The organism is Rhodocytophaga aerolata (genome assembly GCF_030503435.1).
In the GTDB taxonomy this organism is placed as follows: domain Bacteria; phylum Bacteroidota; class Bacteroidia; order Cytophagales; family 172606-1; genus Rhodocytophaga; species Rhodocytophaga aerolata.
Genome location: NZ_JAUKPO010000003.1, coordinates 115,344 through 173,014, shown reverse-complemented (window position 1 = coordinate 173,014; position 57,671 = coordinate 115,344). Strand labels below are relative to the sequence as shown.

Annotated in this window: 48 protein-coding genes (2 of these 48 cut by a window edge); 23 read left to right on the top strand and 25 right to left on the bottom strand. The window is 38.2% G+C overall.

Translation table 11 applies throughout. From position 1 onward, the window contains the following. Window positions 1-63: the 3' portion of a hypothetical protein gene (locus Q0590_RS07570; RefSeq protein ID WP_302036904.1), read on the top strand. 516 nt of this gene lie to the left of the window's left edge; 63 of the gene's 579 nt are visible here — the last part of the coding sequence; the start codon falls outside the window, past its left edge; it ends in the stop codon at window positions 61-63. Window positions 64-348: 285 nt separating this feature from the next. Here the strand turns inward: Q0590_RS07570 and Q0590_RS07565 are convergent, their stop codons facing one another. Continuing rightward, complete coding sequence (locus Q0590_RS07565; protein WP_302036903.1) at window positions 349-699, bottom strand: hypothetical protein; 351 nt, start codon at window positions 697-699, stop codon at window positions 349-351. Between the two features lie 533 nt (window positions 700-1,232). Between Q0590_RS07565 and Q0590_RS07560 the strand changes: the two genes are divergently transcribed. The 4 genes from Q0590_RS07560 (at window position 1,233) to Q0590_RS07545 (ending at window position 6,260) form a co-directional block, all read left to right on the top strand. Then, window positions 1,233-1,718, top strand: coding sequence for a hypothetical protein (locus Q0590_RS07560; RefSeq protein WP_302036902.1), 486 nt, complete (start codon window positions 1,233-1,235; stop codon window positions 1,716-1,718). A 218-nt stretch (window positions 1,719-1,936) separates the two neighbouring features. Further along, window positions 1,937-3,877: a CHU_0125 family OmpA-like outer membrane integrity protein gene (locus Q0590_RS07555; RefSeq protein ID WP_302036901.1), complete on the top strand. Its 1,941-nt coding sequence runs from the start codon at window positions 1,937-1,939 to the stop codon at window positions 3,875-3,877. Window positions 3,878-4,212: 335 nt separating this feature from the next. Then, a complete protein-coding gene (locus tag Q0590_RS07550) occupies window positions 4,213-5,277 on the top strand; it encodes a hypothetical protein (RefSeq protein WP_302036900.1) in 1,065 nt (354 codons plus the stop codon). A 197-nt stretch (window positions 5,278-5,474) separates the two neighbouring features. Next, window positions 5,475-6,260 (top strand): PhzF family phenazine biosynthesis protein, encoded by a 786-nt coding sequence (locus tag Q0590_RS07545; RefSeq protein ID WP_302036899.1) that lies wholly within the window; start codon window positions 5,475-5,477, stop codon window positions 6,258-6,260. 68 nt (window positions 6,261-6,328) lie between these two features. On the opposite strand, the gene Q0590_RS07540 is transcribed toward Q0590_RS07545, so the two are convergent. The 9 genes from Q0590_RS07540 to Q0590_RS07500 form a co-directional block, all read right to left on the bottom strand. Continuing rightward, window positions 6,329-6,622, bottom strand: a complete 294-nt coding sequence (locus tag Q0590_RS07540; RefSeq protein ID WP_302036898.1) for a hypothetical protein — start codon at window positions 6,620-6,622, stop codon at window positions 6,329-6,331. 45 nt (window positions 6,623-6,667) lie between these two features. Then, window positions 6,668-7,531 (bottom strand): hypothetical protein, encoded by an 864-nt coding sequence (locus Q0590_RS07535; RefSeq protein ID WP_302036897.1) that lies wholly within the window; start codon window positions 7,529-7,531, stop codon window positions 6,668-6,670. A gap of 631 nt (window positions 7,532-8,162) precedes the next feature. Then, the gene (locus Q0590_RS07530) at window positions 8,163-8,477 is read right to left on the bottom strand and encodes a 2Fe-2S iron-sulfur cluster-binding protein (RefSeq protein ID WP_302037142.1); all 315 of its coding nucleotides are present in this window, start codon (window positions 8,475-8,477) and stop codon (window positions 8,163-8,165) included. Between the two features lie 12 nt (window positions 8,478-8,489). Beyond that, complete coding sequence (locus Q0590_RS07525) at window positions 8,490-9,494, bottom strand: NAD(P)/FAD-dependent oxidoreductase (RefSeq protein WP_302036896.1); 1,005 nt, start codon at window positions 9,492-9,494, stop codon at window positions 8,490-8,492. A gap of 88 nt (window positions 9,495-9,582) precedes the next feature. Continuing rightward, window positions 9,583-10,353, bottom strand: a complete 771-nt coding sequence (locus tag Q0590_RS07520; RefSeq protein ID WP_302036895.1) for a LytR/AlgR family response regulator transcription factor — start codon at window positions 10,351-10,353, stop codon at window positions 9,583-9,585. 79 nt (window positions 10,354-10,432) lie between these two features. Beyond that, window positions 10,433-11,455, bottom strand: a complete 1,023-nt coding sequence (locus Q0590_RS07515; protein ID WP_302036894.1) for a sensor histidine kinase — start codon at window positions 11,453-11,455, stop codon at window positions 10,433-10,435. Between the two features lie 69 nt (window positions 11,456-11,524). Beyond that, the gene (locus Q0590_RS07510) at window positions 11,525-12,247 is read right to left on the bottom strand and encodes an ABC transporter ATP-binding protein (protein WP_302036893.1); all 723 of its coding nucleotides are present in this window, start codon (window positions 12,245-12,247) and stop codon (window positions 11,525-11,527) included. A 21-nt stretch (window positions 12,248-12,268) separates the two neighbouring features. Continuing rightward, entirely contained in the window at window positions 12,269-13,528 is a 1,260-nt protein-coding gene (locus Q0590_RS07505) for an ABC transporter permease (protein ID WP_302036892.1), read from the bottom strand. Window positions 13,529-13,549: 21 nt separating this feature from the next. Next, on the bottom strand, window positions 13,550-14,650 hold the full coding sequence (locus Q0590_RS07500; RefSeq protein WP_302036891.1) for an efflux RND transporter periplasmic adaptor subunit: 1,101 nt from the start codon (window positions 14,648-14,650) through the stop codon (window positions 13,550-13,552). 282 nt (window positions 14,651-14,932) lie between these two features. On the opposite strand from Q0590_RS07500, the gene Q0590_RS07495 reads away from it, so the two are divergent. The 4 genes from Q0590_RS07495 to Q0590_RS07480 all read left to right on the top strand — a co-directional run bounded on the left by Q0590_RS07495 (window position 14,933) and on the right by Q0590_RS07480 (window position 20,355). Beyond that, entirely contained in the window at window positions 14,933-17,251 is a 2,319-nt protein-coding gene (locus Q0590_RS07495; protein ID WP_302036890.1) for a transglycosylase domain-containing protein, read from the top strand. 111 nt (window positions 17,252-17,362) lie between these two features. Beyond that, on the top strand, window positions 17,363-18,301 hold the full coding sequence (eboC, locus tag Q0590_RS07490) for a UbiA-like protein EboC (protein WP_302036889.1): 939 nt from the start codon (window positions 17,363-17,365) through the stop codon (window positions 18,299-18,301). A 528-nt stretch (window positions 18,302-18,829) separates the two neighbouring features. Then, complete coding sequence (locus Q0590_RS07485; RefSeq protein ID WP_302036888.1) at window positions 18,830-19,417, top strand: DUF4136 domain-containing protein; 588 nt, start codon at window positions 18,830-18,832, stop codon at window positions 19,415-19,417. 275 nt (window positions 19,418-19,692) lie between these two features. Further along, window positions 19,693-20,355 (top strand): response regulator transcription factor, encoded by a 663-nt coding sequence (locus Q0590_RS07480; RefSeq protein ID WP_302036887.1) that lies wholly within the window; start codon window positions 19,693-19,695, stop codon window positions 20,353-20,355. Between the two features lie 239 nt (window positions 20,356-20,594). Here the strand turns inward: Q0590_RS07480 and lepB are convergent, their stop codons facing one another. The 5 genes from lepB to Q0590_RS07455 all read right to left on the bottom strand — a co-directional run bounded on the left by lepB (window position 20,595) and on the right by Q0590_RS07455 (window position 24,956). Next, window positions 20,595-21,704 carry a signal peptidase I gene (gene lepB, locus Q0590_RS07475; protein ID WP_302036886.1) on the bottom strand — a complete coding sequence of 370 codons (1,110 nt, stop codon included), beginning with the start codon at window positions 21,702-21,704 and terminating at the stop codon, window positions 20,595-20,597. Between the two features lie 59 nt (window positions 21,705-21,763). Next, a complete protein-coding gene (gene dapB, locus Q0590_RS07470; protein WP_302036885.1) occupies window positions 21,764-22,480 on the bottom strand; it encodes a 4-hydroxy-tetrahydrodipicolinate reductase in 717 nt (238 codons plus the stop codon). Window positions 22,481-22,542: 62 nt separating this feature from the next. Continuing rightward, the gene (locus tag Q0590_RS07465) at window positions 22,543-23,136 is read right to left on the bottom strand and encodes a DUF5683 domain-containing protein (RefSeq protein WP_302036884.1); all 594 of its coding nucleotides are present in this window, start codon (window positions 23,134-23,136) and stop codon (window positions 22,543-22,545) included. Window positions 23,137-23,140: 4 nt separating this feature from the next. Then, window positions 23,141-24,052, bottom strand: coding sequence for a ParB/RepB/Spo0J family partition protein (locus Q0590_RS07460; protein WP_302036883.1), 912 nt, complete (start codon window positions 24,050-24,052; stop codon window positions 23,141-23,143). Between the two features lie 118 nt (window positions 24,053-24,170). Continuing rightward, a complete protein-coding gene (locus tag Q0590_RS07455) occupies window positions 24,171-24,956 on the bottom strand; it encodes a ParA family protein (RefSeq protein ID WP_302036882.1) in 786 nt (261 codons plus the stop codon). Between the two features lie 644 nt (window positions 24,957-25,600). Here Q0590_RS07455 and Q0590_RS07450 point away from each other — a divergent pair. Beyond that, window positions 25,601-27,292, top strand: a complete 1,692-nt coding sequence (locus Q0590_RS07450; protein WP_302036881.1) for an ABC transporter substrate-binding protein — start codon at window positions 25,601-25,603, stop codon at window positions 27,290-27,292. 246 nt (window positions 27,293-27,538) lie between these two features. After that, complete coding sequence (locus Q0590_RS07445; protein WP_302036880.1) at window positions 27,539-27,919, top strand: hypothetical protein; 381 nt, start codon at window positions 27,539-27,541, stop codon at window positions 27,917-27,919. Window positions 27,920-28,030: 111 nt separating this feature from the next. Here Q0590_RS07445 and dnaK read toward each other — a convergent pair whose 3' ends face one another. Next, entirely contained in the window at window positions 28,031-29,950 is a 1,920-nt protein-coding gene (gene dnaK / locus Q0590_RS07440; RefSeq protein ID WP_302036879.1) for a molecular chaperone DnaK, read from the bottom strand. A 746-nt stretch (window positions 29,951-30,696) separates the two neighbouring features. Between dnaK and Q0590_RS07435 the strand changes: the two genes are divergently transcribed. From Q0590_RS07435 to Q0590_RS07390, 10 genes are all read left to right on the top strand, one after another. Further along, the gene (locus Q0590_RS07435; RefSeq protein WP_302036878.1) at window positions 30,697-31,521 is read left to right on the top strand and encodes a CheR family methyltransferase; all 825 of its coding nucleotides are present in this window, start codon (window positions 30,697-30,699) and stop codon (window positions 31,519-31,521) included. A 38-nt stretch (window positions 31,522-31,559) separates the two neighbouring features. Further along, on the top strand, window positions 31,560-32,162 hold the full coding sequence (locus Q0590_RS07430) for a chemotaxis protein CheB (protein ID WP_302036877.1): 603 nt from the start codon (window positions 31,560-31,562) through the stop codon (window positions 32,160-32,162). A gap of 63 nt (window positions 32,163-32,225) precedes the next feature. Next, window positions 32,226-33,038 carry a GAF domain-containing protein gene (locus tag Q0590_RS07425; RefSeq protein WP_302036876.1) on the top strand — a complete coding sequence of 271 codons (813 nt, stop codon included), beginning with the start codon at window positions 32,226-32,228 and terminating at the stop codon, window positions 33,036-33,038. 60 nt (window positions 33,039-33,098) lie between these two features. Continuing rightward, window positions 33,099-36,524 carry a PAS domain S-box protein gene (locus Q0590_RS07420; protein ID WP_302036875.1) on the top strand — a complete coding sequence of 1,142 codons (3,426 nt, stop codon included), beginning with the start codon at window positions 33,099-33,101 and terminating at the stop codon, window positions 36,522-36,524. 56 nt (window positions 36,525-36,580) lie between these two features. Then, window positions 36,581-37,135, top strand: coding sequence for a SiaB family protein kinase (locus Q0590_RS07415; RefSeq protein ID WP_302036874.1), 555 nt, complete (start codon window positions 36,581-36,583; stop codon window positions 37,133-37,135). A gap of 45 nt (window positions 37,136-37,180) precedes the next feature. Next, complete coding sequence (locus Q0590_RS07410; RefSeq protein WP_302036873.1) at window positions 37,181-37,543, top strand: DUF1987 domain-containing protein; 363 nt, start codon at window positions 37,181-37,183, stop codon at window positions 37,541-37,543. Between the two features lie 166 nt (window positions 37,544-37,709). Continuing rightward, on the top strand, window positions 37,710-40,853 hold the full coding sequence (locus tag Q0590_RS07405) for an ATP-binding cassette domain-containing protein (protein WP_302036872.1): 3,144 nt from the start codon (window positions 37,710-37,712) through the stop codon (window positions 40,851-40,853). A 46-nt stretch (window positions 40,854-40,899) separates the two neighbouring features. After that, entirely contained in the window at window positions 40,900-41,793 is an 894-nt protein-coding gene (locus Q0590_RS07400; protein ID WP_302036871.1) for a hypothetical protein, read from the top strand. Between the two features lie 20 nt (window positions 41,794-41,813). Further along, window positions 41,814-42,251, top strand: coding sequence for a hypothetical protein (locus tag Q0590_RS07395; protein ID WP_302036870.1), 438 nt, complete (start codon window positions 41,814-41,816; stop codon window positions 42,249-42,251). A gap of 81 nt (window positions 42,252-42,332) precedes the next feature. Beyond that, the gene (locus Q0590_RS07390) at window positions 42,333-43,004 is read left to right on the top strand and encodes an alpha/beta hydrolase (RefSeq protein WP_302036869.1); all 672 of its coding nucleotides are present in this window, start codon (window positions 42,333-42,335) and stop codon (window positions 43,002-43,004) included. Here the strand turns inward: Q0590_RS07390 and Q0590_RS07385 are convergent. From Q0590_RS07385 to hslU, 4 genes are all read right to left on the bottom strand, one after another. Continuing rightward, window positions 42,999-43,754, bottom strand: a complete 756-nt coding sequence (locus tag Q0590_RS07385; protein ID WP_302036868.1) for an SDR family NAD(P)-dependent oxidoreductase — start codon at window positions 43,752-43,754, stop codon at window positions 42,999-43,001. The two genes, Q0590_RS07390 and Q0590_RS07385, sit on opposite strands and share 6 nt — an antisense overlap. Window positions 43,755-43,816: 62 nt before the next feature. Then, complete coding sequence (gene porT / locus Q0590_RS07380) at window positions 43,817-44,557, bottom strand: type IX secretion/gliding motility protein PorT/SprT (RefSeq protein ID WP_465269388.1); 741 nt, start codon at window positions 44,555-44,557, stop codon at window positions 43,817-43,819. Further along, window positions 44,506-45,228, bottom strand: a complete 723-nt coding sequence (gene ubiE / locus Q0590_RS07375) for a bifunctional demethylmenaquinone methyltransferase/2-methoxy-6-polyprenyl-1,4-benzoquinol methylase UbiE (RefSeq protein WP_302036866.1) — start codon at window positions 45,226-45,228, stop codon at window positions 44,506-44,508. Before ubiE ends, porT begins: the two co-directional genes overlap by 52 nt. Before the next feature lie 149 nt (window positions 45,229-45,377). After that, window positions 45,378-46,769, bottom strand: a complete 1,392-nt coding sequence (gene hslU / locus Q0590_RS07370) for an ATP-dependent protease ATPase subunit HslU (RefSeq protein ID WP_302036865.1) — start codon at window positions 46,767-46,769, stop codon at window positions 45,378-45,380. A gap of 406 nt (window positions 46,770-47,175) precedes the next feature. Between hslU and Q0590_RS07365 the strand changes: the two genes are divergently transcribed. Beyond that, window positions 47,176-48,993, top strand: a complete 1,818-nt coding sequence (locus tag Q0590_RS07365; RefSeq protein WP_302036864.1) for a M2 family metallopeptidase — start codon at window positions 47,176-47,178, stop codon at window positions 48,991-48,993. A 28-nt stretch (window positions 48,994-49,021) separates the two neighbouring features. Here Q0590_RS07365 and porQ read toward each other — a convergent pair whose 3' ends face one another. Continuing rightward, the gene (gene porQ / locus Q0590_RS07360; protein ID WP_302037141.1) at window positions 49,022-50,035 is read right to left on the bottom strand and encodes a type IX secretion system protein PorQ; all 1,014 of its coding nucleotides are present in this window, start codon (window positions 50,033-50,035) and stop codon (window positions 49,022-49,024) included. A 145-nt stretch (window positions 50,036-50,180) separates the two neighbouring features. Then, window positions 50,181-52,628, bottom strand: a complete 2,448-nt coding sequence (gene lon, locus Q0590_RS07355; RefSeq protein WP_378410435.1) for an endopeptidase La — start codon at window positions 52,626-52,628, stop codon at window positions 50,181-50,183. Window positions 52,629-52,929: 301 nt separating this feature from the next. On the opposite strand from lon, the gene Q0590_RS07350 reads away from it, so the two are divergent. Then, complete coding sequence (locus Q0590_RS07350) at window positions 52,930-54,903, top strand: OmpA family protein (RefSeq protein ID WP_302036862.1); 1,974 nt, start codon at window positions 52,930-52,932, stop codon at window positions 54,901-54,903. Between the two features lie 40 nt (window positions 54,904-54,943). Here Q0590_RS07350 and Q0590_RS07345 read toward each other — a convergent pair whose 3' ends face one another. The 3 genes from Q0590_RS07345 to Q0590_RS07335 form a co-directional block, all read right to left on the bottom strand. Beyond that, window positions 54,944-55,435, bottom strand: coding sequence for a DUF6702 family protein (locus Q0590_RS07345; RefSeq protein WP_302036861.1), 492 nt, complete (start codon window positions 55,433-55,435; stop codon window positions 54,944-54,946). A 79-nt stretch (window positions 55,436-55,514) separates the two neighbouring features. Further along, window positions 55,515-56,828: an RIP metalloprotease RseP gene (gene rseP / locus Q0590_RS07340; protein WP_302036860.1), complete on the bottom strand. Its 1,314-nt coding sequence runs from the start codon at window positions 56,826-56,828 to the stop codon at window positions 55,515-55,517. Between the two features lie 66 nt (window positions 56,829-56,894). Next, window positions 56,895-57,671 carry the 3' portion of a 1-deoxy-D-xylulose-5-phosphate reductoisomerase gene (locus Q0590_RS07335; protein WP_302036859.1) on the bottom strand. It continues 393 nt past the right edge of the window, so 777 of the gene's 1,170 nt are visible here — the last part of the coding sequence; its start codon lies off the right edge, out of view; the stop codon is at window positions 56,895-56,897.

Below are 57,671 nucleotides of genomic sequence, written 5' to 3'. Positions count from 1 at the left end.
ACTGACTATGTACATTACTTTACTCCCGAAGGTAACGAAGTACAAATGGATAACAAGAAGTAAAAAATAGGAAATAAGTAACCAATAAAAAAGCTGCTCATTTATGAGCAGCTTTTTTATTGGTTAACATTTTGTTTTTCCTAAACAAATGAATAACCTGTAAGCAAATATTCTTACAGCAATCCGTACTTGTTAATACGTAAGCATAGAAATACTTGAAACTAGAAGGTGGATACTATAAAACATACGTGGGTGACAGCAATAATGTATCACCGGAGACAAAACCCCCGGACTTTAAAAAATAGCAAATTACCGTATAGAAAAAATCAGAATTAGTTAAGATAGTTGTCAATAATTCAGATAATGCACATACCAGGTTTTAAACTCTACATCTTCTTCGTATTCATCATCGTATTCTTCTTCATAAATGTTACCATAAGGTAAAGCATTAAACAAGGTGTCATAAACTAACTTATACGCTTCATTGGTAGATAATTCATCTTTATGCGTACGTTGTTGCCCTACTAATTGAATCATTTGGGGTTTAAATTTTTCCAGCCACATTCTGGTTATCAGGCCATATTCGTCTATGTCCTTGTTTGTTAGATTGATGATTTGCAGATAAAGATCTTGCAACCGTGGCTCTTTAGCAGTAAACTCTCTGAATTTTTCGAGTCGCTGGCGTTTGATTAGATGCATATAGATTGGCTTTAAGGTGGTATGGTAGTTTTATACTCCTAGACTGCTGTAAAATGTTGCATAATTTCGATTTATATTATAAATAATTGCGTAAAATACTTACTAAAATGAATATTATTTCGAAAATGCAAAGAAAATGGCATTTATAAATGTTGCAATAAATTACTTAAAATACAGCAACATCCATATGTTTTTGAGAGTTAGTATGAATCCGGTAGGGATTGAATGAACAGATAAGCGTAACCAGTGCGGCGATACAATAGAATAGCTTGGTAAGACATGAACTTAGTAAGCTGCTATTTTTTCATATATAAGTTATAACTAAAAATTCTATTTTTGAAATAAGTAGGAAAAAAATTTTACATGTGAATTTTTTTTAACGTACAGAGAGTTATGCTATCTAAAGTAGATCCGGTTTACAGGTACGAGGTTAAGGAGATATTTTTTCTTTAAAACCTGTTCTGCTGCTCAACTATCGGCTACTTTTGCATGTTGCTATAATTATTACACGTTAATTCTTACTTATCAGCCATATGTTTGTAGACATTGAACAATTACCCTCTGCAGCTAAAGTGTGGATTTACCAGGCAAATAAGCCTCTGGACAATTCTACACAGCACTATATTCTAGAGAAAACCAAAGCTTTTATCGAGAGCTGGGATAGCCACGGACGGGCTTTGAAAGGTTCGGCGGCCATTTATTATAGTTATTTCCTGATACTTGCTGTAGACGAGGCCCATGCCGGTGTCAGTGGTTGCTCCATCGATAAATCCGTGCACTTTATAAAGGAGTTGGGCCAGGAGCTTAATATAGACTTCTTTGACCGCACCCGGCAGGCATTTATCCAGAATGGAGATATTATTGTGGAAAATTTCAAGAATTTGAAAACCCACATTAATGTTGGAATGATTAAAAGAGATACACTTACCTTTGACAATACAGTAAGTAATCTGGAAGAATTTTATTCTTCATGGCAGGTTCCTGCCAGTCAATCATGGCTAGCCAAGTACTTTGCATAAGATGTCCTATTACAGGTATTAACTAAAGCAAAAGCTATACAGCAAAATAAAGGTAAAGTACCTTCACGTGTACTGTCAGAAAACCCGGTAATGTCTTTATATAAGATTTGCCGGGTTTTCTGTATACCAATTCCTGGGCGGCAGGCGTTTAAATAATACAAAAAAATACGTAAATTGTAGAAAATATTGCCACTTTCTTCAAGGTTAGTTAATCGAGTATGAATAAAAATAGTTTATATGTTCTCTGCCTCTCTTTGTTCCTGGCAGCAGGCTGCAACTCTGCTCTGCAAAGTTTTAAAAAAGGGGAGAAGAAATTTAAGCAAGGCGAATATCAGGTAGCCATAGGATATTATGAAAAGGCAAAAGCTAAAAACTTTGCTCCTGCCCTCGTTAATTCTTCTATTGCCTCGGCTTATCGGCTTACCAACCGGATCGAAAAAGCTGCCCCATATTATAGTGAAGCCCTTTCTTCCGGAAGCAAAGAAGATTCAACCTTATTTTATTATGCCTATGCTTTAAAAGCACAAGGAAATTATAAGGAATCGGCCAATCAGTTTGAACAATACATTAAGACTGGTAAAAACCTGAAAAATAAGGCAATGGCGCGGAAAGAGTTAGAAAATCTGCCCAAAATAGAGGAGATTTTAAAGGATAAAACCTTTTATGAAATTGAAAACTTAAGTCTGCTTAATACATCTGCTTCCGAATATTCTCCTGCATTACAAAGCGATACACTTGTGTTCTCTTCATCCCGTAAGAGCAATGTGTACAAAGCTACCGGTACAGGCTTCGATGGATTATATACTTATAATCTAAATTCAAAAGCAGATTCAGTAGCTCAAACCCAAGATAACATAAAACTGTTTAGCAATGCTATTCATATGGAGAATGTAAATGAGGCATCGCCTACATTTTCCCGGGATGGTAAGACCATGGTTTTTGCCAGGGGGAATACCGGTAAGCGGAAGGGCTCCAGAGATGTAGATTTATATATCTCCAGATTTAAAGATGGAAAATGGACGGAACCTGAAATGCTGCCTATTAGCAAGCCTGATTCCTGGGATGCATGTCCGGCTCTCTCAACTGATGGAAAAACCTTATATTTTGCTTCTAACCGGGAAGGTGGCCTGGGGGGTATCGATTTGTATCGGGCTACCTCTGACGGTAGTGGCAGGTTTGGCCGTGTTGTTAATATGGGCTCGGAAGTAAACACTGCAGGCAATGAAATGTTCCCTTATGTATCGGATGATGGCAAACTTTATTTCTCTTCGGATGGGCATCCTGGTCTGGGCCGGTTAGATATTTTCGTGGCTACGCGGAAAGAGGGGGTAATTACTGTGAAGAACATGGGTGTGCCCCTAAACTCACCCTCTGATGACTTTGGCATCGTATTTAAAGACCCGCAATCAGGCTATTTTTCTTCCGACAGGGAAGGAGGCAAAGGGAATGATGATATTTACTCCTTTGTTGACAAAACACCAGATTATAAAATTGTAAACTACTTCCTGGCTGGCGTAACGGTTACCCGAAATCCACAGACAAACGAAGAAGAAATATTAGGGAGTACTAAGATCCGCTTTATGGAAGGCGAAAAAGTAATAGGTGAAACTACCACTGCTGCTGATGGCGCATTTAAATTTAAAGTACAGGAAAGTAAAAACTATACAATTGTCGCAGAAAAACAAACATACTTTACCAGACGTGAGTTTTTCTCTATGTCTGGCAAATCAATTCCGCAAGAGCAATTGGTAAAACCTGTAACGGACACTACCTTTCATATAAAAGTACCTTTGGATAAGGTAGAGGTAAATAAAATATTTGTGGTAGATAATATTTACTATGATTTAGATAAGTCAGAAATCCGTTCTGATGCTGCCGAAGAACTAGACAAGCTGGTAGATTTTCTACAGGATAATCCTAACATTAAGATTGAGCTGAGTTCTCATACTGATATACGGGCAGCCGATGACTATAACATGAAACTTTCTCAACGAAGAGCTGAATCGGCCGTAAATTATCTCATTCAGAATGGGATTGAGAGTAGCCGTATTACAGCCAAAGGCTATGGTGAGACACGGTTGATCGTACAAAATGCAGAGACCGAAGAGGAACATCAACGTAATCGTAGAACAGAAATTAAAATTCTGGAAGTAAATTAATCAGACAAAACACTATCAAAATGGGTGAACTTGGCAACTGGTTCACCCATTTTATTTTATACCATGTTGGTTATCTATGGAAAAATTTAAAGTTTGCTAAAATGAATTATTCTGATGCTTATATTAAAATAATACAATTTATATACCTTATTTTGTGAATGTAATTAAATTAAGTGTAAATCAATATTTATAACACAAATAACTATAGATCAGCTATGTATTAATGGTATAATTGTATTATACTAAGCAAATATTTACACTGTAATTGTTTGGGATAATATGTAAAAAATCCATAAATATATGAACTTGGCTCGATGTTTTTGTGTTAGATATGTATGCAAGAAAAGGTTGAAAACAAACAAATTTCGCTGTTTCCATCAGAGGTGGAAAAGCAAGAGCAGCCGGGAGATGAAAGCTGGAAAAAATCTATTCCGGCACAGGTTTTCCTGAATCATTTCTTCGGCATAAGCTATCATATAGAACAATTGAGAGAGGTGCATGGGCTGCATCAGAAAATATATTTTGTTAACCATAAACCCTCTTTGAGTTCTAAGGACATGGAACAAATCAAAAAACATTTGATTAATTCCTGGAGCACAGAATATGCATTGCGGTCTACAGCTCAGCTGGGAGACTCTAATTATTTACGCAATGCCTTACACTGGACTTTTCCACAAGCGTACTATAGTGTGTGTGAAGGGTTAGAGGCTTTTTTATATACGTTGGGTATAACCAGTACTAATGAGGAAGTAATTAGGCGGGAAGTAGGGCGGCTAGTAGTTAAAGGGTATTATCCTCATCCGGTAGCTTTTTATGCAGCCGGACATTATGGCGATTTTAAAGTGCACCGCTTGCCCCTATCTGATTATAAACCAAGTTTAAATTTAGCTGGTAAAGAGCTGGAAGCACAAGCTCAGATCGGACAATTTCTCCGTACTACCCGGAAGCTGCGTGCCAAGAGTGTAAGGCAGCAGGTACAGGCAAACCCTACCCTTGCTTTGCGTAGTAAGCGTACCGGGCAAATTGTAGAAAAATTTAGTCAGAGCCACTGGAATCAATTAACCTGGCGGTTCGGCTATACTACCTTCTTTGATTTACTTGGCCGTTTGCGTATATCAGCAAACCACCGGGAGATAGAACGGTTTGTAGAAGCAGAAATAGATTTTAAACTATTTCATCAGTCATTGCTAACCATTGTAGATTACCTGAACCAGATTCATGAAAGTTATATAGCTCAGGCAATGGGTCTGGAGGCTTACAAGAAGTGGGTAGAGTCATTGCCGGCTCATTTATCCAAAGGATTTGTGGAGAAAAGGTTGGTTCATACTATTGAGCCTTTGCTTGTCCTGGCCAATGAAGTTTCTTCTACTGAAGAAAATAATCTGGGATTGTCTGCATAAGCCATTTACTAAAATTTTTAAAAGGGGCCACATATATGGCCTTTTTTTGTTTTGTAGGTAATAAGATATACTTTGAAGGCTTTATCTTATGGCTTTCTGCAAAAGACTGTATTATCTACTTTTTTTATACGCTCAGAATAGAGAATAAACTTTTGAATAGCATTAGTTGTCTAAAACCATAAAATTAAAATATGATTATGAAAATTTTTACTGTAGATGCCTTTACAGACAAACCTTTCGCCGGAAATCCTGCAGCGGTATGTTTAGTAACTAAACCTGTAAGTGAAACCTGGATGCAGCAGGTAGCTCAAGAAATGAATTTGTCGGAAACAGCCTTTGTATTCCCAGGAAAAGACGGATTCAACCTACAGTGGTTTACCCCAGCTACGGAAGTTGATTTGTGTGGCCATGCTACGTTAGCTACCGCATTCGTTCTGTGGGAAGAGAATATTCTTGGCCGGAATGAAACTGCCCGCTTTTATACAAAAAGTGGTCTGTTAACAGCAAAATTGCAAGGCTCCTGGATTGAACTGGATTTCCCTGCAGAGCCTGCAAATGAAGCCGAAGCACCTCAGGCATTAATAGAGGCCCTTGGTATACAACCTTTATATACTGGCAGGAATCGGTTCGACTATATTGTTGAAGTAGCATCAGAGCAGCTAGTGGAGCGTATACAACCGGACTTTGCTATGTTGGCCAAAGTACCTGCTCGAGGTGTAATGGTAACAAGTAGAAGTGACCAGCACTCCGTTGACTTTGTTTCCAGGTTTTTTGGACCAGCTGCCGGAGTTAATGAAGATCCGGTGACGGGTTCAGCTCATTGTTGTTTGGGCCCTTATTGGCAGAAAAAAATGAATAAAGATAGCTTTACAGCTTACCAGGCATCCAGTAGGGGAGGAGTAGTAAAATTGCAGGTTGTGAAAGAGCGGGTAAAATTAATTGGACAAGCTATAATTATTATGCGTGGCGAACTAACTGTATAAAAATACTTATCATAACAAGAGCCTGTGCAGTAAAGTACAGGCTCTTGTTATTTAATAGAATGCTCGATTTAAGGTTTGGGAAAATACCGGGAGCTCAGCTTATTTACAATCTCCTGCACTTGTACAGAAATTGCCATAATTGTTTGGATATTTCGCTTATCTATGGCGTTTTGCAGATCCTGCTTTAAGCCGTCTGGAATGTCTTTTATCTTAGAAATGGTTTGATGCAGTTGAATGGCAGACTTAATCATCTTATTGTTAGCTAAGTGGCTAACCTGCGTATGATAGAGCATTTTCTGCTCAGCCATATAATAATTTACAAGAGCAAGGTTAAAGTTTTTAAATTCGTTTAAGTTTTCCATGTGGTGCGTAAATTAAGTGATCACTTGTGTTATGTATACAGCAGGCTAAAGCAATACTAGTTTTTCTACCTCGCCCCTTAATACTTTAAGTCCGATGGTATTGAATTTTACTCTAAGCAACCCGTCGGGTATAATATCTATCAAAATCCCTAATCCGTATTTAGGATGCGTTACAACATCGCCAATCCGGAATTTGTTTCCTTCATTATCTGTCCAGTCAAGTTCACTTTTATTCTTAGTTTCCTCCTTTGTCTCTGTTTTCGTCTCCATTGCCTCTTTCATTTCCGCAGAGGCTTGTGCAACAGGTTCACTTTTCAGCAAATGATCTTTTACACCGCTTATAGCTTCTAATAAAATATTTGCTTCTGCAGAAAGCTCAGCCCGGCTTTTAGGAGCATTTTTATGAATACCCAATAAAGAACTAACAGAATTTAATGATTTATCTTCAGCGTTGCTTAGGGTAGTAAGCGCCAAAGAAATTTCATCTATTGTTTTGTTTACCCGGTCAATTCTTAAGTTTTCATCATATTCTATATCCTGAAAACTGCGGATATCAAAAATCCGGTTAGTTAATGTATCTTTCAGTAATAAAGTTGGTAAATCAAACCCCTGTCTGATACCCAACTGATATAGCACTTCTGAGTTATTGGAGCTTAAATCACATATGGCAACTTCAGATGTAACGACAGCTTTTAAATCATTAATGCTTATATGCTTTAAACGATAAGTTGTTTGTAACCGTTGAGCAATGAATCCGGCTTTTATGCAGGCGGGTTTTATCATATATTCATATACTAAATTAAAATGCCCACTTTCATATGGCAGGTTATCATAAGCAGGCATTATAACTAAGCAAATTCTATCTCTATTCTCTTGTTCCTTACCCTCTGACTCGTACGCTAGATTCATAAAAAGTGAAGTAATTTTTTACAGCAAATTTAAGATTTATGGTTATAAGGCTATGCAATATTTGCATGATATTAATACAATATAACTGCTTTTATGTAACTATCGGCATAGGTACATATTCTCACCAAGCTAGGTATTGCTTGTTAAGAAACAGCTTGGCTTACTTAATAAGCCAAATAGATAAAATCATATCAAACTTCCTAAAATACAAAAGATAGTCAAGTAAAATATAGAATTGCAACAAAAAATTATATTTTATATAAATACTAGAAGGATTCAGCGTATAGAATGATCTATTGAGTTATACTGAAATTACTAATGCCTCGGTAAAAGTAAATACCAACTTTAACAGACAAACCGAAAGAACATTCAGTAAAAAGCTTACAAAAAATGGAGAGTTAAGTGTGTAAAAGTTGTGTAATATTTACATGCTTTTTTTAGAGTAGTTGGAGCTAAATTAGAACTAGGTAGTAAAGAGAAGAATATTAATAATTTCTGGAAACAGGTTAATCGAAGAAAATTAACTTTTAGTCGATAAAGTGATAAATTATATCGAAAATATACAAGGGAAGATATAGGTGCTTAAAAAATAGAGAGTAGGATTATTTTATGACAGACATAAAAAAAGTACTTACTCAGTAAGTACTTTTACTATAATTCCATCTATATTTTCCTGAATTGGAATCTGACAGGCGAGCCGACTATTATCTGTTAATTCGGGAAGGGTATCTAGCATATCTAACTCCTGGTCTTGAGGAGGGTTAAGTTGCTCGCTCCCCGACAGCACCTCCACGTGGCACGTAGCACATAAAGCCATCCCTCCACAAGTGCCTTGCACAGGATATTCACTTGCTTTCAGTACCTCCATTAAATTTAAATTGATTTCAGTAGGAATTTCCAAATGTTGTCTGTTCCCTGAAAAATCTTCTACATAAATGTTGATGATATCCATAGTAGTTTAAAAACTTTGTATACCATTTACGGTAGTGTATTTTAATGAATATTTCTGATTTGGATATACTACTTTATAAGCACTTTGAGCCATTAAAGCAGCTTCATGAAAGCCACAAAGAATCAATTTCAATTTGCCAGGGTATGAATTAATATCTCCAATAGCATATACACCTGGAACCGATGTAGAATAATCGAAAGTATCTACCGTAATGGCACTTTTATCTAGATTCAAACCCCAGTTTTCCAAAGGACCCAATTTAGGGCTCAAACCGAATAACGGAATAAAATAGTCAGTAGGTATTGTTTGAACCGATTTATGCTGGTCGGTAATAGATACACCAGTAAGTTTGCCATTACCCTCTATGGCATTAATATTGGATTTCAGCATCAAACGTATTTTTTTCTCTTTTGCAAGCTCCATTACTTTCTCAACAGAATCAGGAGCGCCTCTAAACGATTCGCTTCTGTGAACAAGCGTGAGTTCAGCGGCTACATCTGCTAAAAATACGGTCCAGTCTAAGGCTGAATCACCACCACCTGCGAGTACTACCCGCTTGTTGCGGTAGGTTTCCGGATTAATAACCATATATGTTACGCCTTTGCCTTCATACTGCTCTAATTGTGGTATTTCTGGTTTTCTTGGCTCAAAACATCCTAAACCGCCAGCAATTACTACTACTTTGCAGCTAACTTCTGTACCTGCCGAAGTAGTAAGATTAAACGACCCGTCTTCGTTTTTTACAAATTTTTCTACTCTTTCTCCTAAAGTAAAACTTGGCTTAAATGGCTCAATTTGCTCCATTAAGTTTTTTATCAGGTCTTCAGCTAATATAGTAGGATAGCCAGGTATATCGTAGATGGGCTTGCGGGGATATATTTCTGTTAATTGTCCGCCAATTTTAGGCAATGCATCTATTAAATGACAGCGCATTTTCAGTAACCCTGCCTCAAAAACTGCAAATAGGCCCACAGGGCCTGCACCAATAATGCAAATATCGGTTTGTATCATAAGGAATTAAGTGAAATGTAAAAAAGTAGCCTAACTAGCTACTACCTTGTTTGATAACAAAATTAACAAGAAATTGTCTCAAAAAAATTCAATTTATCCAATCTTTAAATGCCGCTGCCTTTTCACGGCTAATGTCGAGTTCGTTAAATAGGGGAGATCTAAGTTTAACTATAATTTTTCCGTTAAATCCATGGCGAATATGATCTACTGAGTTAAGGTGGATGATGTATTGGCGGTTTGCCCTAAAAAATTGTGCTGGATTCAACTGTTGTTCTACTTCATCCATCGTATGAAAATCTGCAATCATCTTCTGATTGTCGTACGTTACCAGGTAAATTAACTCATCTTTAATGAAATAGGCAATCCGTTCGGCTGGTACAGGAACCAAGGTATTTTTATAATGAGCCATAAACCGCTCTTTGTATTTTTTAGCAGGTTGAGCACTAGTTAAGTCCTGCAAAAGGGATTGTATGTGGCTCTGTAAATCAAAAGGCTGATTTATCTGTTTTATTTTCTTAAATTTTTCTAAAGCTACCTTTAGTTCAGTCCGGTCAATTGGCTTAAGCAAATAATCTATACTATTTACTTTAAATGCTTGAATGGCATACTCATTATAGGCAGTCGTAAAAATTACCGGACACTCTAGCTTTACATGGGTGAACAATTCAAAACTAACGCCATCCGAAAGCTGAATATCCATAAAAAGTAAATCTGGTTCCGGCTGTTTGCTGAACCAATCACGGGCGGCTGCCAAACCCGGCAATATAGCAACTACCTCTATTGTAGAATCAAGCTGTTGAATAAGTTTTTGTAAATCTTTGGCAGCTAAAAGTTCATCTTCTATAATGACGGTTCTCATAGGGTAATTACTGTTTTCAAAAGAGGATTTATTCAACTGGAAGGCTAAAATACATCTATTCCTATTCGTATGTTTGCCATCATAACAAAGGAATTTTTACTTCAAAGAATAACTCGTTTTCTAGGATTTCTACCTGATTTTTGGATAAAAAGCTGTAGAGTGTTTTCATGTTTTCTAACCCCAATTTGTTAGAAGTTTCAATAATACTTTTCCTCTGCAAATTATTTTTTATATGCAGGTACGAGTCCGCAGTAAACATATGAATAGTCAAGGGATTCTGTTCATTAACGATATTATGCTTAATAGCATTTTCAATCAATATCTGCAAAGTAACTGGTACTATTTGCTGGCTTCTGTCGTTTGGAGGTATGTTAATCAATATCCGCAGGCTTTCATGGAATCTGGTCTGGAGCAATGATACATAATTTTCAATGAAGGTAAGCTCTGTTTCCAGGCTTACCAGCTCTTTGTCTTTGTTTTGCAGCACGTAGCGGAATACTTTGGAGAGCTGCTGTAAAAAATCAGACGCCAGCTGCTGATTTTCAAAAATCAGACTATTCAGGGAGGTAAGGCTGTTGAACAAAAAGTGCGGATTAAGCTGGTTTTTTAAGTTGTCAAATTGTACCAAAGCTCTTTCCTTCTGTAGACGTTCGTTTTTAATAATAACTTTTTTCCATTCCTGGAAAAAATACGCGCCAACCGATCCTCCATTCACAGCTAAAATTAGCAGCGTTACTATAACATACGCCAAGGTCTGCAGTATTTTGTCGATAGAAAACGGGAAAAAATCTATCAGGAAAAAAAGTAGCAACGATATATAGATATACATGCATACCAGGCCTATACATACCTGCAAAATTATCCGGCGGACTACTCCCTGCTTATATGGCATGTATCTATTTAATACTGAATCTATAAATTCCAGCATAGTCCAGATAATGGTAATGGAGATTACAGAAATGATAAATATAGTTAGCTGTAGCTGCCAGCCAAATTCTGGAAATAGAATAAGCCGCGCAGTTAATGATATAGTGGCTAACAGTAGTATTCCCACATATTTAATATTCAGCTTATTAATCAGCCGTATGAGTGGGTAGTTCATTTCCATAGTAAATTATTCTAAAATCCGGAGGTTATAATGCCATCATGCGCTGTACCTGAATATAGTTAATTACGCTGATACAATCTGGCCATCGTTCATCTCAATAATGCGGTCGGTGTTCTGGGCAAACTCTGTATCGTGTGTTACCGCAATTATTGTCTGATGGTACGTTTGAGCAAGTTCCCGGAAAATATCAAAAACATTGTGAGTATTTACTGAATCCAGATTGCCAGTAGGTTCATCTCCCATAATAATAGTAGGGTCGTTAATTAAGGCTCTGGCTATGGCTACCCGTTGCTGCTGCCCGCCAGATAGTTTATTTGTAGGCTTTAAGGCCTGATCGTGCATGCCCAATAACTCTAGTTTCCGGTAGGCTCTTTCTTCAATTTCTTTCTTCGGATACTTACCCAATTTCAGTGCTGGAATCATCACATTCTGCAAAGCCGTAAATTCAGGAAGCAAGTAGTGAAATTGAAAAACAAAGCCTATATGCTCGTTGCGGAAGCGGGCCAGTTCGTTCTGGGTTTTACCGGTAATCATTTCTCCATTCATTTCTAAGGTGCCCTCGTAATCCGTATCCATGGTAGAAAGCACATACAATAATGTAGATTTGCCACAGCCAGACTTACCTACTAGAGAAAGAAACTCGCCTTTATTCACTGTAAAAGTAATGTCTTTCAACACCTGAAATTTTTGCGGTTCATAAAAATATTTAGTGATGTGCCGGGCTCTTAGGACTACACTTTTAGCGGCGACCGTGCCTGCTTCATATTGTTCCTCTAGTGTATGCATAATCTGTAAAGTTTGTTGACTCTATTTTCCCCTGATTATTTCCACCGGATCGATCTTAGAAGCTTTTCTGGAAGGTAAATAACCAGATAAAGCAGTAGTAAGCATACCAAATAGCAAAGCCACTATATAATAATACGGATCAAAGTTAACAGGCAAATGATCCATGTTAATAAAGGCATCTGCTTTGAAGGGCACTTTGGATACAGCATACGACAATATAAAACCTAGGAGCAAGCCAACCATTCCTCCTGCTATACCTATTGTAACAGCCTGCACCATAAATATGCTAGTGATGTCTTTCCCTGAGAAGCCAGTAGCTTTCAAAATAGCTATATCTTTCATTTTCTCATAAATAGTCATGTTCAGGATATTATATATACCAAAGCCGGCTACCGTTAAAATGGTGAAAACCACTGCATAAGTAATAAAATTACGCAAGGTAAAACTAAGTAGAATAGTAGCATTGGCTGTTTCCCAGTCTTCGGCTTTGTAACCAAATATAGATTGGTAAGAAGCTGCCACACCTTTTGCCTGGTTCAGATCTTTCAACTTTATATTTATATCTGTTATGTAGCGGTTGTCTTCCTGCAAAATCTTCTGGACGGTGGCCAGGGTTGCGTAGCTTTTAGTATCATCTATCTGTACAATGCCTGTCCGCATAATTCCTACAATATTCAGCAAAAGCCGCACACCTTCCGGCGTTGTAATACTTACTTTGTCGCCTTCCTGGGCATTGAGTTTTCTTGCCAAGCCGGCTCCCATGATAATTCCGTTATTTGCTGAAAGCAGGTTTTCTATTCTTCCTTGGATCATTTTATCCCTAATGTTAAATAGTTTGTCTTCAGCCATAATGTCTACACCAGTAATAAGTCCGCTGATTTGCTGTGACCCATAGTTATAGAAAACCTGTGAGTTAGCTAGCGGCGAAATACCCAGTACCCGGTTATCTGCCTGTATGGTGCGTACAATCTGGAATCCATCTTTCAGATTTTGTTTTTCCTTTTTTGGTTTCTGGTGATGCACTACCGTGAGTATGGGAGTATTCCTATAATATTCGTCCAGTATAGAGGGCCGGTCTGTTTCTATGTCATTAAATATGCGGATATGAGGGGTATTTGTTAGGGTAGTTTCTTCCAATAATTTATTCACGCCAGTCATAAAACTGACCATAAATATGAACATAGAAATACCAAAGGTAACACCTAAGGCGGCTACTACTGTCTGTTTAGGCCTGGAGAGTAAGTGGGTTTTGGCAATCTGAAATAGCAAAGAGGTGTTCATAAGACCTGTAAGAGGAATAGACTAATAATTCATCACTAACACTGAATTTGTATCAAGCCCGGATAGAATTTCCACATACTCAAAATTTTCAATGCCCTTCGTAATTTTCACGAGTTGAGCATCGCCTTCTTTTTCTATCATCACACTATCTTGTCCTATTAAATAGGTTTTGGGAATAGTTAAGGCTTTCTCTTTTTGCTGAATAATAATATTGGCCTCCACTGTTAACCCTGCATAGAGCCGCGGTACGTCCTCCTCAAATCGGGCATCTACCCTGAAACTTTGGTCACGTTCGTTAAGCATGGGATAAATTTTAGTGACCTTGGCTTTGAATACCTGATTTTTATAGGTGTCAATTTTTACTAATACTTGTTGTCCTTTTTTTATGCGGTTAATGTCCAGTTCATCTACCGTTAATTTGAGGTAAACTTGTGAGGGGTCGCCAAGCAGGGCAATGGGCTCTGTGGGTTTTACTACCTCTCCGGTTTCTTTGTATACTTCGTATATAATTCCATTGATATGGCTTTTAATGGCATAATCGGCATTCTGCTCTACACTGAGTTTATATTGAGTTTCTGCATTCTGTGCTTCTAACTGCAACTGTGTGCGGGTTTTCTCATACCGGTTCATCAAGGAAAGGTATTCATTTTTAGAAGTCTGGTAAGCTAACGTAGCCCTATCATAATCTATCCGGGAAGTCGCTTTGCCCTCCACTAAATTTTTGTAGCGTATATGATTGATGGAGTCGTTTTGCCAGCGGGCTTTTGCACTAGCCAACGTTGCCTCCATTTCCTGAAGCACTGGTGATGTCTGTACGGCATTGCGCTGAGCAATGCGGTATTGTTCTAATGCATTTCTGGACCGGATGTTTTGTTTATCATTTTGTAGTTCAAACAGTATCTGCCCAACAGTTACCGTATCGCCTACATCGGCTACTTTTCTAAGCAGTACCCCATCTGTTTGTGCAAATACCTTATACTCATTGTTGGGCAACAAATTACCTGAAGCATATACTGCTTCTGTCAGAAGTTTATATGCTGGTTTAGCGGTTTGCTTTTTATTTGTACAATTCTGCAAAAGCAATAAACCGGCTATGCTTACATGGAAGAGTAGGATTTTCATAGAAATATGCACTGATAAAGCTATACGTTTGATGCAATAGCTTTTATACAAAGGAAATATGTCTCAATGGGTTAACCAATTTAAAGTAAGCGAAGCGTAAAAAATGAATAAGGAAGTGGCAGTTACACATACTTAGATGCATTATAGTAAACTACCTATCAGCTTAATAAAGGGTTTTAACTGCCAAGCACGTACAGATACAAGAATCCATAGAGCTGAACGTATGAAAATAGCAGTTTATAAACAGATATAGCGTAAATTGCACTAGAAAAGAAAAGTAGCATGCGGTTAAACCTCCGGCATTATATTCGTGTTCAGCAAGGGGCCTACAAAAAAACAATCAAACGGATGTGGTTGAGCTTTATGGCTTTATGGCTGATGCTGGCTATTTATATCTTTTCAGTAAGTATAGACCTGTTTGGGTTATTTGGCCCTTTGCCAAGTTTTAAGTTACTGGACAATCCGCGCAACGATTTGGCTTCTGAAGTATATTCATCGGATGGGGTACTGATGGGCAAATATTTCCGGGAAAACCGCACGCCTGTTGCCTATGAAGAAATATCGTCAAATGTAATTAATGCCTTGATTGCAACAGAAGATGCCCGCTTTGAGAAGCACTCCGGCGTGGATTTTCGCAGTTTAGGGCGAGTGTTGTTTAAATCTATTTTATTGCTTCAAGAGGATGAAGGCGGAGGCAGTACCATTACCCAGCAGCTCGCTAAAAACTTATACAAACTTCGCGAAGAAGAAAATGCCGGATTGCTTGACAGAGTTCCCTTAGTAAATACTCTTATTATTAAAACAAAAGAATGGATAACCGCCATTAATCTGGAAGAAAACTATACCAAAAAAGAAATTATAACGCTGTATCTCAACACAGTAGATTTTGGCAGCAATGCCTATGGAATAAGGTCGGCTGCCAAAACATTTTTCAAAAAAACACCTAGTGAGCTGAGTGTACCTGAGGCGGCTCTTTTAATCGGTATGCTTAATAATCCGGTAATTTTCAATCCTGTAAATTATCCAGCCAATGCACGTAACCGGAGAAATATAGTGCTAAGTAAAATGGAAAAATATGGGTATCTGCCTCATACTCAATATACCGCTTTTATTCATAGCTCTGTTAAGTTAAATTATGAGGTAGAAAATCAAACCCAGGGGGTAGCCACCTATTTCAGAGGGTACATCATGAACGAACTACTTAAATGGGCCAAGGAACATGACAAAGACCTGTTTGCTGATGGATTAAAAATCCATACCACTATTGATTACCGGATGCAGCAGTATGCAGAGGAGGTTCTTCAGGAGCACATGCAACTATTACAGAAAAAATTTTTTGAGCATTGGAAAGGCCGTAATCCGTGGGTGAACAAAAATATGCAGGAAATAGAGGGCTATATAGAGAGAACCGCCGCACGTTCTTCCAGATATAAAGCCTTACAGGAAAAGTATACTGAGCACCCCGACTCTGTAGATATTGTGATGCGTACACCTGTGCCTATGCGTGTTTTTTCATGGGAAGGAGAAATAGATACAGTTATGAGTCCAATGGATTCTATCAGATACTATAAGCATTTTTTACATACAGGAATGATGGCTATGGACCCTAATACCGGCCATGTAAAAGTTTGGGTAGGCGGTATTAATTATAAGCATTTTCAATATGACCATGTAAAGCAAGGCAGACGGCAACCCGGTTCGGTATTTAAACCTTTCATTTATGCAGCAGCTATAGACCATGCCGGCTATGCACCCTGCGATCAGTTTCTGGATATTTCTCCTGTTTTTCCGGAATTTGGTAACTGGATGGCCAGAAACTATAGCCGGACGTATAGCGACAGTTTATTAACCTTACGGGAAGCAATGGCTCAATCGAAAAATACCGTTCCGGCTTACCTAATCAAGCAGATGGGTGTAACTACTGTCATTGATTACATACGGCAGCTAGGGATTACTAGTTCCATACGCCCATGGCCTTCAATAGGGTTAGGGACAGAGGCTGTTTCTGTATACGAGATGGTGGGAGCTTACAGTACCTTTGTTAACCAGGGTGTGTGGACTAAACCTATCTACATTACCCGTATAGAAGACCGCAATGGAAATGTAGTTGAAGAATTTTCAGTAGAAACCAAAGAAGTATTAAGCGAAGAAAAAGCGTATCTGATGCTACATATGTTAAAAGGCTCTTTACAGGAAAGAGGGGGCACATCCATGGGCTTATATCAATACGACGCTACCCGCAATAATGAAGTAGGCGCCAAAACAGGCACAAGTCAGCGGTATGCTGATGGATGGTTCATAGGTGTTACCAGAGATCTGGCGGCTGGTGTATGGGTAGGCGGAGATGATATGAGTATTCATTTCAGAGATGCAGAAGGGCTGGGTTCCCGTACAGCGCTACCTTACTGGGGCAAATTCATGGATAAGGTGTATGCAGACACTACTTTATCAGTGAAAAAAGGTACTTTCAAAAAACCCGCTAAGTTATCTGTGACCTTAGACTGCAACCGGTATCAGAAAGCTATATTAATAAAAGATTCGGCTAGCCAATACATCCGGCCAAAGTTAGACAGTTTAGCAGAAGATGAAGATATTTTATAAATACACGAATAGTGCAGAAATACAGTGGCTTTACTGGCTTAATTTTTTAAGTTACTCTTTATGTAAAACATAATTTTTTGCCTTCTAACTATAACCTATTCCCAGTTTTGAATGAAAGCATATTTACAATTAATGCGGCCTGCCAATATTATTACTGCCATTGCTGATATTATGGCAGGCTTTGCAGTAGCCGTGCAATCCGGTATAACACTGGATGTAGAAAGAAAAGGCTTAGACCTCACTAAAATAGCGTACACGTATGGTATACAAGCTTCTGCTGATTACAGAGATTTGCTTTTGCTGGCTTTTTCTACCATAGGCTTATATGGAGGAGGCGTAGTTTTTAATGATGTATTTGATGCAGGCTTGGATGCCATAGAACGCCCGGAAAGGCCTATCCCTAGCGGCCGTGCCACCCTTACTGGTGCAATTAGTTTAGGAAGTATATTGTTGCTTATAGGCATTGCGGCCGCCTTTGTTGTATCAGTAACAAGTGGTACTATAGCCATTGCTATAGCTATTTTAGCTCTGTCATATAATAAATTTGGTAAACATCATGCCATTCTCGGGCCAATCAATATGGGAGCGTGCAGAGGTGGTAATTTGCTGCTGGGCGTAAGTGCTACGTTTGGGGCAGTAGAGCAGTACTGGTTTATTGCGTTTATTCCTATTATTTACATTGCCGCCATTACCACCATTAGCCGGGGAGAAGTGCATGGTGGAAATAGCGGTGCGCTGTATCTGGCTTTTGCTTTATATACTATTGTAATTGGAAGTATTATTATTCTTACCACTCAAAGCAAAACTACTTTTTGGCAAGTAGTACCTTTTTTAATTTTATTTGCTTTTCTTATATTTCCGCCTTTATATAAAGCATCGCAGGACCGGAAACCTCAAAATATTGGCAAGGCGGTGAAAGCAGGTATCATTGCGCTTATCGTGATGGATGCTGCGTTGGCTGCAGGATTTGCCGGGTGGGTATATGCCTTATTTATTCTAGCTTTACTTCCTGTTTCCCGTTTCTTAGCCCGCACCTTTGCCGTAACGTAAACAAATAGTTATGTCCTGGTATACAGTCGCTAAGCTTAAATAATTTGCAGGTTACTATAGACCAAGCTCAGTTTGTTTGTATATTAGTAGATGGTAGTAAACTTGCCAAGTGTTGGTAAAACCGTAGAATGTTTTAACCGTAACAATATTCAATTCCAGGCAAAGGGTCTTGCAGCGTAGAGTTCCGGATGGCGTAGCTAATTATACTGTATAGAGTAGAACACTTGAGCCAAGTAAAATGACCGGCCAAAAGGCCCCTATCCCATAAATCAAAAGTGTAAAAATTTTCCTGTCACATGCATACCTTCTGGTGTTTAGGTTATAAATACATTGGCGAGGCGCATTCCACTGCAGCCAAATTATCGGATATTAATAAAACTATTTTTTGTTTGGCAGGTTATGTATAGAGCTCTAGAATATTTGCTGGTGAGGCACTTATCGCATATAATTATTTGAAGATAATTTCAAATGATGATTTATCTTATTATATTATGTGATTAAAATGGAACAAACTGACACAATAGTAATATGAAAACCACTTTGACATTTTTAATTATCTTATTGACTTTTACGGTGTTTTCCGCATGTATGCGACGTGACCGTTACTTAGTGGAATCGGATTATAGTTTCCGTGCGGATTTTAAGAAATACAAATCTTTTTGCATGGCTTCTAATATGCAGGTAGACGGAGATTCCAGTATGAGTAATCCTATTATAGAAAAGGAAATAAGAAACAGGCTCGAGTTACATGGATATAAAATGACCCAGAAAAAACCAAGCCTGCTAGTGTTCCATAAAATTTATTACAAAGATTTTAAATTTCAAGGATACAATCAGCCGGAAGTAAATAAAGATAACTGGATACCCAAAGAAGAGCTAACGGAAGAAGAAGGATACGACCCTGTGAAATATCAGTTGAGAGAAGGTACTTTATTAATACAGTTGGTGGATACAAAACGTGATATTACTGTATGGCAAGGCTATGCTTCAGGTGTATTTGATGAAAGAGCATTAAATAATGAGAGATACCTGCGCAGAGCTGTACGGTCTATCTTCGATAAATATGGTTTTTTTGCTGACGGATTTTTAGTAAACGAACGCAATACCAATAATTAACTATACTCACAGACACTATGAGAGCCAGGAATTATCTGCCTGGCTCTCATAGTGTCTGTGAGTATATAAGCTATTTCTATCAATACCTACTATTGGACAAATAACTAAAAATCTTCCAATAACTTTTTTACTGTGATCTTATTTATTTTTTATAATATACTTATCATGTCTTATCAAAATAAGTATTCCAATTCCAGAAAATAAGGTTGACTATTAACCTTTTTTTATCATATTTACACACTCAAGCGTATGTTCAGACTTGGATTTTAAAATTAATGGCTAATTCTGTTAAGATTGTATTAGCTGATGACCACCCTTTGTTTGCTGAAGGTATAGCCATGCTATTAAATTCTATACCTGGGATAGAGGTCGTGGGCATAGCAAATAATGGAAGAGAGGTATTACAACTATTACAAAAAGAGCCTTGCGACCTAGCTTTGTTAGATGTGCATATGCCAGGTATGGATGGAATAGAAACTTCTCGTCACATAAAGAAAACATATCCCCATATACAGATTGTAGCACTTACAATGGAGGATAATGCTACTATAGTTGAAAAAATGACCAACGCTGGTGCTTCAGGCTATGTATTGAAAACAGCCGATAAGCATACGTTGCATCAGGCTATTCTTAAAGCGATACAACAGACCCCTGCCAACAATATTAAACAGATAGCAAACAAATTACATCCTCCTGAAAATAACCATACCACAGCTAACCTGGATGCACAGTTTCATAGCCTGACTAGCCGTGAAATAGAAATACTGCATTTGATTGCTCAGGGTTACTCTACACCACAGATAGCCGACAAACTAGTTATCAGTCCGAAGACAGTAGAGACGCATAGAAAAAATATGTTAAAAAAGGTGAAAGTGAAGAATATTATGGGTTTAGTAAATTATGGCATTCAACGTGGAATTATCAAGTTGAAGCCTTGACGCATAGCTAGTTACTCCTTTAGGCTAGTTGCCTGATGAAAATTGTTAATTTTAATTTGTTCTACTTTTAATTTAGTGTGTTACCAATGAAATTACTAACTTCCTACAAAGAGCATATCTTTTATGCAGTATTGCTTCTGTTGTCTCTTTCACTGCTGAGTTTTCTCACTACCTAAAGTTAGGTAAATACAAAAGCCCTTCTTTCCGGAAGGGCTTTTGTATGATAATTACATGTATTATTAATGTATGAGCCTGAATAATCGGTTCCAGCGGATTTTTTCTAACATTCCTGCATTGGGATCTACTGACAGCCAGATAATAAATGCTTTGCCTACAATATGATCTTCGGGTACAAAACCCCAGAAACGCGAATCCAATGAGTTATGACGGTTATCACCCATCATAAAATAATAATTTTGCTTAAATGTATAATTGGTAACAAGTTTATTATCAATGTACAATTGATCTTCCTGTACTTTTACATTTTCATTGCTTTCATATTGCCGGATGAGTTCTTCATATAAGAGAATATTGTTAGAATCCATTTTAACAGTCATGCCTTCCTTAGGTACAATCAAGGGTCCAAAAAAATCTTCGTTCCAGTCGAATTTAGATGAATTAGGGAACACCCTTGGGTCTCCTTCATTTGGGTTACGTTTCGTTAAAATCATTTCCTTAACAAAACTTAATTCCTTTATCACTTTTGCTGTTTCCGGAGTAGTTAGTACAATATACCCGCCTTGTACCGCTTGATATTCTGTAATATCATACTTGTTAAAAATCCGGTCGTTAACTGAATTATCGGTCACTAAAAAATAGCGGAACTGCATTTTCTCAGGATTTTCCGCAGGTTTATCATTCACATATACCTGCAGGTCGCGCACCTCAATTTTATCACCTGGAATTCCTACGGCACGTTTAATATAGTTAGTTTTTAGATCTGTAGGATAAGCCTCCGCCTGGCCGGGTTCCCGGGGTGGAAAGTTGAACACGACTACATCGTTGTTTTTTACTTTAGAGAGCCCTGGAAGCCGGTACTGCGGCAGTTGTATCCAGTCGAGATAAGAAGGAATCTCTGTTCCCCAGATCTTCTGGTGAGTAAGTGGTACCTGGAGAGGCGTTTTAGGTGTACGTGCACCATAATGAATTTTACTCACAAACAGGAAATCGCCTACCAGCAACGACTTTTCCATAGATGGGGTAGGAATAGTAAAAGCTTCCATAATTAACCATCGGATAAGGGTAGCAGCCACCACAGCGAATACAACGGCATCTATCCACTCACGGGTCTTTGACTTAGGCTTTCTAGCCTGTTTAGCGCTTTTTGGTTCTTTCGACAAAACATTCATTAGAATAAGAGATATGTATTATTATATAGTCAACAGACTAGATTTATAGAGTTTGAAAATTAGAATTCCATCATGTCTTCCATGCCAAACACCCCCACTTTGCGCGGCAACCATTCAGCGGCCACTACTGCACCTAAGGCAAACCCTTCGCGGCTATGGGCAATGTGTTTTATTTCTATGCTATCCACTTGGGAGTCGTATTTAACTAAGTGGGTGCCAGGTACCTGCGGCTCTCTTTTTGAAACAATAGATAGCTGAGATAGTTCATGTGCAGAAGCATTTACCCAACTTGTTTTGGTTTTAATATGATCTATCACATCTTTTGCTAAAGTAAGAGCAGTACCGCTTGGTGCATCTTTCTTCTCTGTATGGTGTGTTTCTTCAATAGCAACATTGTATGTAGGATAACGGCTCATTACTTTGGCAAGTACACGGTTTACATGAAAAAATACATTTACTCCCAAGCTATAATTAGACGCATAAAAGAAAGCGCCTTTTTTTTGTAAACAAATACTATCTATTTCTGATTTTCTGTCGAGCCAGCCGGTAGAGCCGCTTACCACTGGTATATTGTTATTCAAGCAAAAAAGAAGGTTAGCCACAGCAGCCTCGGGTCCACTAAACTCTATAGCTACATCTATTTCAGTTGGGTTAATCGTATGCAGGTCTTCTACATTATTAAGATCTATTTTATGCGCAATCTGGTGTCCACGGCTTATTGCCACTTTTTCTATCTCTTTGCCCATTTTTCCATAGCCTAATAATAATATATTCATGTGTTGCAAGTGTTTTTAGTTTTCCGGATACTATATGAGTATGCTAAAGGTAATTCTTTTATTTATTTTATATTAAATCTGATAGACATTCCAGCAATCGGCTGCTGCAGATAAGGGCTAGGCAATAAATCTGGCTGTATACGCATCGTGAGATCTTTGCCCAGGTCGAACGTTTTGAGATGCGCTGTTACATTAGCATCCGCAATATTTAATACATAGAGTAAGCCAGCCAGAATTACATTTAGGTCCCGGTAGCGCCGATATGTATCTTTTGCCCGCTTCAAAACTTCAAGGCTAATGGGTTCCCCGTTCTCATACTTTACTGGCTCATCAAACCCGTTCTCAATAGCTGTTCTTTGATTTATGTACCGGTCACGCCACAGTATGTATTTCTGATTATTATCTATTAGCAAATACCCTATAATACCAGCACCAGTGTATAAGATAGGAATTTTCCAGTAGGATTTTGTATATGCCTGGCCTAACCCAGGTAAAGCAGCCGACATTAATGTAGCTTTTCTGGGAGAAAGCTTATTAGGTTGTATAGTTATTTCACTGGTCGTACTTAGTGGAGCTAACGTATCAGTTTGGGCATATACTTTTGGTATATAGAAGCTTACTAAATACAAAAAAAACAGAAGCGTACGTACAATCATGCAACTACATATTCAGCAATTCGAGAATTCTGTTTAGATCTTCTTCAGAAGTAAAGGGAATCTTGATTTCACCTTTGTTATTCTCACTTGTTTTTATATTAACTTTCGTGCCAAAATGTGTAGAGAGCTTAGATTGGATTTGATTGAACTCATAGTTTAATGCGTAAGCAGATTTTTTGTCCTTGCTGGCAGACGTTTTGTTGGATAACTCACGCACCATTTCTTCTACTTTCCTCACAGAGAGGTCTTCATCTATTATTTTATTAAAAATAGCCAGCTTGGTTTCTACATTTTCAATATTAATAATAGCTCTGGCATGGCCCATACTAATCCTATTATCCCGTAGGGCTACTTGTATTTCTGGTGGAAGTTTTAACAGGCGGATATAATTGTTAACCGTTGTCCGGTTTTTGCCTACCCTTTCTCCCAGCTCATCTTGCTTAAGGTCACATTCTGATATTAGACGCTGATAACTTAAGGCAATCTCTATAGCATTTAAATTTTCCCGCTGAATGTTTTCAATCAACGCCATTTCTAACATCTGCTGGTCGTTGGCAGTGCGTACGTAGGCAGGAATTGTTTTGAGTCCGGCTATTTTTGAGGCTTGCAACCGGCGTTCGCCAGATATAAGCTGGTAGTGGTTATGATCAAGCTGACGTACAGTAATAGGTTGTATAATGCCTTGTACTCTAATAGATTCCGCTAACTCCTGAAGAGCCGCAGCATCAAAATATGTACGGGGCTGAAAAGGGTTTACTTCAATTGTTTCTACATCGATTTCACTCATTGTATTCAACGCCTCCAATCCTCCCAGCTTTTCATTGTTTACCACGTCTGAATCCTGAAGAAGTGCGCCAAGCCCTCTGCCTAATGCATTTCTTTTCTTGGGTAACTTATTATTGGTATTATTATTCATGTGTATTATAAAACTAAGTTGAGTGGACAGAAATAACTCCGGTGGTTCCGTAAAATTCTGCCAGATATTAAAGATACAATAATAAAGCGTATAGTATACTGTATAACAAGCAAAAGCTTTAGATTCCGTTGGGTTCCATCATACCGTTTTTAGTCAAAATCTCCCTGGCCAGATTTAAATAACTGATAGCCCCTTTGCTATCGGCATCATGTGCAATAGCTGGAACCCCGAAGCTGGGAGATTCACTTAAGCGTACATTCCTGGGGATAATTGTATTAAATACCATTTGCTGGAAGTGGGCATTTACTTCATCTACTACCTGATTAGAAAGCCTAACCCTCAAGTCATACATAGTAAGCAAAATGCCTTCTATTTCTAATTTTGTATTCAGCCTGGATTGGATAATCTTAATGGTGTTCAGCAATTTGCCTAGGCCTTCCAGGGCAAAGTATTCACATTGTACAGGAATAATAACGGAATCGGCAGCAGTAAGGCTATTAATTGTAATTAAACCCAGGGAAGGAGAACAATCAATAATAATAAAATCGTAGTCAGATTTTATTTCCTTTAAGGCTTCTCTCATTTTTTCTTCCCGGCTTCTAAGATTGATCATTTCAACCTCCGCACCTACCAGATCAATATGGGAAGGTAACAAGTCCAGATAATCAATGTCCGATTTTATAATGATATCCCGGGCCAGAACGCCGTCTACCATGCATTCATAGATACTGTTTTCAATCTCTTTCGGATTGAACCCCAGACCTGAGGTAGAGTTAGCCTGAGGGTCTGCATCTACTATAAGTGTTTTATATTCCAAAGCTGCCAGACTTGCGGCCAGATTTATTGTGGTGGTGGTTTTACCAACGCCTCCTTTCTGGTTGGCAATCGCTATAATTTTACCCATATTTTCCGGAAATAAACTATCACTTTTATACACTATTACTCCCTGCCTGCATAAAGGTATATTGTAGGAATGGCTATAGTTTTACAAGTGAATTACTATTTATTTGTTGTTTATAAGCTGAGTCCTATGTAAGGATATGATTAAACTATTTTAAAATTACATCTTTTAAGAGAATCTGCGTCAATCAATTTAAAAGAGTATAGCAGGTTTATTCAAAATTACAGTTTTTAACTGGGTTTCTCTTACTCATTCTGTAAATATCATCTGCCACTGTCCAATAAACCCCTTGTTTGCAGATTTTTATTTGCCCTCAGTTGCTATTCTTCTATAAACTGCTATTTTGCATAGCAACTCTAGCCATTCACAAAATAATTTAAAATTTTTCAAAAGCTACAATTACAACCAGCATTATCAGTCTTAACTGTCTGAATTCAATATGTTACTCTTATGTAAGATAGTATTTGCAGAAGGCAGATGTTTCAAAGTAATCGTATGTATTTCCTCTAATAGAGGATAGAGAAACAGATTATAAGATGTATGTAATTGCTAATCAATTGTTTTTTTTGTTCTGAAAATTCGTCAATATTTAAACTCAAATTTTGATTGCAAAGATAAATGTTTAATTGAAAAAATTGTAGAAAATTATGTTAAGACAATTTACTGTGTTATTTGCTCTTGTAGCTTTGCTCTCATCCTGTGGAGGGGATAGCGATAAAAGAGAGAATAATGAAGCCAAAAAAGTATTCAGATACAACCAGGCTGAAGGCCTTACCTCTCTGGACCCTGCTTTTGCACGCAACCAGGCAAATATCTGGGCGGCGAATCAGATCTACAATGGACTTTTTGAGTTAGACCATCACCTAAATGTGGTACCCTGCTTAGTAGATACCTGGAACGCTTCAGAAGATAATAAAACGTATACATTTCACATCAGGAAAGGCATCCATTTTCATGACAGTGAAGTATTTCCGGATGGGAAAGGAAGAGAGTTAAAAGCAGAAGATTTTGTTTATAGCTTTAAAAGAATTCTAGACCCAGCTACTTCCAGCACTGGTGCCTGGATTTTTAATGACAAAATCCTTAAAAATGTGGATGGCAGTGTTTCTGATACATCTTTCAAAGCAGTGGATGATTATACGCTTAAAATATATCTGAATAAGCCTTTTCCTCCAATATTGCAGATTTTAAGTATGCCTTACACGTATGTGGTTCCTAAAGAAGCCGTAGAAAAGTATGGTAAAGATTTCAGAACAAAACCAGTAGGAACAGGTCCTTTTACTTTCAAACAATGGACTGAAAACGAAAGCTTAACATTGCTGAGAAATAACAACTATTGGCGAAAAGATGCTTCCGGAAATAATTTGCCTTATCTGGATGCTGTGCAGGTATCGTTTATCTCAGATAAAAATCAGGCATTCAGAACATTTGAGCAAGGAAAATTAGATTTTGTTTCTGGTATTGAAGAAGCTTCCAGAGATCTAGTGTTGAACCGCGATGGCTCGGTGAAAAAAGAATTTGCAGCCAAATACCAGGTTAGTAAAGTCCCTTACCTGAACACTGAGTACCTTGGATTTCAGATGGACCCTTCTTTGTATAAAGATAAAAAGCATCCTTTCCTAGATAGACGTGTAAGACAGGCTATGAATTATGCAATTAATAAAGTAGAACTAGTAGGCTTTTTAAGAAACAAATTAGGTATACCTGGTGTATCGGGTATGGTGCCAGTAGTACTTCCGTCGTTTGATAGCACAAAAGTAAAAGGATATACATACAATCTTGAAAAGGCTCAGCAGTTATTGAAAGAAGCAGGGTATCCACAAGGAAAAGGTTTCCCAGAAGTTACCTTAAACTCTAATAACCTTCATAATGAGCTTTGCGAATATTTGCAGAAACAGTGGTCTAGCTTAGGTATTAACGTAAAAATTGATATCAATAATAACTCTACGCATCAGGAACTAGTAGATAATGGCAGAGTGCATTTGTTTAGAGCTTCCTGGTTAGGCGATTATCCGGATGCAGAAAATTATTTGTCAATGTTCTATAGCAAGAATATGTCTCCGGCAGGTCCAAACAAAACCCGTTTCAAAAATGAGAAGTTTGATGAGTTGTTTGAAAAAGCCCAGGTAGTGGATAATGATCCTTTTGATAGATATGAAATGTACAATCTAATGGATCAAATTGTAATGACCGAAGCGCCTGTAATAGTTTTATATTATGATGAAGTGCTTCGGATGGCTCAGCCTAATGTAACAGGCTTAGAAGCTAACCCAATGAATAATCTAAGTTTAGAAAGAGTAGATTTTAAATCTACTGTAACTACAGCAGCAGTACAGTAAATAACATAATTTAACAAAGAAAGAGGCAAGGTTCGCAAAGAATCTTGCCTCTTTCTTTGTATGTAACTACGTATTCAATGTATTAACTCACTTATAAAAAGCTGATAAGTAAAGCAATTTCAGAATTTGCTACAGAAATGATAAGTAAGTTTAGCAATAAATGAATAAATAAATCAATACTAGTCTCCTTATAAAATATAGTAGGAAAATTTGTTTGTCTTTATATGTATTTTTTATATTTGATTCATGATAAAATTTAAGTTCCTCACACCCAAGGATAATGTAGGCGTTGTTAAGGCTACTGTACACAAAACAGGAAAAATGGGTTTCTCAACAGGTGCTATAAAAGTGCTGGGCTTAGAGAAGAACAAATATTTTAAACTGGCAGTTAATGACGAAGATGAAAAGGATAGTAATTTATACCTGATTGTGGCAAAAGAAGCAGATGCTGATACATTTGTAACAAACAAAGCCGGTGCTTACTACTATTTAAAAGTAAAACACATTTTAGATGAACTAGGTATAGATTATAAAAGCGAAACAGTAATTTTTGATATACGTGAAGTAAAGGAAGCAGATATAAAATGCTATAAGTTAAGTCGAAGAAAAGCTACCAGCAAAAAATAGCTGCTAATACTAATAACATGATTGTAAATATACTTTGAACTCAACTAGGCCAGATATAGAAACAAAAAACCCGCATAAATCTATGCGGGTTTTTTGTTGATTGGAGGAAAATTATTTTCTGTTTTCTACTTCTTCGTAGTCTACATCCGTTACATCATCCTTACCTCCAGTATTGTTAGCAGTTCCGCCACCATCGGTAGGGCCGGCATTAGTCGGACCACCTGCAGCTCCGGCAGCATTATACATCTCCTGAGAAGCATTTTGCCATGCAGTATTCAGTGTGTTCATTGCTGAATCAATTCCTGCAAAATCTTTTGCACCATGAGCTTTTCTTAAGTCGGCTAGTGCACTTTCTATCGCAGTTTTGTTTCCGGCAGAAAGCTTATCTCCATATTCTTTCAATTGTTTTTCTGTCTGGAAGATTAAGGAGTCGGCTGTATTAAACTTATCAATACGTTCTTTTTCTTCTCTATCTGCCTGCTCGTTGGCTTTAGCTTCATTACGCATTTTCTCAATTTCAGCATCTGTCAAGCCAGAAGAAGCCTCAATTCTGATTTTCTGTTCTTTGCCAGTACCTTTATCTTTTGCAGATACATGTAATATACCATTGGCATCAATGTCAAAGGTTACTTCAATTTGAGGTACGCCTCTTGGGGCCGGTGGAATACCATCCAGGTGGAAACGTCCGATAGTACGGTTGTCTCTGGCCATTGCCCGCTCGCCCTGAAGTACATGTATTTCTACAGACGGCTGATTATCAGAAGCTGTGGAGAAAGTTTCAGATTTCTTAGTAGGAATAGTTGTATTCGATTCTATCAGTTTAGTAAATACGCCACCCATAGTTTCAATACCTAAAGAAAGCGGAGTTACATCTAGCAACAATACATCTTTTACCTCACCTGTTAATACACCACCTTGAATAGCAGCACCAACAGCCACCACTTCATCTGGGTTTACTCCTTTAGATGGTTTCTTACCGAAGAATTTTTCTACTTCTTCCTGTATTCTAGGAATACGGGTAGAGCCACCAACCAAGATTACTTCATCTATATCGGAATTGCTCATTCCGGCATTTTTCATTGCCCGGCGGCATGGTTCGAGTGTACGCTTAATCAAATCATCGCACAATTGCTCAAATTTAGCGCGGCTCAGCGACTTCACTAAGTGTTGAGGAATACCATCTACCGGCATAATATATGGCAGGTTTATCTCTGTCTGTGTAGAACTTGAAAGTTCTATTTTAGCTTTTTCAGCAGCTTCTTTCAAGCGTTGCAAAGCCATTGGATCTTTACGCAAATCGATGCGATGATCATTCAAGAATTCCTGTGCCAGCCAGTCGATGATTTTCTGGTCAAAGTCATCACCGCCTAAGTGAGTATCGCCATCGGTAGATTTTACTTCGAACACTCCATCACCTAACTCCAAAATAGAAATATCAAATGTACCGCCACCAAGGTCAAATACGGCAATTTTCATTTCCTTGCCTTTCTTGTCCATACCATACGCTAAAGCAGCGGCTGTAGGCTCGTTGATGATACGTTTTACATCTAAACCTGCAATCTGGCCGGCCTCTTTCGTAGCCTGACGTTCAGCATCATTAAAGTAGGCAGGTACAGTAATAACAGCTTCTGTTACAGTAGTTCCTAAGTAATCTTCAGCAGTAGATTTCATCTTCTGAAGAATCATCGCTGAAATTTCCTGAGGAGTATATAAACGGTCGCCAATCTTTACACGGGGCGTGTCATTGGTGCCCTTTTCAACAGTATAAGCTATATTTCTTAGTTCATTAGACACTTCAGAGTATTTTCTACCCATAAAGCGTTTGATAGATTGTATAGTATTTCTAGGATTAGTCACTGCCTGACGCTTGGCAGGATCGCCCACCTTCCGCTCCCCATTATCTAAAAATGCAACAATGGATGGGGTCACCCTTCTACCCTCGCTGTTAGGAATTACAACAGGCTCGTTTCCTTCCATTACAGCCACGCAAGAGTTGGTAGTACCCAAGTCAATTCCAATAATTTTTCCCATGATTTATTGAGTTTTAAGTTCTAAATGCTTTATTTAATCATACGTGATAAGTACTATTGGTGTTTATCAAGGGTTGTGCCAAGGGTGAATAATTGTTGTTTAGGTGACATTCTGTCAGTGCGAATGGATTTGCTGTACTTAACAGCCGTAGTATACTTAATACTCGCACGGAGGATAGATATAGAAGAAATTATAAAATAGCCAGTTTATATTACTCATAAAAGTAACTTTCCAAAGAGCGAAGCATCTGCACAAAGTTTATCTCATTTTGGCATTTCCTCAGTAAACGGCTATCCTGCAATAGGCTGATAAATAGATGTGAAATTTAACACAGCTTTGCTTTAGATACGTTGTATAGGCACTCTTTAAGCTATATTTTCCCTATTTTAACTGCTTATATTTAGAGAAGAATTTGAGCTACAATCAGTATTTGCAAGCAGCTTATCTTTCATTCATCAAAGGGCGATACTTTATTGTAAATAGCTATAGGCTTTCTGCCAGGTAGATAAATAAAAGTTCTGACAAATTTTTCGTAGTAAAATGACAAAATGCTACTATAAATTACAATAGCATACCTCCACAACACCATAACACAATTTGAGTGTATCCATTTTGAATTAACTTGCATAGCTATATAAGTAGACTATAACACAGCCAGACGGTGAGCAGCGCAATAGTTGGTAGGCAACAGCTGTGAATTTTTTAAAATAGAGCTATTCCAGAGGAAAATATCATATCCACAGACTATGCAGGAAATTGAAATAGCAGAGTTAAGAAAGTTGACAGAAGTAATTAAGGAAAAATATAACTATGATTTTTCCAACTATGCTATGTCTTCCTTTAAAAGACGCATACAGAGAATACTAGAAATGTATAAACTGGCCTCCGTAGATGTGCTGATTAAAAAGCTTACCGAGGAGCCAAGATTTTTCAAAGAATTCGTTTCAGAAGTTACTGTCAATGTAACGGAGATGTTCAGAGATCCTTCTTTCTGGCGGGAGTTGAGGGACCATATTTTGCCAAATATCATGTTGAACCACAACAACATCAGTATCTGGCATGCCGGGTGTTCTTCGGGTGAAGAGGTTTTTTCAATGGCCATTGTACTCAAGGAGATGGGTATTCTTGATAAAACCAAAATAGTAGCCACTGACATTGATACAGATATTCTTCAAAAAGCAAGGTCAGGTGTGTATTCCATGAAGAATATGGAGCTTAACCAAAAGAACTACCTACGTTTTCAAGGAACCACCACTCTGGAAAAATATTATAAGGAAGAAAATGGGAAAGCCATTATGGATAAATCTCTGGTAGAGCATGTATCCTTCAGGGAACATAACCTGGTAGCTAGTATGGCCTTTTCCAAATTTGACCTTATTCTGTGCAGAAATGTAATGATTTATTTTAATCAGGCTCTACAAAACAATGTTCTCAAGATGTTTCACGAAAGCTTATTCAAATATGGATATCTGATCGTGGGTTCAAAGGAGTCGTTGATATGGTGTGAAATTGCTAATAAGTTCATCGTCGCTAACAACGAAGAAAAGATTTATAAGAAGATTAAAGATTAAGCGGTTGAAGAATATTCACTTCTATGTAAGCAAGATACATGAGTCAGTTCAAATTAAATAATCAATATAAAGCTATAGTAATAGGAGGGTCAGCTGGAAGTTTTCAGGTGATTAGTAAAATACTGTCTAATCTGCCCAAAGACTTTGAATTACCTATTATTATGTGCTTACATAGACTGAAACATGTAAGGCATGGCTTTGTGGAAGCTTTAAATATTAAAAGCAATATTTCACTTTATGAGCCTGAAGACAAAGATTCCATTAAAAAGGGCAAAATATATCTGGCTCCGGCTAACTATCATCTGTGTATTGAGCTTGGAAATCATTTTTCTTTATCTACCGAAGAAATGGTAAATAATTCAAGACCCTCAATAGATATAACTCTGGAAACAGCCGCCTATGTATACAAAAACAAGCTGATTGGCATTTTGTTGACCGGAGCTAATAAAGATGGGGCTATGGGAATGAAAAAGATTAAAGACCGGGGAGGTTTAACTATTGTACAGGAACCCAGCGAGTGTATGATTGATACCATGCCAGTAGCAGCAATAAAGCTTACGCAAATTGACCATGTGCTCACCGTTTCCCAGATTATTGCTTTTTTACAGGAACTAGATAAAGTGTACAAACAAAGTACATAAAAATAACATCGCATAAACCCTATAACAACAGGGATTTATTCATTGCTTACATAACTGAACAATATGAACTCATTTTACAAAAAGCTAGGTAATATAGCAGTTATTCTTTTTCTACTAGGTATTGTTGGCGTAACTTATTATTTATATCAAGCTTCTGCACAAATAACAGGTGCCTTACAAATCCGCGAGAGTCAACAGATTGAGTTAGTTGAACAAACAGTAAAGCCTATTTTTATGGTTGTAGGCATAGAAATTTTTCTAGGCGTATCAGCTGTTCTGTTCCTGTTGCTGAACAGGCAAAATACAGCTGTGCATCTGCATCAGCATGAAGATATAAAAACTGACTTTTCTTCACAGCATTCCCATACAGAGGTAGTTGCAATCGATAAAAGAGTAAAATCGATTCAAAATAAACTTGATTTAGCGATACCGGATGCAACTGTTAAACTAGAAAAAGTACTTAGCAACATTTGTAATGAGTTGGAAGCTTGCCAGGGAGCCATTTTTCAAGCCAAGCATAAAGATGCAAAACGTGTAGTAGAAATGTGTGCCAGCTATGCTTATTTCATGGCTGAAAGCAAATCTATTCAGTATGAGTTTGGCGAAGGGCTAACCGGACAAGTAGCTAAAGAAGGAAAGCTTATTAATATTAGCACAGTTCCTGATGGGTATGTAACCATTATTTCAGGCTTAGGCAATTCTTCTCCTAAACATTTAATAATAGCACCTATTTTATCAGAAAATACAGTTATAGGTGTAATTGAAGTAGCCTCCTTTAAACCTTTTACAAAATCTGATGAAGATTTTTTTGACCAGATTTCTCCTTTGCTGGTAGAACTACTGGCCGCTCAGCCTCAAGAAGAAATATTAGCCTAATTATAAATCATAGAGAATACCGGAAGTTTGATACTTAATTAATAGCATACCCTAGGAACTATGTTGAAAAAAATAAGAATTGGCAGTAAGATCACCGCCTTAGTGCTTACCCTAGTACTTATCGCTATACTGATCGTAAGTTTCATTTCGTATGATTTAAATAGAAAATCAGTAGAGAAAAGATATTTTGAATCGGTACAGGTAATAGCTAATCTAAAAGCTCAGAAAGTAGAGACATTTTTCAATCAAATCGCCTCTGCTATTTACATTACCCAAGAACTTCCTGTGGTAAAAAACATGTATCAGACCCTAGGACAGAAACCGTCAGGTTCTAGTACAGAAAGTCTGGATGCTACCTTGGCACCAATCCGGCAAATGTATGGCTTGGCTAATATCTATCTAACTGACACGGATGGCAAAGTGCTCTATATCCATGATAATTCTGCTACCAGACAGACAGTAGGCGAGACATTACAGGATACACATAAAACCAGTATTGAGAAAGGGTTGGCAGGGTTGCATTATGGAAATATTTTTCAGCAAGGTAAAAATTACTATCAGTGGATAGCTGCCCCTATTACCACTACTGAAGGAAGCCAGCAAGGTGTTATTGTTTTTGAAGTAAATATGATGCCAGTATACAGCCTGGCTAACGATACCATAGGCTTAGGCAATACCGGTGAAATCATATTAGCGAAGATAAGTGGCTCTAAAGTTATTTATATAAATCCTTTACGCCTAAATCCGGAGTCAGCATTAAAAGAAGTCAGTTATAAAGATGAATATGCGCTACATCAGGCTGTAAAAGGTAAGTCAAATATTGGGTTTGATACTGATTACAGAGGGAAGGCTGTATTAGCCGCCTGGCATCATATACAGGGTATAAACTGGGGAATGGTTGTAAAAGTTGACAGTGAAGAGGTATATGCTTCTGTTAATCAATTACGCAATTATTTTATTATTGCCGGCTTGGTAGTTTTAGCAGGTGCGTTAGCTGTAGGATTCATTTTTTCAAGATTCTTGATTAATCCCTTGCTATCCCTTAAACAGACTATGTCTTTACTAGGAGAGGGTATATTGCCTGAAAAATTAGAGAAAAACAGCAACGATGAGATCGGTGAAATGGCAGATACAGTCAATAATCTGGTAGAAGGATTGAAAAAGACTGCCAGTTTTGCACACAAAATTGGTGAAGGTGATTTTGCTGCAGAGTTCAAACCGATGAGTAACAATGATATTCTGGGTTTGTCATTGATTAATATGCGGGATAGCATTCAGGAATCTGCCAAACGGGATGAAGAACAAAACTGGATTGTGACTGGTGTTGCTGAGATAGGGGATATATTACGGTCTACTAATAATTTGGCAGAACTTAGCGAACGTGTAGTAGCATACCTTACTAAAAAAGTAGATGCTATCCAGGGAGCTTTCTATGTGGTGAATGATGAGGAAGAGGAGAACAGATTTATAGAGATGACGGCCAGTTATGCCTACCATAAAAAGAAATACCTTTCTGCCAAATTTAAATTTGCAGAAGGATTAGTTGGACAGGCAGCCATTGAGCAAGATACCATCCTCCGTACAGAAGTACCTGATAATTATGTTACAATAACTTCTGGTTTGTTAGGTGATAGAAAACCAAAATGTATTCTGATTGTACCTTTAATTACAGTAATTGGTAGCGATAAAGAGGTATTTGGGGTATTAGAATTAGCAGGTTTCGAAAAGTTTAGCTCTAGAAACGTCCGCTTTGTAAATGAAATAAGTGAGATTCTGGCCCGTACGATATTTAACATTAAAGTAAACGAAACTACCAGAGTCCTTCTGGAAAAGTCTCAAAAACAGAGTGAAGAATTACAGGAGCAGCAAGAAATATTGCGCCAGAATGCAGAAGAAATGCAAAGTACACAGGAAGAGCTGAAACGCACCAATCATGCACTGGAAGATCAGATAGAGCAGGTAAACCGTGCACAGAAAAAAATGCAGGTATTGCTGGAGAATGCATCTGAAGTAATAACCATTTATGAGCAAGACAGGCGCGTACGTTATGTAAGCCCATCGGTAGAAAAAATATTGGGATATAAGCAAGAGGAATTAATAGGTTTAAATGACATTATCTATGTAAATGAACAAGGCGTAGAGTCGGTAGATAGAATGTTCCAGGAGTTGATGGAGAATCCGGAACAGAAATTAACCATCCAGTTCAGCTATTCCCGGAAAAATGGTGAGCGCATATGGCTGGAGGCTACAGGAACCAATTTGCTATCTGACCCGGCTATTGAAGGCATAGTTTTAAATTCTCGCGATATTACTGAACGGAGAAGAGCCGAGCAGGAAGCCAGGATGCGTGGCCAAATGCAGGCTTTATCTGAGAACTCTCCAGACTTGATTACCCGGTTCAATAAAGAAGGAAAAGTGTTTTATATAAATCCAATTATTGAATCGTATACTGGGTATAGCAAAGATGAATTTATTAGTAAATCGTTGGAAGAGGTAAGTCTGAATGAGTCAGTTGTAACTGCCTGGAGTGCTATCCTCAAGGAAGTAATGACGAATAAGGAGAAACTTAGCACCGAGATGGATTTCCCATCTCTGATTGGCGACCGGGTAATGCAAATTAATGCCATTCCTGAGTACAATGAGCAGAATCTTATAGAGTCTGTGCTTCTAGTTTCGCATGACATTACCGATCGGAAACAAATTGAGTTAGAAGTTCAGAGCAAGAATAAGAAGATTACAGAAAGTATTAATTATGCTAAACGTATTCAGGGAGCTATTCTGCCAAATAATGAAATTATCAAAGAAATTTTTCCTGAGTCATTTATCCTATATAAACCTAGAGATGTAGTCAGCGGAGATTTTCCTTGGTTCTTGCAGAGAGGCGATGATATGTATATAGCAGCCGTAGACTGTACTGGGCATGGCGTACCAGGTGCTCTTATCTCTTTAATAGGCTATTTCTTGTTAAACAACATTGTTAATAATAAAGATGTAGCAGAACCAGGTGAAGTTTTGGATATGCTGGACAAAGGCGTTACTCAAACCCTACGTCAAGACAGCGAAGATTCATCGACACGTGATGGAATGGACATCGCTCTTTGTAAAATCAATTTAAAAACAAATACGCTACAATACGCAGGAGCGCATCGTCCGCTTTATTTCTTGCATGGAGGTGAACTTACTGAAGTTAAAGGAGATAAATTCCCAATTGGTGGTGGGCAATATAAATCCCGCACTAGTTTCACTACTACTACCCTAACCATCTCGGAAGGCGATGCTGTGTACTTCTGTTCAGATGGATTCCCTGATCAGTTTGGAGGACCAGATAATCGTAAGTTTTCACCTAAACGAATCCGAGAAATCATTCTTGAGCATTCACATAACAACATAGAAACTGTTCACAAAGTGTTTGATCAGGAATTTGAAGCCTGGAAAGGCGAAGAGAAACAAACCGATGATGTTCTAATGATCGGTATAAAATTCTAACCCAAAAAGTAGTGGATTACTAGCTATACTAATGTTAAAATCAATCAATTAAGCACATGAAATACATTTATGAGTTGCATAAAACAATGTTGCAACAAAATCTGATCCTCGTTTATGAAGGAGAATTTACTCAGGAAATTACCAAGTCTGTTTTAGCAATGGCCGAACGCAACATGGAATCTGTGGGTGAAGAGTCCAACATTAAGCGCAAAGTGTTCAACGTAATGGTAGAGTGCCTTCAGAACATTTGTAAGCATGCAGATGAAATAAGCCTTGAAGAGAATATGAAAAACTCGGCCATTTTCATGATAGGTAAACATGCAAATGAATACATTATTACAACAGGTAATCCTATCAACAACGATAAAGTTGGAGGCCTTAACAATAAGCTGGAGCAAATAAATAGCCTGGATAAAGAAGGGTTAAAAGCTTTGTATAAAGATATCATTAGAAATGGCGATCTGTCAGATAAAGGTGGTGCCGGTTTAGGATTTGTAGATATGGCAAGAAAATCTGGCCAGAAACTTGAATTTGATTTTCAGCCAATCAATGATAAAATATCATTTTTCTCTTTGAAGACTACTATCCCCAGAGTCAACACAAACGAATAATTATTCCATCAGTATCAATTGTCAAACATTAAATTATTACCCCCAATGCAGATTATTAACTTAGAAGGAACGGAAGATACTCCTAAAATAATATTAGATCAATCAAACGGAATTTTTGAAATTTCTGGCCGGTCATTACCTGAGGATACAGCCGAATTTTACAAGCCTGTCTTACAGTGGCTAGATGCGTATGGAAGTGCTCCTAAGCCAAAAACTAATTTTACTTTTAAGCTGGAATATTTCAATACAGCCTCTTCTAAACTCATTTTAGATATTCTTTCTAAGCTGGAATCTATACCCGGCACTACGATTTCCTGGTATTTTCATGAAGATGATGAAGATATGGAAGAAGCAGGCACTGAGTTTTCAGAACTGGTAGAAGTACCCTTTGAATTCAAAACTTACTGATTTTTGCAATTCAATACATACGTGGCATAAGCAAACTATTTCAATTTATTTCGCCGCTAATAAGTATTTTCTTTGAATAAGAACGGGTTTTGCCTGCCTTCTGATTTTGTAATTAAGTTTTAGTAAAAGAAGCTTATATGAAAATAAGCACATTGAAAAATATACTATGAGTGAGGAGATACTTAAAGCGCTAACTCAACTTTTTGCTATAATAACTAAACAGGACGGTGGAGTTACTGAGGTGGAAAGGAAGTATGTTATTCAATTTTTTAGGCAGGAGTTAGACCAAGATTCGGTTAAGGAATACGTTGAACTTTACGACCAGTTTGCAGGATATGGTAATGAAGATAAAGGAGAAGCCAAGCTTACTTCTGTAAAGGATTCAGTTAAGACACTGGCTATTTGCAAGAAAATTAATAAGACTCTTACTCAAAAGCAGAAAGTAGTTGTACTTATCCGCTTGCTGGAATTAGTAAGCTCTGATAAGAATTTTACTCCTCAGCGGATGAGTATTATAGATACGGTTTCTACTGTATTTAACATTGCCAAAGAGGATTTTCAAATCATAGAAAAGTTTGTGCTTCATGAAAATACAAACACACTTACTGACTTTGAAGATATATTACTTGCGGACAGTAAGTCTGCTGTGCATCCTGGGCAAGCCAAACATTTATTGCTGGACCACTTGCATGGGCAAATTGTATTCTTGCGTGTTAAAAGTGTAGACTTATACTTTGTCCGATATAATGGAGATGAAGAATTACAATTGAATGGGTTGTTGCTAAAACCGTATCAGGTATATCTGTTCTCTAATGGAAGTACTATTAAAACCCCTAAGAGTTCGCCCATATACTATAGTGACGTAGTAAGCTTCTTTTTAAGTAATCTGAAGACAAAAAACCTTTCGTTTACTGTTAAAAGCCTCGAATTTAAGTTTCCTAATGGTGCCATAGGCTTAAGAGATGTCCATATTTCGGAAGGCCCCGGGAAACTTATTGGAATCATGGGTGGAAGTGGAGCCGGTAAAACAACGTTATTAAACGTTCTGGCAGGCATCGAAAATCCTTCCAAAGGTGAAATTTTAATTAATGGGATAAATGTACACACCCAGAAAGATGAAGTGCAGGGGGTATTTGGCTATGTAGCCCAAGATGACTTACTCATCGAAGAGTTAAGTGTGTATGAAAATTTATACTACAATGCCAAACTTTGTTTTGCTCATTTGACTGAAGAAGAGTTACACAAAGCGGTAATTAACGTGCTAGCTAGCCTTGGACTAGAGCATATTAAAGATTTAAAAGTTGGCAATGTTCTGAATAAAAAAATAAGCGGTGGTCAGCGGAAACGGTTGAATATAGCCCTGGAATTAATCCGGGAACCTGCAGTAATGTTTGTTGACGAACCTACATCAGGCTTATCTTCCAGAGATTCAGAAAATGTAATAGACCTTTTAAAAGAACTTTCGCTAAAAGGCAAACTTATTTTCGTAGTCATTCACCAGCCATCGTCAGACATATTTAAGATGTTTGATAAATTATTCTTGTTGGATACAGGTGGGTACCCGATCTATTATGGCAATCCGGTAGAATCAGTAATTTATTTTAAGAAAGCCACTAACCAGGTAGACAGTGATAAAGGTCAGTGTCATACTTGCGGCAATGTAAATCCTGAACAGATATTCAATATCATTGAAGCCAAAGTGGTAGATGAGTATGGTCAGTTCACAAATAAGAGAAAAGTAACGCCTCCCCAATGGAATGAGCGATATTTACAAAATTTTAAGCTTGAAGAGGTCACGCTAGTCAAAGAAAACCCTCCTAAAGCTTTAAATCTGCCTTCAAGGTTTAAACAAACAGTCATTTTTACAGTAAGAGACTTTTTGTCTAAAATAAGTAACGTGCAGTATATGCTGATAAACTTATTGCAGGCTCCTGTACTAGCAGCCATCCTGGCATTAGTAATCCGCTATAAAAATGATCCTGATTCTTCGGGCTATATCTACCGATATAACGATAATATACCTGCTTATATATTAGTAGCCATACTGGTAGCTCTGTTTATGGGTCTAACCGTAAGTGCAGAGGAAATTATCAGAGATAAGAAAATACAAAAAAGAGAGTCATTTCTGAATCTGAGCAGAACCAGCTATTTATCATCTAAACTGATTATTCTCTTTGTGCTGTCTGCAATTCAAACTTTGAGTTTTGTCCTAATTGGCAATTGGATTCTAGAAGTTAAAGGAATGACCTTGAGTTATTGGATGGTTCTGTTCACCATGTCGTGTTTTGCTAATATACTGGGTTTAAATATATCTGCTTCATTCAACTCTGTAGTTACTGTATACATTACGATTCCGTTAATATTAATTCCTCAGATAGTGCTGAGTGGAGTAATGTTTAGCTTCGATAAGCTGAATGATATGATCAGTACAAAAGGCAAAGTGCCAATAATAGCTGACTTTATAGCCTCCAGGTGGGGTTTTGAGGCGCTTGCCATTGAGCAATATAAAAATAATCCTTACCAGGTTTCCTATTATGACCTGGAAAAAATTCAAAGTAAAGCATACTTCAAATATACATATCTGATTCCTGAATTATCAGAGAGGCTGGAAAGATCTAAGTTTCATGCAAAAGATAAAACCGACTCCATCCAAACTATTTTGGCAAAAGATCTGAAGGTAATCCGTGAAGAGATAAATGCTGAAGTAAATAAACGAGGATTAAGTATAGATGTAAATTCTGCTTTAACAACGCATGGATTTGATGAAAGAGCAGCAGATAAAGTTAGCTTTTATCTTGAAACGTTAAAGCAAAGCTATATTAAGCAATTTAATGACGCAGATTATAAAAAGGAAAGATTGATAGAACATAAATCTGCTAATCCGGAATATAACTTAACAGCTTATAAAAACTTGTATTACAATGAATCTCTAGCAGATTTTATGAAAAATACAAGCACTAAAAATCGGATTATCGAATACGAAGGAAAGCTTATCCAACAAATAGACCCAGTATATACAGATCCTACAAACATAGCCGGAAAGTTAGATTATAGAGCACATTTCCTGGCACCTACTAAACATATGGGCGGAATGTATATGAGCACTTTTGCTTTCAATTTGATGGTTGTCTGGATACTAACAGGACTATTGTATGTTACGTTATACTTTGAAGCATTTAAAGGTGCCTTATCCATACTTGGCCGGATCAAATTTGACTTTGCAACTACATACCTAACTCAGGTAAAGAATAAGATAATGAGTACATGGCAAGAGATAAAAATCAAAAAAAGCCGGGTGGCCACTAATTAATTACATAAACTAATTCAGAATAAAGCAGCTAAATTAATCTAATATCATGAATAAAGTATACTTAGGTTTTATTGCATTGCTCTTAGTAGCCTGTGATAATAATAAACAACCAAGTGAACAAGCTTTTCTCGACAGCTTAGACAACGCAAAGGTACAGACGCCTCCTGTTTCTAAAGAGGTATTGGGAGATATTATTCAATCTATACCGTCTCCTTTAGAAATCTCTTCTTTGATAAAAAATTCGGGAGTAAAATATGATAAAAATGTACTCAATTCAACTAACAATCTGAGTAACTACAATACCAATTACAAAAGAGCATTGAATTTAGGCATTTATGGTACAGATTTGGGATATGCCAATATCTATAGTCAGAATCAGGATGCACTACATTATCTGGATGCTGTACGTACCACGGCGGATGGGTTAAGTATTGGACAGTTTTTCGATTTTAATACCATCAGAAGTTTAGCTACAAACAGTAATAATTTAGATTCTTTATTGCTGATTACTACAACAAACTTTGAAAAGATTAATAAGCATTTACAAGAGCAGGAAAGATCTAACTTAAGTATTTTGATTCTGACTGGTGGATGGCTAGAAGCTTTGCATTTAACCTGTGCCGTAGAAAACAAATACCCAAGTCAGACTTTTAAAGAGCGGATCGGAGAGCAAAAAGTAATTCTTGATCAACTGTTACTACTTTTATCTTTTTATAACCAGGATGCAAATATCCAGTCATTGATTGCCGATTTAACTGATCTACAGAAGCAATTCGAAAAAGTAGAAGTTACTTATACGTATCAAGAATCCACCATGAAAGAAGTAGATGGCGTATTGATGGTAGTAGATAATAGCACCAAGAAAATAAACATGACACCTGAAGATTTGAAAAGTATTCAGGCAGCAGCTAGTGCTATACGTAATAAAATAATCAGCTAAAATTAGTTATCAATACAGATATGAAAAAAATACTATTTACTTTGATTGTGTTTGCAGCCATACTTACGAATGCTTCCGTGGCTTCAGCTCAGTGCGATGCAGATACTTATACAAATAAACTAATAGAGAAGCTTCCACAAGGGTATGCTTTCCTAAAAAGTTATAAAATTGACGGTGAGAACGGGGCTAAAGATAAATTAGAGTTTCCATATATCTTCAGCAAAGATTCTAATTATATGATTACCTTGGGAAATAAAGAGTTAGAGCTAAAAGGTGTACTATTGAATTTGTACGATTCGAATAGAAAACTGGTAGCCACTAACCAAGACCCGGCCAGTAAAAAGTTTTACTCAGGGGTAAGCTATAAATGTGCTTCTACAGGGGTGTATTATTTAACGTTCTCCTTTGAAAATCAGAAAGAAAGCTGTGCTGCAGCTGTACTCGGTTTTAAGCGCTAACTTTACCTTCACTATATTTGTAAGCAGGAACATTTTTCGTGTTCCTGCTTTTTTATTTGACTAAACTGAAGAATATGCTTTATGGAAGGTAATTATATTCAGGTACACAAAACAGCCCGATACTTCACATTAGGCCAACTGTCGCCAGAAACTCAAGCCGTATGGTTTGTATGCCATGGGTACGGACAATTAGCAAATTACTTTCTGAAAAAGTTTGATGTGCTCGAGAATGACCAAACCTTTGTTGTAGCTCCAGAAGCGTTGAATCGCTTTTACTTGCAAGGGTTTACCGGAAGAATAGGGGCAACCTGGATGACCAAGGAAGAGCGATTAACAGAGATAGAGGACTATATAAATTATTTGAACCAGCTGTACGATAACATTTTATTAGACAGAGACATTTCAAAGATACATATAAACATACTTGGCTTCTCACAAGGGGTAGCCACTGTATGCCGGTGGATAACCAGCCGGGGAATGAAAGTAGACAATTTAATTCTATGGGCAGGACAATTACCTGCTGATATGAACCTGGACTTAAGCAGAGAGGTACTAGCTCAAACAACTATGTATGTAATCTACGGTCTACAAGATGAGTTCTTAACAAATATTCCTCATGATGAATATGTAAAGAATTTTTCTGTAGCCGGATTTACACCCCACATATTATCTTTTGATGGCAAGCACGAAATTCACCGTGAGACTTTGGGTAGGCTCAGAGATCATATGATAAATACGAAGAAAGGCCTATAAGTTTTTATTAACAATGGTCGCAGATGCTTGAGCTGTAGGTAAAATAGTTAGATCACTGATCATAACATGAGGGGGACAATTTACCGTATACCAGATGACATCTGCAATATCTTCTGCCACTAAGGGTTTGAAGCCTTTATAAACAGAACCAGCTCTTTGTTCATCTCCCTTAAATCGAACTAGAGAAAATTCGGTTTCTACCAAGCCAGGATGAATGCCCGTTACACGGATACCATATGGGTTCAGATCCAAACGCATACCAGAGGTAATGGCATCTACAGCAAATTTGGAGGCACAATAAACATTGCCATTTGGGTATACTTCTTTTCCGGCAATAGAGCCAATATTTACAATATGTCCACTTTTTCTGGAGACCATACCAGGAATAATAGCTTTAGATACAAATAATAAACCTTTCACATTAATATCTAACATAGCATTCCAGTCTTCTGTACTTCCTTCATGAATGGGAGCTAGACCATGGGCATTACCAGCGTTATTTACAAGTATGTCCACTGTTTTCCATTCTTCAGGCAGTGAATTAATAGCCTTCATTACTGCTTGCTCATCCCGCACATCGAACGCCAATATATGCACCTTCACCATAGATTCAATCTGAGATTTTAGCTCTTCCAGGCGGTCTGCCCGGCGGCCACAAATAATCAAATTAATTCCTTGGCGTGCGAATAAAAGGGCTGTAGCTTTTCCTATGCCGGAAGTAGCGCCTGTAATAAAAGCTATTTTGCTCATAAAAAATAGGTAGGTTTTGGTTATTGATTGGTTCTGCTAGTTGCCTGATGGCTCATAAAAGATTACTCAAAAAATAAGCTCAATGAAATTGTATGTGAATTTAATCTGTCAAGCCCCCGGCTGTAAGGGGAGCTATCAGAAATCAGCATATTCTTTATTCCATGAGAAAAACGTAGTTCCGGAGATACTTTTACGAAAGAATAAAATAAGTCAAACCCGAAACCATATTCCACTGTCAGGTCTACATTGTCTGTGCGAAGTCTGTCCTGCGATCTTTCCCGCCGGTTTGAACCTATTTCCAGCGAAGGTTTAAAGCCGCCTACCATATACATCCGCACATTCCCTCTCCGGTTCGACCGGTATTTTACAAGCAGAGGCAATTCAAGAAACGTAGATTCTATTCTTTGTTCTGTTTCTGTGCCCTGATTAAACCGGTAGTTGATAGAACGCTCGTAAAAAGCTCCGGAAGGTAGAACCCGCACTTCAAAATGCTTACTTAAAATATAACTTGCAATAAAACCTAACCCAAACCCTGGCGCTCCGGCAGGATTAATGGCAAAAGCAGTATCTGATCCATTAACAAACGACTGGGAGTATTTTCTGTTAAATTTTGTGTAATTCCCTGCCAGAAAAAATCCGTAATGCAGGGATCTTTCATCGTAGTCAGGTTGATGCACTGTATACAAACTTGCCCGTTGCGCATGGCTTTGGAAACAAGAAATAAAAAGAAGAAAGCAAACACTGGTTGCTACTATTTCCTTCCTATATAAATAGAACTGATGCCAAACGTGAGAGGTATACATTTTGTTGAATGAAAGCCTGCCTTTTCAAAGATGTTTAAAAAATCTTTACCATCTGGGAAAGCTTGCACAGACTCAGGCAGGTAACTATAGGCTGACTGATCTTTAGATATTACTTTCCCAATAAGAGGCAATATACGGCTTGAATAGAAATTATATACTTGTTTAAATGGAAAACCTGTGGGCTTTGAAAATTCTACAATAATGCAGGTACCCCCTTTTTTTAATACCCGGAACATATCTACTAATCCCTTATCCAGATTCTCGAAGTTCCTTACACCAAAAGAAACGATTACTGCATCAAAATAATTATCTGTAAACAATAGTTTCTCAGAGTCGCCTTTCCTGAGTTCAATTTTGTCTTCCAGTTTCATTTTCCGGAGCTTTTCCCGGCCTTTCGCCAGCATCCCTTCAGAAATATCTACACCAATAATTTTTTCTGGCTTAGCAGCCAATGCTTCAATAGCAAAATCTCCTGTTCCGGTAGCTATATCCAGTATTAATCGTGGTCTTAGTGGTTTCAATAAACGAACGGCTTTTTTGCGCCAATAAATATCTATACCAAAGCTCAGAACCCGATTCAATAAGTCGTATTTGCCGGCAATGTTATCAAACATAGTAGCCACTTGTTCTTTTTTACTGGCTGTCTGCTCTTTATATGGCACTACGCTCATAAGATGGTGATTTAGGTAGGTTTAAAGAATTGTAAAGTTAGCAGATCAACAGCTAACTTTACAATATAACAAGTATTTAACATATTGGTTTGAATGATATAGATAGGAACCAATATATGTTCTCTTAGCGGCTAACGGTTTAGATGTTTTTATAGAATATACTGGCTTAAATCTTTGTTTTTCACCAGATTGGACAGACGTTGGTCTACCATCTCCCGGGTGATCACAATTTTAGCATTAGCACCTATCACATCTGGAATATCGAACAAAAAGTCATTTAATAAATGGCTCATAACCGTATGCAGCCGGCGGGCTCCTATGTTTTCTACTTCTGAATTGATGTTGAAAGCTATTTCGGCAAGGCGCTCCAATGCTTCGTCCTGGAAAGAAAGTGCTACGCCTTCTGCCATTAATAAACTTTCATATTGTTTAGTTAATGCATTTTTGGGCGCTTTTAAAATCTGGTAGAAATCTTCTTTGGTTAAGCTCTGTAGTTCTACCCGGATTGGGAAACGGCCTTGCAATTCAGGAATAAGATCCGATGGTTTGGCTACATGAAATGCACCGGCAGCAATAAATAGAATATGGTCTGTGTTAATTACCCCATATTTTGTATTTACTGTGCTTCCTTCCACTATTGGCAGCAAATCGCGTTGTACGCCTTCGCGGCTTACATCAGGGCCGCCTCCTTTGCTAGAGCTGGCAATTTTATCTATCTCATCAATAAAGATAATACCTGTATCTTCTGCCTTACGGATGGCTTCTTCTTTCACTTCATCCATATCTATCAACTTAGACGATTCTTCTTCCAGTAGAATTTTACGGGCTTCTGCAATAGTCACTTTCCGCTTTTTAGTTTTCTTCGGCATCATGCCACTGATCATCTCCTGCAAATTCATCATGGTCATTTCATCTACGCCGGGGCCTAGCATACCCACATTGCTGGTAGAAGATTGTTGAATGTTTATCTCAATTTTTCTGTCTTCCAGTTCACCATTTTTAATTTTTTCACGGAAACGTTCTCGGGTACGTTCATTTAGTTCCTGGTCGCTGTCAGGTGTAGCAGTCGTCTCTATATTATAGCCTGCTGCACTGCCTGTTTTGCTGCGCATAGGCGGTATAAGGGCATCCAGAATAATATCTTCAACTACCTGCGTAGCTCTTGCTTTAACAGCTTCTTTCTTATTGGCTTTCACCAGATGTACCGCCTGTTCTACCAGATCCCGCACCATGCTTTCTACGTCCCGGCCTACGTAGCCTACTTCTGTAAATTTAGAGGCTTCTACTTTTGTAAATGGCGCATCAGCTATTTTTGCCAGCCGCCGGGCAATTTCTGTTTTTCCGATACCGGTAGCACCGATCATCAGGATATTATTGGGTACAATCTCTTGCCGCATATCTGCAGCAGCACTCATCCGGCGCCAGCGGTTACGAAGTGCTATGGCTACATTGCGTTTAGCATCTTTCTGGCCTACTATATATTTGTCAAGTTCTTCTACAATCTGACGGGGAGTTAAATATTCTAAACGGGTTGTTGTCATTATGTATGGAATAAATTAAGTTACTATTCGGTTTAAGACTGGCTATAACAAATTTCTACCCAAGTATGCTGTTGTCATAGGTAATGCCATCATTTGAAGCAGATGTACAGGCCTGTATTTTATATTTGCCTCCTAAGCTGACGCTCTGTCAGTAAAATTCGCGGCAGGTAGTTGCAAGTTATCTTCAGTTAGAATTTTCTAACATGTCAGCCGGCAAGCTTGCCTCACCTTATAAATGAATCAAAAAATACAACGTCTTAGTTCATACAAAGTTGTGCAAAGTATATAGAAGGCTTAAAAGTCGAAGCAAAAACAAATTCTGACTTATAGCAGTCTTTTCTCCAGATTATCTGCTTATTTTTAAGATGCATGCCCTTGTACAGTTCCTAATTAACTCCTTTGCTATATGAAACCATATTACCTATTGTTTGTTTTTTCTCTCCTTATGCTATCCTGTAGCACAACTACTACAAAAACAGAAGATAATACCCTGGCTTTAGAGGTGCAGCAATACCTGGACACCTACACCAATCAATATGTAAAATTATACTACGATCTTTCACTGGCACAATGGGAAACCAATACGCATATAGTTGAAGGAGATACCACCAATGCTTACCGTACACAAGTAGCTAGTGAAGCGTTTGCCAATTTTACAGGAAGTAAAGAGAATATTGAAAAGACAAGAAAATATCTGGAGCAAAAAGAAAAGCTAACGCCTATCCAGGTAAAACAACTGGAAACTATTCTATACCAGGCAGCCAATAATCCTCAGACAGTAGCTGAGGTGGTAAGCAAACGGATAAAAGCAGAAACCCAGCAGACAGAAAAGCTTTTTGGATTTAATTATACGCTAGATGGCAAACCCATTACACCTAATGGAATTGATGAAATTTTAAGAGAAGAGAAAAACATCACCAAACGGCTTGCTGCATGGCAGGCCAGTAAAGAAGTAGGCAAAAACCTAAAAGCAGGTTTGGTAGATTTACGCGGTTTGCGGAACCAAACAGTGCAGGCGTTAGGATACAAGGATTATTTTACTTACCAGGTTTCCGAATATAACATGACGGTGCCGGAAATGATGGAGATGAATAAAAAGCTGATTAGTGATATATGGCCATTGTACCGCGAATTGCATACCTATGCCCGGTACGAGTTAGCGAATAAATATGGAATCAAAGAGGTTCCGGAGATGCTGCCTGCCCATTGGCTGCCTAACCGCTGGGGCCAGGATTGGTCTGCTATGATAGACGTAGAAGGAATTAATCTGGATGAGGCGTTAGCCAAAAAGGAGGCTGAATGGCTGGTGAAGCAAGCAGAAAGATTCTATATCAGTTTAGGGTTCGACTCATTGCCCGCCAGTTTCTATGAAAAATCAAGTTTGTATCCGGCACCTGTAGAAGCCAATTATAAGAAAAATAACCATGCGTCTGCCTGGCACATGGATTTGCAACAAGATGTGCGCAGCCTGATGAGTGTAATTCCGAATGCAGATTGGTATGAAACTACACATCATGAACTAGGTCATGTATATTACTACATGAGTTATACTAATTCTGAAGTTCCGCCTCTGTTAAGAGGAGGAGCCAACCGGGCTTTTCATGAAGCAGTGGGTAGTATGATGGGCCTGGCTGCTATGCAGAAACCCTTTCTGGCAAACCTTGGCCTGATTGAGCCGAATACTAAAACCGATGAAACAAAAGAATTATTGAAAGAAGCTTTAAATTATATTGTATTTATTCCTTTTTCAGCCGGTGTTATGACTGAGTTTGAGCATGACTTATATGTTAATAATCTGCCGCCAGACCAGTTTAACAAACGTTGGTGGGAATTAAGCCAGAAATATCAGGGTATGGTGCCACCTGCCGAACGCGGAGAAGAATACACAGATGCCGCCTCTAAAACCCATATTAACGACGATGCCGCCCAGTATTATGACTATGCCCTTTCTTTTGCATTACTTTTTCAACTGCACGATCATGTGGCTACAACTATTTTAAAGCAAAATCCAAAAGCTACCAATTATTATGGCAACAAAGAGGTAGGCAATTTTCTAAAAAAGATTTTGACACCAGGTGCCAGCCGTAATTGGCGTGAATTACTGAAAGAATCTACTGGGAAAGAGCTAAATGCGGAAGCTATGCTTAATTACTTTCAGCCGCTTATGCCATATCTGAAAGAAGCTAACAAAGGAAGAAAATATACGCTTCCCGAAAAGATATAAGTTGTATAAAAGAAAGCAAGTAGTTGAATTACTTGCTTTCTTTCTTTTTAATTAAGGCTCCAAAGTTACTTATGAGTGTCAAATAACTGACTCCTCCGGCGGCATGATGATACGCCCGGCTATAGGCCATTTGAAAGGCTTTGATCTGTAAAGAAGCTCCAAAAGATAAACCTGCCCCGGCCATCCGGTTTTCCAGCTTCATCTCCTGCCTAACTAAATGATTATATCCGGCTTGCAGCTGAAATGCTTTACTCAATAATATTTCTGTCCCAAAAACAAAATGCCTGAATAGTTTATCAGTAAAGCTTATTTTCTCTATTACCTGGTTGCCATTTTGGTCAATAATGGTGTTATAAGCTGGGTCATCATAGGCAATATCAAAGGTATGCAGATGATGGGCTGTAAATGAAAACCGCAGAGGCATAAACTCTGGTTTGAAAGATGTACCCACTTGTACATCAAATGGCATACCTAAATTATTCCCTGGTGTATACGACTTAAAGGCAAATCCTGCATTTTTTATCAGCAATCCAATCGTGAGGTCATGTTCCGGATGTTTGAATACACCACCCATATCAAGCAACAAACCGTACGCATTATATTCCGCAATAGTAGACCCAGCTAATTTCACATTCATTCCTACTGTATATGGACCAATAGAACGGGCGTGGGCGGTGGTTACTACAAAATCATTTGCCTGAAAACTACCTACTACTGCTCCTGTAGCATCCGTTTCTTCAAAACTTCCATAATCCAAATACTGCAAGGCTACTCCCCACCTACCGGCTTTGTTAAATTTATGTGCATAAGTTAGGGTGGAATAATTTACACCTGTATAATAAGGCACAAAATTGAAAGAAGCATGTTTATGCATTGCCGTATTCAACAGAGCCGGATTAGCTGTAAACAGATTTACATTCGAGTTAATTAATGATAGGTTACTGCCTCCTAAAGCAGCCTGTGGGGCATTTGTAGGTAATCGTAGAAAAGCAAATCCATTACGCCCACCCAGGTGTTGTGAATAAGCAGGCTCAAGTGTTATTAAAATACCTACACTTGCTAGGAAGACATAAAATACAATGGAAAACCGGATATAATTAATAGTTTAATAAAAAACAGAAGTCATCTCCAATTTAGCAAGAGATGACTTCTGTTTTAATGTATTTGCTTAAAAAACTTATATTGTATCAGGAAACCGGCGTATTTACCTGATTTGTATAGGAAGACGTGCCATTCATATTCTCAATAATAGATAAATTAAAAGGATTCTTTACCTTCTCTTTCAACAAAGCAATATCTAGCACATCATCTACATGATCTACATAATGGATTTTTAAGTCTTGAATATAGGTGGCATTTATCTCCTCTATATCTTTTCTGTTTTTAGCGCATAAAATTATTTCTTTAATGCCTGCTCTTTTGGCTGCTAATATCTTTTCCTTAATTCCACCTACAGGCAGTACCCTTCCACGCAACGTAATTTCACCGGTCATAGCCAGGCGGTCTTTGACTTTGCGCTGTGTATACAAAGAAGCCAGAGAGGTAAACATGGTAATACCAGCAGAAGGTCCGTCTTTTGGTACTGCACCGGCAGGTACGTGTATGTGTAAATCAAACTGGTCGAATACCCGGTAATCTATCTGCAAATTTTCAGCATTGGCTCTCAAATAAGACAATGCCGCTATGGCGGATTCCTTCATAACATCGCCTAACTGGCCGGAAAGGGTAAGTTTCCCACGTCCACGGCTTAAGCTGGATTCAATAAACAATATCTCGCCACCTACTTGCGTCCAGGCTAGGCCAGTTACCACGCCGGGTACTTCATTGTTCTGGTAGAGTTCTTTATCGAATATTTCGGCCCCCAGCATTTTAGCTACATCCTGCTCCCTAATAACCTTGCTATACGGCTCTTCCATGGCAATGGCTTTGGCTACTTTCCGGATAACAGTGCCTATTTTCCGCTCCAACGTACGCACGCCTGATTCGCGTGTATAGTCATCTATAATTTTAACAATCGCTTTTGTATCCAGGGTTACATCTTTGGTGCCCAACCCATGTTCTTTTTTCTGTTTGGGCACTAAGTGCTGTTTAGCAATCTGAACTTTTTCCTCCAGCGTATAACCGTTAATTTCTATAATTTCCATTCTATCGCGCAAAGCCGGTTGAATGGTTTCCAAAGAGTTGGCGGTTGCAATAAACAAGACTTTAGAAAGATCATATTCTACTTCCAGGTAATTATCCATAAAAGCAAAATTCTGCTCCGGGTCTAAAACTTCTAGCAAAGCCGATGAAGGATCGCCTCTAAAATCAGAAGAAACCTTATCTATCTCATCGAGAATAAACACCGGATTAGAGGATTTTACCTTTTTAATATTCTGAACAATTTTTCCGGGCAATGCACCTACATATGTTTTCCTGTGCCCACGGATTTCTGCCTCATCATGCACGCCGCCCAATGACATTCTGACATACTTGCGGTTCAATGCTTTAGCAATAGACCGGCCTAAGGATGTTTTACCCACGCCTGGAGGGCCATATAAACACAGAATAGGCCCTTTCATGTTGTTTTTTAGCTTCAATACCGCCAGGTATTCAATAATACGTTCCTTTACCTTTTCCAGCCCGAAGTGATCTGCATCAAGAATCTTTCTGGCTTTTTTTAAGTCAAAGTTATCTTTCGTGTATTCGCCCCAGGGTAAATCTATCAGCATTTCTATATAATTCATAGATACTGGGTATTCTGCGGCAGCCGGGTTCATCCGGGCAATTTTATCCAGTTCTTTATTGAAATGCTTAGCTACCACCTCTGGCCATTTCTTTTTAGCGCCTTTCACCCGCAAATTATCTATCTCCTGATCCTGGCTTTCATAACCTAGTTCGTCCTGTAATACTTTTATTTGCTGGCGCAGGTAATAGTCCCGTTGTTGCTGATCAATATCCGAATGTACTTTACTCTGAATCTCATTTTTCAACTCCAGCAACTGAATATCTTTCAGCATATACTGTAGCAGAGTAGTAGCCCGCTGAATGCCATCATTGGTTTCCAGAATCTTCTGCTTGTCTAGTACATCGGCGTTAATATTTGAAGCTAGAAAATGCGTAAGGAAGCTAGGACTTTCAATATTGTCTAAAGCAATCTGCGCTTCCTGCGGAATTTCCGGATTAAGTTTTAGGATTTTGGATGCCGCATCTTTCAAAGACCGGATCAGGGCCTTAGTTTCACGCTTACTAATGTCAGGAAAGTTTTCTGTCAGCAGGTTTACTTTGGCTGTAATAAACGGGTCTTCATGAAGAAAATTTACTACCTCAAATCTTCTTTTTCCCTGAATAATAATAGTTGTATTACCATCTGGAAGCACCAGCATCTTCAGAATATGTGCCACTGTACCTACTTTGTATAAGTCCTCGGAGTTAGGCTCTTCTTTAGAAGCATTGGCTTGTGCCGTTACACCAATGATACGGCTTCCTTTATACGCCTTTTTCACCAGCCGTATAGATTTCTGGCGGCTAACAGTAATGGGAATAACCACACCCGGAAATAAAACGGTATTTTTAACTGGCAATATGGGTAACTCATCAGGAATTTTATACTTACCCATCTCTTCTTCTTCTTCGGGCGATAACAGCGGAATCATCTCGACAGCATCATCATCCATCACATCGGGAAGTAATATAGTTCTATATGTTTTATTCGTTTTTTTATAGCTCATCTTATCTTATCGCGTAAGAATATATGCCATTGTGGCACTACTCTTCTATAAAAGTGTGTGTAGTAATATATAATATAAATTTTGCAAGTCCTATGCCAAAACTCTATCTTAATGGTGTAGTACTTTCATACCTTTAACGTACATTCCTTTAGCTTTGTGAGTATTGACTAAGTTTTTATTTAACTTTTGCTATGATTAACTCCATTACTGATAAAGTAATAAATATATGAAAATCAGCAGGTATGCTATATTGCTTGTTACCATCCTTCTTCTATGTAAATCTCAGGATGGATTCTGTCAATATACAAAGGCTAAATATAGAACCAAAGTTATTAAAAGTGCTCAGAGAGATAGTTTGTCGCAGATAGCTCAGTATCAATTTGAATTTACGAATATAAACAAAATTCCTTACTACCAGGATGCGAAAATATTAGAGCAGATTGACCGGCTTGAGAAGAAGAAGGAATGGGAAAAAGCTTATGCCCTGCTAACAAGTTATGTAAAAAACTTTGGAGTCCAGAATTTTTACCGGGATACGCACCTCCTATGGCGTTTGGCAAAACTAGTAGAATTGTTAGATGATATCGAAAAAGCGAAGTATCTCTACAGACTCGTCTTGAAACATCACCGGGGTGACGTAAAAAAGGTGGAACTGTATTATGATTCTCTCTCTAAGTACGATACAGATTACTTTGTGCCTATTGAATATTATTACGAACTGGTAGAGTACCGAAAATCTATTGATACCCTACGTCCGCCTGTAGGTGTGCTGTTGAACATGGGTTATGATGTAAACTCACCACAAGCCGATTATGGCCCGACTTTAACAGGAGACAATAATCAATTATTTTTTACTTCCAAAAGAAATGTAAAGAGGGTAGGAACCAATACTATTGTAAATGAAGATATTTATTACACCCGTAAGGTAGAAGATTACTGGGAAGAAGCCCAGTCTTTGCAAACTATCAATACCCGGTATAATGAAGGATCTGCTAGAATAACTAAAAACGGTAGAACAATGTTTTTCTCCAGATGTGAGAGCCCGGAAAGTTATGGCAATTGCGATATTTTTATTGCAGAACTACAGGCAGATAGTTCATGGGGCAATATCCGTAATCTGGGTCCGCAGGTAAATAGTACAGCCTGGGATTCTCATCCGGCTTTGTCTCATAATGAAGATACCTTATACTTTGCCTCCGACCGGATAGGTGGTTTTGGCCTGTCGGATTTATATTTTAGTTATAAAAGGGCGGACGGAAGCTGGGCTCAGGCACAAAATATGGGGCCTGTAGTAAATACCCGCCAAAGCGAAGTAAGTCCTTTCTATCATCCCATATATGATGTCTTGTACTTCAGTTCTAATGGCCATTTGTTAAACTTCGGCAACTTCGACATTTATAAATGTTATAAAATTGGCAGTAAATGGCAGGAGCCCAGGAGTATTGGCCCATTAGTGAATGGTAAAGGAAGCGAATATTATTTTACCATAGATTCTAACTCAAAAGATTTGTATTACGCACGTTCAGAAGAGAATGATATAAAAAACCTGGATTTGTTTTCTTTTCCGCTGCCAATGGAAGCTCAGCCTGGCGCTATTACAAAATTTGAAGGGTCAGTAATTGATTCTTTAACAGGAAATCCTTTTACGGGCATTGTTTCTATCATAGACTTGACAAATGGAATTGAAGTGGCCCCTAAATACCTGCGGCCAGATGGAACGTATGATTTTGATCTGATCCGGGATAACGACTATTTGGTAATTATCACCGGCGATGACTTTTTTAGGATTGAAAGAACTTTCCGTTTAGTCAGTGATACAGCCATTCATATTGAGACCCCGCATATTGACCTGAAAAAATGGGGTTTTGCTTCCGTAGAGTTTGCTGAGAACAGCGCTGAAATTAAGCAAGCTATGATGCCTGACTTAAACAAAGTGGTAGATTTCTTATTAGATCACCCGGATTTTAAACTGAAAATTTCAGGTCACACCGATTCGCATGGCGATGCCTCTTCAAATTTAAAGCTTTCACAACGCCGGGCTGAATCCATCAAAAAGTATATTATCACAAAAGGTAGTCTGGACGAAAGCCGTGTAGAAGCGTATGGGTATGGCAGCACTATGCCTATTGTAGACGAAAAAACAGATGCAGACCGTAAAATAAATAGGCGGGTAGAGTTTGAAATATTCAGGCCTAAGTAAGTTCAGTTTATAGAATAGCAGTAACAGTTTTTCTATAGGCTCAAATACCCAGGCTTTGCACCTTCTCATTGGATTTGAACATAAACGTACGGATAGTAGTAAGGTATTTGAAATTCACAATATTTACCTGATCATTAAATAATTCAGTTAGCACGGAGTTTTGTAGCCGCATACCTGAAGCTAAATCGGGAACAGGTACCTCTGCATAAATCCAGGTTACATCTACTTCTACTTCCTTGCCAATAAAAGATAGAGCTTTCTGTTGATTCTGCTTGTCTAAAAAAACTAGGTTCTTAGTAAGATATTGCTCAATTAATTTATCTGCCTGAGGAGCATCTATTGTTACTTTAGCATTGCTGTTCAGTAGAGTAAGAGCCGCTTCTAGGTCATCTGTAAATACCCGTAGTGTAACTTCAAACGACTGGCTTGATTGATTGTAGTGCACTTGTGCCAGGCTTGTATGGAACTCATGCAAGGTAGAAGGAGTGGTAAAGAAAAATGAAGAAATAAAACTTAGAAATAAAGCTAACATAGTTGAGGGGTGGAGCCTTTCAGGGCTTTAAATAGAAAAAGGCAGGAATATTCCTGCCTTTTTCTGTATATGTGAAGTATTATTGAAACAACTTAAAGGTATCATTGGCTATGGCAAAGACCATTAAACTTAGCAAAATAACCATACCTACTTTCTGAGCCACTTCCAGGAACTTGTCAGAAGGGCTGCGGCCAGATACAATCTCATACATCAGAAACATCACATGGCCTCCATCTAACGCTGGAATGGGTAAAAAATTCATAAATGCCAGAATCATAGAAAGCAAGCCAGTAATATACCAGAACCGTTCCCAAACCCAGGTACCTCCAAATATCTGCGCAATACCAATAGGACCGCTAAGGGATTTAGTAGCGGATACTTCTCCCCGGAAGATTTTGCCAAAAGCTTTAATATTGTCGAAAACTACGCCAAAAGCTCTGTCTGTACCAATGGTAATGGATTCACCCAGAGAATATTTAATAACTGCATCGTTCAATAAAAATTTTGTATAGAAACCCAGGGTACCATCATCAGAAATGGTGGTAGCCATATTTATTTCCTTACCATCTCTTAATACAGTTAAGTTAACTTGCTTTCCTTTGTTGTTAGTTAGCTCGCGCTGTAAGTCAGAAAAATACTGGATAGGCGCTTGATTTACTGCCACGATTTTGTCGCCCTCTTTTAAGCCAGCTTTATCAGCAGGCGACTCTTCCTTAATTCTGGCTACCTCAAATGGGCCATTAGCTGTTAGAAACTGCCCAGCATTGTTCTTATCGGATAATTTTTCGATAAAATCATTAGGAATACGAATATCAATTAATTGTCCGTTTCTCTCTACCGTATAATAACTATTTGACCCTAGAAATACTTTGGAACTTGTTACTTCATCAAAGTCTGTAAAAGTCTTACCATTGATCTTTACGATCTTATCGCCGGTCTGTAAACCAATTTCTTTCGCAAGATCATAAGCAATAATTCCGTATTTGGCTTCACTGGCAGGCAAATACCGGTCGCCATTGGTATAGACAATGGCAATAAAAATAATTACCCCTGTTATTACATTCACAATAATGCCGCCCATCATTACAATCAGGCGTTGCCAGGCTGGTTTGGAGCGGAATTCCCAGGGTTTTGGTTCTTCGGATAACTTATCGGTATCTAGTGATTCGTCTACCATGCCGGAGATTTTCACAAAGCCACCTAGCGGAACAGCCCCTAAGGAATACTCTGTTTCGCCATATTTAAATCCAAAAATTTTTGGTGGAAAACCTATAGAATATTGCTCAACACGCATTCCAAATACTTTAGCGGCTACCAAGTGTCCTAACTCATGTAATCCGACTAAGATGGACAAGCCCAGGATCAACTGGCCTGCCATTATTAAACCTTCCATTGATTATTTCTGATAAAAATGAATAAATAAACCTTGCAGCAGAATACTATGGGAATAATCGTTTTTTCAAACTTTTAGTTCTGTCATCTCACCGGCCAGTATTCTAGTCTCCGAATCTGTGTGTACATAATCTTCGTACAGCGGATTAGCAATATACGGGATTTTTGCCATACAATTGGCAATCACCTCTGAAATTTCCAGGAATCCGATTTGATCCTGCAAAAATGCAGCCACGGCTACTTCATTAGCAGCATTGATGATACAAGGCATGTTGCCTCCTTTCTGTAGAGCTGTATAGGCGAGGGAAAGATTAGTAAAGGTATCGGTATCCGGTTTTTCGAAGGTTAAACTTGGGTACTTCAGAAAGTCGAACCTGGGGAAGTCTGCTTTTAAACGGTGCGGATAACTAAGTGCATACTGGATAGGAAGCCGCATATCCGGCAGGCCCATCTGGGCTTTAATAGAGCCATCTTCAAATTGCACCATTGAATGGATAATGGATTGCGGATGTACTACCACTTCAATCTGCGAAGCTTTTACACCAAACAGCCACCTTGCCTCAATTACTTCCAGACCCTTATTCATTAGGGTGGCTGAATCTATAGTAATTTTGGCGCCCATATCCCAGTTGGGGTGTTTTAATGCCTGTGCTTTCGTAACTGTTTTCAGGAATTCTCTGTCTTTTCCACGGAATGGCCCGCCAGAAGCTGTCAGTATAATTTTTTCTACCGGATTGTGAAACTCACCTACCAGGCACTGAAATATAGCCGAATGTTCGGAGTCTACCGGATAAATGTTTACTCCATTCTTCTTTGCCAGATTGGTTACCAGTTCGCCGGCTAC

Bases quoted from the DNA above. Each gene is read 5' to 3' on its own strand.
- Q0590_RS07515 (WP_302036894.1), bottom strand. From the start codon at position 11,455: ATGAACTACCCACTCATACGGCTGATTAATAAGCTGAATATTAAATAT.
- Q0590_RS07420 (WP_302036875.1), top strand. From the start codon at position 33,099: ATGTTGAAAAAAATAAGAATTGGCAGTAAGATCACCGCCTTAGTGCTT.
- Q0590_RS07565 (WP_302036903.1), bottom strand. From the start codon at position 699: ATGCATCTAATCAAACGCCAGCGACTCGAAAAATTCAGAGAGTTTACT.
- Q0590_RS07555 (WP_302036901.1), top strand. From the start codon at position 1,937: ATGAATAAAAATAGTTTATATGTTCTCTGCCTCTCTTTGTTCCTGGCA.
- Q0590_RS07520 (WP_302036895.1), bottom strand. From the start codon at position 10,353: ATGAGAACCGTCATTATAGAAGATGAACTTTTAGCTGCCAAAGATTTA.
- Q0590_RS07365 (WP_302036864.1), top strand. From the start codon at position 47,176: ATGAAACCATATTACCTATTGTTTGTTTTTTCTCTCCTTATGCTATCC.
- eboC (WP_302036889.1), top strand. From the start codon at position 17,363: ATGAAAGCATATTTACAATTAATGCGGCCTGCCAATATTATTACTGCC.
- Q0590_RS07510 (WP_302036893.1), bottom strand. From the start codon at position 12,247: ATGCATACACTAGAGGAACAATATGAAGCAGGCACGGTCGCCGCTAAA.
- Q0590_RS07465 (WP_302036884.1), bottom strand. From the start codon at position 23,136: ATGATTGTACGTACGCTTCTGTTTTTTTTGTATTTAGTAAGCTTCTAT.
- lon (WP_378410435.1), bottom strand. From the start codon at position 52,628: ATGATTCCGCTGTTATCGCCCGAAGAAGAAGAAGAGATGGGTAAGTAT.
- Q0590_RS07505 (WP_302036892.1), bottom strand. From the start codon at position 13,528: ATGAACACCTCTTTGCTATTTCAGATTGCCAAAACCCACTTACTCTCC.
- Q0590_RS07450 (WP_302036881.1), top strand. From the start codon at position 25,601: ATGTTAAGACAATTTACTGTGTTATTTGCTCTTGTAGCTTTGCTCTCA.
- lepB (WP_302036886.1), bottom strand. From the start codon at position 21,704: ATGAATGTTTTGTCGAAAGAACCAAAAAGCGCTAAACAGGCTAGAAAG.
- Q0590_RS07480 (WP_302036887.1), top strand. From the start codon at position 19,693: ATGGCTAATTCTGTTAAGATTGTATTAGCTGATGACCACCCTTTGTTT.
- Q0590_RS07500 (WP_302036891.1), bottom strand. From the start codon at position 14,650: ATGAAAATCCTACTCTTCCATGTAAGCATAGCCGGTTTATTGCTTTTG.
- Q0590_RS07415 (WP_302036874.1), top strand. From the start codon at position 36,581: ATGAAATACATTTATGAGTTGCATAAAACAATGTTGCAACAAAATCTG.
- Q0590_RS07405 (WP_302036872.1), top strand. From the start codon at position 37,710: ATGAGTGAGGAGATACTTAAAGCGCTAACTCAACTTTTTGCTATAATA.
- Q0590_RS07540 (WP_302036898.1), bottom strand. From the start codon at position 6,622: ATGGAAAACTTAAACGAATTTAAAAACTTTAACCTTGCTCTTGTAAAT.
- Q0590_RS07545 (WP_302036899.1), top strand. From the start codon at position 5,475: ATGAAAATTTTTACTGTAGATGCCTTTACAGACAAACCTTTCGCCGGA.
- Q0590_RS07560 (WP_302036902.1), top strand. From the start codon at position 1,233: ATGTTTGTAGACATTGAACAATTACCCTCTGCAGCTAAAGTGTGGATT.
- Q0590_RS07350 (WP_302036862.1), top strand. From the start codon at position 52,930: ATGAAAATCAGCAGGTATGCTATATTGCTTGTTACCATCCTTCTTCTA.
- Q0590_RS07535 (WP_302036897.1), bottom strand. From the start codon at position 7,531: ATGAATCTAGCGTACGAGTCAGAGGGTAAGGAACAAGAGAATAGAGAT.
- Q0590_RS07410 (WP_302036873.1), top strand. From the start codon at position 37,181: ATGCAGATTATTAACTTAGAAGGAACGGAAGATACTCCTAAAATAATA.
- Q0590_RS07345 (WP_302036861.1), bottom strand. From the start codon at position 55,435: ATGTTAGCTTTATTTCTAAGTTTTATTTCTTCATTTTTCTTTACCACT.
- rseP (WP_302036860.1), bottom strand. From the start codon at position 56,828: ATGGAAGGTTTAATAATGGCAGGCCAGTTGATCCTGGGCTTGTCCATC.
- ubiE (WP_302036866.1), bottom strand. From the start codon at position 45,228: ATGAGCGTAGTGCCATATAAAGAGCAGACAGCCAGTAAAAAAGAACAA.
- Q0590_RS07400 (WP_302036871.1), top strand. From the start codon at position 40,900: ATGAATAAAGTATACTTAGGTTTTATTGCATTGCTCTTAGTAGCCTGT.
- Q0590_RS07525 (WP_302036896.1), bottom strand. From the start codon at position 9,494: ATGATACAAACCGATATTTGCATTATTGGTGCAGGCCCTGTGGGCCTA.
- Q0590_RS07445 (WP_302036880.1), top strand. From the start codon at position 27,539: ATGATAAAATTTAAGTTCCTCACACCCAAGGATAATGTAGGCGTTGTT.
- dapB (WP_302036885.1), bottom strand. From the start codon at position 22,480: ATGAATATATTATTATTAGGCTATGGAAAAATGGGCAAAGAGATAGAA.
- hslU (WP_302036865.1), bottom strand. From the start codon at position 46,769: ATGACAACAACCCGTTTAGAATATTTAACTCCCCGTCAGATTGTAGAA.
- porT (WP_465269388.1), bottom strand. From the start codon at position 44,557: ATGTATACCTCTCACGTTTGGCATCAGTTCTATTTATATAGGAAGGAA.
- Q0590_RS07435 (WP_302036878.1), top strand. From the start codon at position 30,697: ATGCAGGAAATTGAAATAGCAGAGTTAAGAAAGTTGACAGAAGTAATT.
- Q0590_RS07495 (WP_302036890.1), top strand. From the start codon at position 14,933: ATGCGGTTAAACCTCCGGCATTATATTCGTGTTCAGCAAGGGGCCTAC.
- dnaK (WP_302036879.1), bottom strand. From the start codon at position 29,950: ATGGGAAAAATTATTGGAATTGACTTGGGTACTACCAACTCTTGCGTG.
- Q0590_RS07430 (WP_302036877.1), top strand. From the start codon at position 31,560: ATGAGTCAGTTCAAATTAAATAATCAATATAAAGCTATAGTAATAGGA.
- Q0590_RS07425 (WP_302036876.1), top strand. From the start codon at position 32,226: ATGAACTCATTTTACAAAAAGCTAGGTAATATAGCAGTTATTCTTTTT.
- Q0590_RS07390 (WP_302036869.1), top strand. From the start codon at position 42,333: ATGGAAGGTAATTATATTCAGGTACACAAAACAGCCCGATACTTCACA.
- Q0590_RS07455 (WP_302036882.1), bottom strand. From the start codon at position 24,956: ATGGGTAAAATTATAGCGATTGCCAACCAGAAAGGAGGCGTTGGTAAA.
- Q0590_RS07550 (WP_302036900.1), top strand. From the start codon at position 4,213: ATGCAAGAAAAGGTTGAAAACAAACAAATTTCGCTGTTTCCATCAGAG.
- Q0590_RS07485 (WP_302036888.1), top strand. From the start codon at position 18,830: ATGAAAACCACTTTGACATTTTTAATTATCTTATTGACTTTTACGGTG.
- Q0590_RS07395 (WP_302036870.1), top strand. From the start codon at position 41,814: ATGAAAAAAATACTATTTACTTTGATTGTGTTTGCAGCCATACTTACG.
- Q0590_RS07460 (WP_302036883.1), bottom strand. From the start codon at position 24,052: ATGAATAATAATACCAATAATAAGTTACCCAAGAAAAGAAATGCATTA.
- Q0590_RS07385 (WP_302036868.1), bottom strand. From the start codon at position 43,754: ATGAGCAAAATAGCTTTTATTACAGGCGCTACTTCCGGCATAGGAAAA.